General features: G+C 55.6%; 52 protein-coding genes (2 of these 52 running past the window's edge). 32 read left to right on the top strand and 20 right to left on the bottom strand.

Features of this window, described 5'->3' with window-relative positions:
• The 3 genes from ACOT0L_RS08825 to ACOT0L_RS08815 form a co-directional block, all read left to right on the top strand.
• Positions 1 to 834, top strand: partial view of a UbiD family decarboxylase gene (locus ACOT0L_RS08825; protein WP_023300147.1) — the 3' portion only. The gene continues 648 nt to the left of window position 1, outside the view; only the last 834 of its 1,482 coding nucleotides appear in the window; its start codon lies beyond the left edge, outside the window; the stop codon is at positions 832 to 834.
• Between the two features lie 129 nt (positions 835 to 963).
• The gene (locus ACOT0L_RS08820) at positions 964 to 1,251 is read left to right on the top strand and encodes a VF530 family DNA-binding protein (protein WP_023300148.1); all 288 of its coding nucleotides are present in this window, start codon (positions 964 to 966) and stop codon (positions 1,249 to 1,251) included.
• Between the two features lie 7 nt (positions 1,252 to 1,258).
• Positions 1,259 to 2,548, top strand: coding sequence for a glycoside hydrolase family 10 protein (locus tag ACOT0L_RS08815; RefSeq protein WP_038416078.1), 1,290 nt, complete (start codon positions 1,259 to 1,261; stop codon positions 2,546 to 2,548).
• A 37-nt stretch (positions 2,549 to 2,585) separates the two neighbouring features.
• Here ACOT0L_RS08815 and dsbG read toward each other — a convergent pair whose 3' ends face one another.
• The 11 genes from dsbG to ACOT0L_RS08760 all read right to left on the bottom strand — a co-directional run bounded on the left by dsbG (position 2,586) and on the right by ACOT0L_RS08760 (position 15,556).
• On the bottom strand, positions 2,586 to 3,362 hold the full coding sequence (gene dsbG, locus ACOT0L_RS08810) for a thiol:disulfide interchange protein DsbG (RefSeq protein WP_022648169.1): 777 nt from the start codon (positions 3,360 to 3,362) through the stop codon (positions 2,586 to 2,588).
• 41 nt (positions 3,363 to 3,403) lie between these two features.
• Entirely contained in the window at positions 3,404 to 3,961 is a 558-nt protein-coding gene (locus ACOT0L_RS08805; RefSeq protein WP_022648170.1) for an RNA polymerase sigma factor, read from the bottom strand.
• A gap of 5 nt (positions 3,962 to 3,966) precedes the next feature.
• Positions 3,967 to 4,380 carry a hypothetical protein gene (locus ACOT0L_RS08800; protein ID WP_058677846.1) on the bottom strand — a complete coding sequence of 138 codons (414 nt, stop codon included), beginning with the start codon at positions 4,378 to 4,380 and terminating at the stop codon, positions 3,967 to 3,969.
• Between the two features lie 193 nt (positions 4,381 to 4,573).
• Positions 4,574 to 6,124 carry a methyl-accepting chemotaxis protein gene (locus ACOT0L_RS08795; protein WP_126502998.1) on the bottom strand — a complete coding sequence of 517 codons (1,551 nt, stop codon included), beginning with the start codon at positions 6,122 to 6,124 and terminating at the stop codon, positions 4,574 to 4,576.
• 95 nt (positions 6,125 to 6,219) lie between these two features.
• Positions 6,220 to 7,236, bottom strand: coding sequence for a LacI family DNA-binding transcriptional regulator (locus ACOT0L_RS08790; RefSeq protein ID WP_017693400.1), 1,017 nt, complete (start codon positions 7,234 to 7,236; stop codon positions 6,220 to 6,222).
• A gap of 28 nt (positions 7,237 to 7,264) precedes the next feature.
• Complete coding sequence (locus ACOT0L_RS08785; RefSeq protein WP_126502997.1) at positions 7,265 to 8,671, bottom strand: sucrose-6-phosphate hydrolase; 1,407 nt, start codon at positions 8,669 to 8,671, stop codon at positions 7,265 to 7,267.
• Positions 8,671 to 10,041, bottom strand: a complete 1,371-nt coding sequence (locus tag ACOT0L_RS08780) for a sucrose-specific PTS transporter subunit IIBC (protein WP_038416083.1) — start codon at positions 10,039 to 10,041, stop codon at positions 8,671 to 8,673. Before ACOT0L_RS08780 ends, ACOT0L_RS08785 begins: the two co-directional genes overlap by 1 nt.
• 66 nt (positions 10,042 to 10,107) lie before the next feature.
• On the bottom strand, positions 10,108 to 11,625 hold the full coding sequence (locus ACOT0L_RS08775; RefSeq protein WP_126502996.1) for a carbohydrate porin: 1,518 nt from the start codon (positions 11,623 to 11,625) through the stop codon (positions 10,108 to 10,110).
• Between the two features lie 171 nt (positions 11,626 to 11,796).
• Positions 11,797 to 12,693 (bottom strand): aminoimidazole riboside kinase, encoded by an 897-nt coding sequence (locus tag ACOT0L_RS08770; protein ID WP_126502995.1) that lies wholly within the window; start codon positions 12,691 to 12,693, stop codon positions 11,797 to 11,799.
• An 88-nt stretch (positions 12,694 to 12,781) separates the two neighbouring features.
• On the bottom strand, positions 12,782 to 13,993 hold the full coding sequence (locus ACOT0L_RS08765; RefSeq protein ID WP_126502994.1) for a diguanylate phosphodiesterase: 1,212 nt from the start codon (positions 13,991 to 13,993) through the stop codon (positions 12,782 to 12,784).
• Positions 13,994 to 14,059: 66 nt separating this feature from the next.
• Complete coding sequence (locus tag ACOT0L_RS08760) at positions 14,060 to 15,556, bottom strand: alpha/beta hydrolase (protein ID WP_126502993.1); 1,497 nt, start codon at positions 15,554 to 15,556, stop codon at positions 14,060 to 14,062.
• A gap of 267 nt (positions 15,557 to 15,823) precedes the next feature.
• Here ACOT0L_RS08760 and ACOT0L_RS08755 point away from each other — a divergent pair, with 267 nt between their 5' ends.
• From ACOT0L_RS08755 to ACOT0L_RS08725, 7 genes are read left to right on the top strand one after another with little or no spacing between them, the layout of a single operon-like run.
• Positions 15,824 to 16,678 carry a MurR/RpiR family transcriptional regulator gene (locus tag ACOT0L_RS08755; RefSeq protein ID WP_063137767.1) on the top strand — a complete coding sequence of 285 codons (855 nt, stop codon included), beginning with the start codon at positions 15,824 to 15,826 and terminating at the stop codon, positions 16,676 to 16,678.
• Between the two features lie 12 nt (positions 16,679 to 16,690).
• The gene (gene ddpX / locus ACOT0L_RS08750; protein WP_023306242.1) at positions 16,691 to 17,263 is read left to right on the top strand and encodes a D-alanyl-D-alanine dipeptidase; all 573 of its coding nucleotides are present in this window, start codon (positions 16,691 to 16,693) and stop codon (positions 17,261 to 17,263) included.
• A gap of 15 nt (positions 17,264 to 17,278) precedes the next feature.
• Positions 17,279 to 18,811, top strand: coding sequence for an ABC transporter substrate-binding protein (locus ACOT0L_RS08745; protein WP_126502992.1), 1,533 nt, complete (start codon positions 17,279 to 17,281; stop codon positions 18,809 to 18,811).
• A 23-nt stretch (positions 18,812 to 18,834) separates the two neighbouring features.
• Positions 18,835 to 19,857: an ABC transporter permease gene (locus ACOT0L_RS08740; RefSeq protein ID WP_069596588.1), complete on the top strand. Its 1,023-nt coding sequence runs from the start codon at positions 18,835 to 18,837 to the stop codon at positions 19,855 to 19,857.
• Positions 19,854 to 20,750 carry a D,D-dipeptide ABC transporter permease gene (gene ddpC / locus ACOT0L_RS08735; protein WP_022648185.1) on the top strand — a complete coding sequence of 299 codons (897 nt, stop codon included), beginning with the start codon at positions 19,854 to 19,856 and terminating at the stop codon, positions 20,748 to 20,750. Before ACOT0L_RS08740 ends, ddpC begins: the two co-directional genes overlap by 4 nt.
• The gene (locus ACOT0L_RS08730; RefSeq protein ID WP_063137770.1) at positions 20,747 to 21,733 is read left to right on the top strand and encodes an ABC transporter ATP-binding protein; all 987 of its coding nucleotides are present in this window, start codon (positions 20,747 to 20,749) and stop codon (positions 21,731 to 21,733) included. The genes ddpC and ACOT0L_RS08730 overlap by 4 nt, the downstream gene beginning before the upstream one ends.
• Entirely contained in the window at positions 21,726 to 22,652 is a 927-nt protein-coding gene (locus ACOT0L_RS08725) for an oligopeptide/dipeptide ABC transporter ATP-binding protein (protein ID WP_058646568.1), read from the top strand. The genes ACOT0L_RS08730 and ACOT0L_RS08725 overlap by 8 nt, the downstream gene beginning before the upstream one ends.
• A gap of 30 nt (positions 22,653 to 22,682) precedes the next feature.
• On the opposite strand, the gene ACOT0L_RS08720 is transcribed toward ACOT0L_RS08725, so the two are convergent.
• Entirely contained in the window at positions 22,683 to 23,111 is a 429-nt protein-coding gene (locus ACOT0L_RS08720; RefSeq protein WP_003857069.1) for an OsmC family protein, read from the bottom strand.
• A 69-nt stretch (positions 23,112 to 23,180) separates the two neighbouring features.
• Positions 23,181 to 24,068 carry a LysR family transcriptional regulator gene (locus ACOT0L_RS08715; protein WP_072202552.1) on the bottom strand — a complete coding sequence of 296 codons (888 nt, stop codon included), beginning with the start codon at positions 24,066 to 24,068 and terminating at the stop codon, positions 23,181 to 23,183.
• 111 nt (positions 24,069 to 24,179) lie between these two features.
• On the opposite strand from ACOT0L_RS08715, the gene ACOT0L_RS08710 reads away from it, so the two are divergent.
• The 9 genes from ACOT0L_RS08710 to adhP all read left to right on the top strand — a co-directional run bounded on the left by ACOT0L_RS08710 (position 24,180) and on the right by adhP (position 32,846).
• Positions 24,180 to 25,031, top strand: a complete 852-nt coding sequence (locus ACOT0L_RS08710) for a Vmh family MBL fold metallo-hydrolase (protein WP_126503039.1) — start codon at positions 24,180 to 24,182, stop codon at positions 25,029 to 25,031.
• 51 nt (positions 25,032 to 25,082) lie between these two features.
• Positions 25,083 to 25,604: a VOC family protein gene (locus ACOT0L_RS08705; protein ID WP_023306248.1), complete on the top strand. Its 522-nt coding sequence runs from the start codon at positions 25,083 to 25,085 to the stop codon at positions 25,602 to 25,604.
• Between the two features lie 141 nt (positions 25,605 to 25,745).
• Entirely contained in the window at positions 25,746 to 25,961 is a 216-nt protein-coding gene (gene bdm / locus ACOT0L_RS08700) for a biofilm-dependent modulation protein (RefSeq protein ID WP_022648192.1), read from the top strand.
• Between the two features lie 95 nt (positions 25,962 to 26,056).
• Complete coding sequence (gene sra / locus ACOT0L_RS08695; RefSeq protein WP_023300167.1) at positions 26,057 to 26,194, top strand: stationary-phase-induced ribosome-associated protein; 138 nt, start codon at positions 26,057 to 26,059, stop codon at positions 26,192 to 26,194.
• Between the two features lie 176 nt (positions 26,195 to 26,370).
• The gene (locus tag ACOT0L_RS08690; RefSeq protein ID WP_022648194.1) at positions 26,371 to 28,068 is read left to right on the top strand and encodes an NAD-dependent malic enzyme; all 1,698 of its coding nucleotides are present in this window, start codon (positions 26,371 to 26,373) and stop codon (positions 28,066 to 28,068) included.
• Positions 28,069 to 28,369: 301 nt separating this feature from the next.
• Positions 28,370 to 28,855, top strand: a complete 486-nt coding sequence (locus ACOT0L_RS08685; protein ID WP_126502991.1) for an Hcp family type VI secretion system effector — start codon at positions 28,370 to 28,372, stop codon at positions 28,853 to 28,855.
• On the top strand, positions 28,852 to 29,334 hold the full coding sequence (locus ACOT0L_RS08680; protein WP_022648196.1) for a DUF2778 domain-containing protein: 483 nt from the start codon (positions 28,852 to 28,854) through the stop codon (positions 29,332 to 29,334). The genes ACOT0L_RS08685 and ACOT0L_RS08680 overlap by 4 nt, the downstream gene beginning before the upstream one ends.
• A gap of 586 nt (positions 29,335 to 29,920) precedes the next feature.
• A complete protein-coding gene (locus tag ACOT0L_RS08675; protein ID WP_126502990.1) occupies positions 29,921 to 31,630 on the top strand; it encodes an ABC-F family ATP-binding cassette domain-containing protein in 1,710 nt (569 codons plus the stop codon).
• Positions 31,631 to 31,835: 205 nt separating this feature from the next.
• On the top strand, positions 31,836 to 32,846 hold the full coding sequence (gene adhP / locus ACOT0L_RS08670) for an alcohol dehydrogenase AdhP (protein WP_023306254.1): 1,011 nt from the start codon (positions 31,836 to 31,838) through the stop codon (positions 32,844 to 32,846).
• Between the two features lie 39 nt (positions 32,847 to 32,885).
• Here adhP and ACOT0L_RS08665 read toward each other — a convergent pair whose 3' ends face one another.
• Entirely contained in the window at positions 32,886 to 33,395 is a 510-nt protein-coding gene (locus ACOT0L_RS08665) for an RrF2 family transcriptional regulator (protein ID WP_022648200.1), read from the bottom strand.
• Between the two features lie 130 nt (positions 33,396 to 33,525).
• Between ACOT0L_RS08665 and ACOT0L_RS08660 the strand changes: the two genes are divergently transcribed.
• The gene (locus tag ACOT0L_RS08660) at positions 33,526 to 34,728 is read left to right on the top strand and encodes an NAD(P)/FAD-dependent oxidoreductase (RefSeq protein ID WP_032624210.1); all 1,203 of its coding nucleotides are present in this window, start codon (positions 33,526 to 33,528) and stop codon (positions 34,726 to 34,728) included.
• 39 nt (positions 34,729 to 34,767) lie between these two features.
• Here ACOT0L_RS08660 and araJ read toward each other — a convergent pair whose 3' ends face one another.
• Positions 34,768 to 35,943, bottom strand: a complete 1,176-nt coding sequence (gene araJ / locus ACOT0L_RS08655; protein ID WP_023306256.1) for an MFS transporter AraJ — start codon at positions 35,941 to 35,943, stop codon at positions 34,768 to 34,770.
• A 161-nt stretch (positions 35,944 to 36,104) separates the two neighbouring features.
• Here araJ and ppk2 point away from each other — a divergent pair, with 161 nt between their 5' ends.
• A complete protein-coding gene (gene ppk2, locus ACOT0L_RS08650; RefSeq protein WP_032671172.1) occupies positions 36,105 to 36,923 on the top strand; it encodes a polyphosphate kinase 2 in 819 nt (272 codons plus the stop codon).
• 289 nt (positions 36,924 to 37,212) lie between these two features.
• On the top strand, positions 37,213 to 37,536 hold the full coding sequence (locus tag ACOT0L_RS08645; RefSeq protein ID WP_022648204.1) for a CcdB family protein: 324 nt from the start codon (positions 37,213 to 37,215) through the stop codon (positions 37,534 to 37,536).
• Positions 37,537 to 37,587: 51 nt separating this feature from the next.
• Here the strand turns inward: ACOT0L_RS08645 and fdnI are convergent, their stop codons facing one another.
• From fdnI to fdnG, 3 genes are read right to left on the bottom strand one after another with little or no spacing between them, the layout of a single operon-like run.
• Positions 37,588 to 38,244: a formate dehydrogenase-N subunit gamma gene (gene fdnI / locus ACOT0L_RS08640; protein ID WP_023300174.1), complete on the bottom strand. Its 657-nt coding sequence runs from the start codon at positions 38,242 to 38,244 to the stop codon at positions 37,588 to 37,590.
• Positions 38,237 to 39,121 (bottom strand): formate dehydrogenase subunit beta, encoded by an 885-nt coding sequence (gene fdxH, locus ACOT0L_RS08635; protein WP_003857048.1) that lies wholly within the window; start codon positions 39,119 to 39,121, stop codon positions 38,237 to 38,239. The genes fdnI and fdxH overlap by 8 nt, the downstream gene beginning before the upstream one ends.
• Positions 39,122 to 39,132: 11 nt before the next feature.
• Positions 39,133 to 42,180, bottom strand: a complete 3,048-nt coding sequence (gene fdnG / locus ACOT0L_RS08630; protein ID WP_148103175.1) for a formate dehydrogenase-N subunit alpha — start codon at positions 42,178 to 42,180, stop codon at positions 39,133 to 39,135.
• Between the two features lie 220 nt (positions 42,181 to 42,400).
• Here fdnG and yddG point away from each other — a divergent pair, with 220 nt between their 5' ends.
• Together yddG and ompC are read left to right on the top strand one after the other, a co-directional pair.
• The gene (yddG, locus tag ACOT0L_RS08625; RefSeq protein WP_368995271.1) at positions 42,401 to 43,279 is read left to right on the top strand and encodes an aromatic amino acid DMT transporter YddG; all 879 of its coding nucleotides are present in this window, start codon (positions 42,401 to 42,403) and stop codon (positions 43,277 to 43,279) included.
• Positions 43,280 to 43,903: 624 nt separating this feature from the next.
• Positions 43,904 to 44,977 (top strand): porin OmpC, encoded by a 1,074-nt coding sequence (ompC, locus tag ACOT0L_RS08620; RefSeq protein WP_126502985.1) that lies wholly within the window; start codon positions 43,904 to 43,906, stop codon positions 44,975 to 44,977.
• Positions 44,978 to 45,021: 44 nt separating this feature from the next.
• On the opposite strand, the gene ACOT0L_RS08615 is transcribed toward ompC, so the two are convergent.
• Entirely contained in the window at positions 45,022 to 46,512 is a 1,491-nt protein-coding gene (locus ACOT0L_RS08615) for an MFS transporter (protein WP_023306260.1), read from the bottom strand.
• A gap of 116 nt (positions 46,513 to 46,628) precedes the next feature.
• On the opposite strand from ACOT0L_RS08615, the gene ACOT0L_RS08610 reads away from it, so the two are divergent.
• The 6 genes from ACOT0L_RS08610 to narI all read left to right on the top strand — a co-directional run bounded on the left by ACOT0L_RS08610 (position 46,629) and on the right by narI (position 55,521).
• Complete coding sequence (locus ACOT0L_RS08610) at positions 46,629 to 47,204, top strand: TetR family transcriptional regulator (protein WP_015570471.1); 576 nt, start codon at positions 46,629 to 46,631, stop codon at positions 47,202 to 47,204.
• 210 nt (positions 47,205 to 47,414) lie between these two features.
• Positions 47,415 to 48,800 (top strand): NarK family nitrate/nitrite MFS transporter, encoded by a 1,386-nt coding sequence (locus ACOT0L_RS08605; protein ID WP_058646716.1) that lies wholly within the window; start codon positions 47,415 to 47,417, stop codon positions 48,798 to 48,800.
• A gap of 67 nt (positions 48,801 to 48,867) precedes the next feature.
• Positions 48,868 to 52,608: a nitrate reductase subunit alpha gene (locus tag ACOT0L_RS08600; RefSeq protein ID WP_421637255.1), complete on the top strand. Its 3,741-nt coding sequence runs from the start codon at positions 48,868 to 48,870 to the stop codon at positions 52,606 to 52,608.
• Complete coding sequence (gene narH / locus ACOT0L_RS08595) at positions 52,605 to 54,149, top strand: nitrate reductase subunit beta (protein WP_023306263.1); 1,545 nt, start codon at positions 52,605 to 52,607, stop codon at positions 54,147 to 54,149. Before ACOT0L_RS08600 ends, narH begins: the two co-directional genes overlap by 4 nt.
• The gene (gene narW / locus ACOT0L_RS08590; RefSeq protein ID WP_022648213.1) at positions 54,149 to 54,844 is read left to right on the top strand and encodes a nitrate reductase molybdenum cofactor assembly chaperone; all 696 of its coding nucleotides are present in this window, start codon (positions 54,149 to 54,151) and stop codon (positions 54,842 to 54,844) included. The genes narH and narW overlap by 1 nt, the downstream gene beginning before the upstream one ends.
• Positions 54,841 to 55,521, top strand: a complete 681-nt coding sequence (gene narI, locus ACOT0L_RS08585; RefSeq protein ID WP_022648214.1) for a respiratory nitrate reductase subunit gamma — start codon at positions 54,841 to 54,843, stop codon at positions 55,519 to 55,521. Before narW ends, narI begins: the two co-directional genes overlap by 4 nt.
• Before the next feature lie 78 nt (positions 55,522 to 55,599).
• Here narI and nhoA read toward each other — a convergent pair whose 3' ends face one another.
• Positions 55,600 to 56,445, bottom strand: a complete 846-nt coding sequence (gene nhoA / locus ACOT0L_RS08580; protein ID WP_126502983.1) for an N-hydroxyarylamine O-acetyltransferase — start codon at positions 56,443 to 56,445, stop codon at positions 55,600 to 55,602.
• 105 nt (positions 56,446 to 56,550) lie between these two features.
• Between nhoA and ACOT0L_RS08575 the strand changes: the two genes are divergently transcribed.
• Together ACOT0L_RS08575 and ACOT0L_RS08570 are read left to right on the top strand one after the other, a co-directional pair.
• Positions 56,551 to 57,123 (top strand): flavin reductase family protein, encoded by a 573-nt coding sequence (locus ACOT0L_RS08575; RefSeq protein WP_045622528.1) that lies wholly within the window; start codon positions 56,551 to 56,553, stop codon positions 57,121 to 57,123.
• 341 nt (positions 57,124 to 57,464) lie between these two features.
• Positions 57,465 to 57,671, top strand: the start of a protein-coding gene (locus tag ACOT0L_RS08570; protein WP_003857021.1) for a DUF3828 domain-containing protein. The gene runs 219 nt beyond the window's last position; 207 of the gene's 426 nt are visible here — the first part of the coding sequence; its start codon is at positions 57,465 to 57,467; the stop codon falls past the right edge of the window.

Here is a 57,671-nt window from a genome sequence, read left to right as displayed (position 1 = left end):
TATATTGGCGCCTGTTTCGAAGCCCCTACCACGCCCTTCGGCTACAACGAGCTGGGTGTCGCCGGCGCGTTACGTCAGGCCCCCGTCGAGCTGGTGCAGGGTGTGGCCGTAAATGAAAAAGCGATTGCGCGGGCGGAAATAATCATCGAAGGCGAACTGCTGCCGGGCGTTCGTGTAGAAGAAGATCAGCATACCCACACCGGGCACGCGATGCCGGAATTTCCCGGCTACTGCGGGGAGGCTAACCCCTCCTTACCGGTAATCAAAGTGAAGGCCGTCACGATGCGTCATCAGGCGATCCTGCAAACCCTGGTAGGACCGGGCGAAGAGCACACCACGCTGGCCGGTTTGCCAACGGAGGCCAGCATCCGGAATGCGGTGGAAGAAGCCATCCCCGGTTTCCTGCAAAACGTCTATGCGCATACCGCTGGCGGGGGCAAATTCCTTGGGGTATTGCAGGTGAAAAAACGCCAGCCTTCTGACGAAGGGCGTCAGGGTCAGGCGGCCCTCATCGCGTTAGCCACCTATTCCGAGCTTAAGAACATTATTCTCGTCGACGAAGACGTGGATATTTTCGACAGCGACGACATTTTGTGGGCGATGACGACCCGTATGCAGGGCGATGTCAGCATCACCCATCTGCCGGGGATCCGCGGTCACCAGCTCGATCCGTCTCAGGCACCGGACTACAGTCCCTCCATTCGTGGCAACGGGATCACCTGCAAAACGATTTTCGACTGTACGGTGCCCTGGGCGCTAAAATCCCGCTTTGAGCGTGCGCCCTTTATGGAGGTAGACCCGACGCCGTGGGCACCTGAACTGTTTAAAAAATAGTATTAACCGGAAATCCTCTTCACCCTTTACGGGTGAAGAACCTCACGCTGAAATTGCCGCGTCCCCTGCTTTCTTGTAACCTTTGAGCGTTTATCACATCCCCATAAAAAATGAGACTACCGGACGCCTATGACAGCACATATTTCCAACGATCCTTTGCATGGCGTAACGCTTGAAATGCAGGTTAACGCGCTGGTTGCGCGATATGGCTGGAATGAACTGGGCAACCGAATCAAAATCAACTGTTTTCGCAAGGACCCGAGTGTAAAATCGAGTCTGAAGTTCCTGCGCCGGACCCCATGGGCGCGGGCGGAAGTTGAAGCCCTCTACCTCGACTCCCTTCACGATGACGGTAACGAGGAACAGGACGAACCGGCGTTTAATCCCTGGACGGATGGCCGGACACCCAGGAGCTAACACGCAAATGATGCGACACGTAAAACGGACTGGCGCGCTGCTTGGCTGCGCGCTTTTACTGGTAAGTTGCACTTCCAAACCACCCAAATCACTCGTTACCCCGCTGCCGCAGGCGAAACCTGTACAGCAGACTAACGAACCCATGCGCGGGATCTGGCTGGCGACCGTCTCCCGTCTCGACTGGCCCCCCGTGTCATCGGTGAATGGCCGCAGCGCGGACCAGCGTATCGCCCAGCAACAGAAGGCGCTGACGGACAAGCTCGATAAGCTGAAAAAGCTTGGGATCAACACCGTCTTCTTTCAGGTAAAACCGGACAGTACGGCGCTGTGGGCCTCTGAAATACTGCCGTGGTCAGATACCCTGACCGGGACTATCGGGGAAGACCCCGGTTACGATCCGCTCCAGTTTATGCTGGATGAAGCGCACAAGCGCGGGATGAAGGTTCACGCCTGGTTCAACCCTTACCGCGTCTCCACCAACACGAAGCCGTCGACCATCGCGGCGCTTAACCGTACCTCGTCGCTTCATCCCTCCAGCGTCTACGTCCAGCATCCGGAGTGGCTCCGCACATCGGGGGATCGTTTTGTTCTCGACCCGGGCATTCCCGAGGTGCGGGACTGGATAACCCAGGTGGTGATGGAAGTGGTGAATCGCTACCCTGTCGACGGCGTTCAATTCGATGACTATTTTTACACCGAGACGCCGGGCTCAACCCTGAACGATGCCTGGACCTTCAGGCGCTACGGCGAGGGATTTGCGTCGAAAGCTGACTGGCGTCGGCACAATACGCAGCAGCTGATTGTGCAGGTATCAAGGGCGATCAAGCAGGCAAAGCCTGAGGTTGAATTTGGCGTCAGCCCGGCGGGAGTCTGGCGCAACCGCTCCTTCGACCCGGCAGGATCGGACACGCGCGGTGCCGCAGCCTACGATGAATCCTACGCCGATACGCGAAAATGGGTACAGCAGGGTTTACTGGATTACATTGCGCCGCAGATCTACTGGCCCTTCGCCCGCGACGCGGCACGATACGATGTGCTGACAAAATGGTGGGCTGACGTGGTGAAACCGACCCATACCCGCCTGTATATCGGGATCGCGTTCTACAAAGTGGGCGCGCCTTCCAGAAACGAACCGGACTGGACGGTGAACGGCGGCGTACCGGAGCTGAAAAAACAGCTCGACCTCAACGATTCACTGCCAGACGTAAAAGGCACCATCCTGTTCCGTGAAGACTATCTTAACCAGCCGCAGACGCAGGAGGCCGTAAATTACCTCCGGGGGCGCTGGGGTAGTTGACTGACAAAAGGCAGAAACGTCCTGTTTCTGCCTTTTTTTACGGCTTCGGCCCGAACATCGCCTCAAGCTGTTTTGCGTCTGGCATGCCCACGACCTGCTGCAGTTCGTTTTGCTCATTCAGGTAATAAATAGCCGGTGTGGCATTCGCGCCGAGACTGTCCATAAGCGTCTGGTGATTTTGCAGGATCTCAACGGTTTCCCGTGAAGCCGCCCCTTCAGGTTTAGGCAGCTTTTTACCGCCGGACAGCTCGTACTCTTTCCAGGCCGACACCGGATCTTTGGCATTCAGGATCGCGGAGGCGTTACGCCCGCTGTTCGGGTTAAGAAACGCAACCAGCAGCGTGTTGAGCTGGACCTTGCCGGCCTTCACCCACGGCTGCGCTTCAGCCCAGAACTGCTTGCAGTACGGGCAGAACGGGTCGGCAAAAACAAAGACTTTGCGCGGGGCGCTCTCCGCGCCCTCTTTCAGCGGATGCGCCGCATTGAGCTTTTTCCACATCTCGCGGCCCATCGGGGCGTAGATCTCTTTCTGGAAAAAGGCCTCGCTGAGGTTGGTTCCCTTCTCATCATACAGATAGCCAGACACCACGTGCTTTCCGTCAGGGGTCAGAAAGAGCGTCACGCCCATGTCCTGATACTGCCCCAGCCACGCTGGCGCGCCGCCGGGGGCATCAATTTTCTTAATGATTTTGATATCCTGCTGCTCACTGAAGTGCTTTACCACATCCGGAAGCGACTCCTCTGCCCTGACCAGCCCTGAAAACAGCAGAGCAGAGAGTAACAGCATCTTTTTCTTTGCTAACAGTTGAAGCATAACGACCCCTCTAAGATATTGTTTTTCAGAGTGGTCGAACTTTATTGCCCTGTCAACGCTTCATAAATATCCTTGAGGCGACTACGCAAAAATCGCACGGCTTTGTGTTTGCGGGATAATAACGCCTGCACGCTGTCGCCCGTTTCCTCCGCCAGCGCCTTCATGGTGTATCCTTCAAATTCCGTTTTTTCAAACACCTCGCGCTGTGGTGGCGGCAGTTCCGACAGGGCTTGCCCCAACTCTTCCCACAGCAGCATGTTGAGATACTCCTCCTCCGGGGTTTGCGGTACGCCGAATAACGTTTCTGCAATCTCCTGCTCCGGAAAGTCCTCGTCATCTGCCGTCAGGTACCCCGGCAGTGAAACCTCATGCTTTTTTCGCGCCCGGTCGATCATCTCATTTCGCGCGGCGCGAAACAGCCAGGCGGCGACGTTCTCCACCGGTTGTTCCACTTTCATCAACTGCCAGGTCACTTCCTGAAGAATATCATCGACATCATCACGAACCGCAGTCCGTCCGCGAATGAAGGCTTTTAGCCGTGCGCGGCAGGCATTGAGTGCCGAGATCAGTAATGATTCCCCCGCCTCACCGGCTTTCATATCGCTCACTCGGCTTCCGGCGCTTTCGCAGCGTTATCATCTCGCTTCTCATCCCGGTCATCGTGCCACCGGCAATGACCATGACGCCCAAATCCCGCCCGACGCTGCTGAATGAAGGCTTCACGTTGTTCGGGGGTCATATTCATCCATTGTGCGTGCATACGGCGGTGTGCACCGAACATGCCTGGACGAAAACCCAGCCCACCGAAAAGAATGCGGCTCAGCAGCAGGATCCCCAGCGCCTGCAAGAAGCCAATGGCTTTAACCCCCAGGATGGCCGGGAGCAACGCGTTCCACAGGGACATGACCAGCAGGCCAAGCACCACGAACAGGACTGCGCCTATCACGATGCCCTTGTACATACGATGGCGGCCCAAACCACGCCCGTGACCTTTTCCGTGCATATCAAAATTTCTCATGTGTACCTCGTTTATGTTGAATGATTATGGTCTCTGATGAGGTAGACGGATGAGGAACAGAAATATTGCCGGGGAAAGATAAAATTTATGTGATAGCGGCTTTGTACGGATAACAGTAATGGCTGAAGGAGATTGTGCAGCGGCTGCATGCAGACATTAAAAAAAGGCTCCAACAGGAGCCTTCCTCATTTAATCACGCAATTGCCGGCAGACGAAAACTCGAAATACTCTGCGACAGCTGCTGCGCCTGCTCCTCCAGCGAGGCCGCGGCTGCGGCGGATTGCTGCACCAGCGCCGCGTTCTGCTGGGTCACACCGTCCATCTCCGTTACGGCCTGCCCAACCTGACCAATTCCACGGCTCTGCTCTTCTGAGGCAACCGAAATCTGTTCCATCAGCGTATGCACTTTATTCACAGAGCTGATAATAGAATCAATCACCTCTCCCGAACGATTCACCAGTTCCGCACCGTTTTTCACGCTGGAAACAGACTGGGCGATAAGGCTTTCGATATCCTTCGCCGCCACCGCGCTTTTCTGGGCCAGGGTGCGCACTTCACTTGCCACCACGGCAAATCCTCGCCCCTGTGTACCGGCACGCGCCGCTTCAACGGCCGCGTTCAGCGCCAGAATATTAGTCTGGAAAGCAATACTGTTGATGACACTGGTGATGTCCTCAATACGCTTCGAGTTGGACGCGATAGTATTCATCGTTTCGATGACTTCACGGGTTACCGCTTCACCGGTATGGGCATTTTTCACGGCATCCTGCACCAGCTTACCGGCCTGGAACACGTTATCGGTGTTATTCGCCACCGTCGCGCTCAGCTCTTCCATGCTGGCGGCCGTCTGGGTCAGGGCAGAAGCCTGTTGCTCGGTACGGGAGGCCAGGTCGATATTGCCGGAAGCAATTTCCTGCGCCGCATGCGTTACGGTGTGGCTGGCATCGCGCACCTGAGAAATGGTGGAGAGCAGCGCCTGGCGCATCTGCTCCATCGAGGACATCAGGTGATCGATTTCATTCCCGGAATCACGCTTGATCGGTACCGGTACGTCCAGCTTCCCGGCCGCAATCTGTCGACAGTGCTCGCGCGCCAGGTTCACTGGCGCAAAGACCACGCGTTTCATCAGCAGGCTGACGATGAGGATCACCACCACGAACAGCACCGCAATGCAGGCGATAATAACCAGACCCGACACAAAATTATGGCTCGCATCCTCGTTCAGCGTTTTGGCGTACTTCTGGTGAACGGAGAGAACCTGATCGAGCACAATTTCATATTGGCGATCGAGTTGAGACACCACGGGAATAAGAGCGTTGAACCGCGACACATCGTGAGCGGCGGCAGCGGCAATCAGCGGTGCCAGTCCCTGGTTACGGTAGTTTTGCCACGCCTCCTGGTAGGCAGTGACCAGCGGGGCTTCGTCCTGCAAACGCGGCGAGGCCATAAACGCCGAAAATGCACTATCGGCTTTGGTCAGCGCCTCTTTAACCGAGGCCAGTTTCGCAGACGAGTCGGTGGCGTCCCCCGCTTCCACCATTTTTACATACTCCATAACCCTGACGCGCAGGGTTCGGCTATGGTTAATGGGATCAATAATGGACAGGACTACCTGAATTTCTTTGTTCACATTATCCAGCGAAGTATTACTTTTAATGATGAGCCCAACGCTGGTGATGGTGCTGGCCACAAAGAAGAAAAGCAGAGAAAACAGGATAATCAGGGATGATTTTTTCAACGACATAACACACCTCAGGGATTTAATTTCCCTTTGGTTATCGGCTGAATACGATCTTTAATTAATTAAAGTTATTGATATATCCGTCAGACGTTACCCTGTCACTCCACGGCCTTGTACCGCCGTTGCAGTGTGGCATCCAGTTTACGCTGGATCGGCTCCGGCGTTTCCCCTTCAATCAGTTTGCCAATCAGATCAAAGCAGTGCCAGGCGAGCTGACGGTTATCCTGTCGAACGGTATCGACAGGAATGGTCAGAGAATCATAGAGATAGTGATCGTCAAAGCTGGCCAGACGCATATCGCTTTGCAGCAGATTATGTTGCCCCATATAGCGCAACACCCCTTCCAGCAGACCGCAGGCGGCGGTAAAAAGGGCTTTTGGCGGGCGGCCCAGGCGCGCGCAAAGTTCGGCAAACATTTCGTAGCCGGAGCTCGGATGGTAATTACCATGAATAATCCACTCCGGACGTAGCTCGACGCCAGCGTCACGCAGCCCCTGCTTAAACCCTTCCAGACGGTCACGCGTCGGGGAAAGCCGCGGCTGGCCGCCGAGGAAGTAGAACTCATCCGGATGCTGGCGCGCAATGTCGGCCACCAGCGTGGCGGTCGGGGTAATTGAATCGGTGAGGACCAGCGGCAGAGAACTGTCGTTCATATGACGGTCAAAGAGCACAACGGGCAACTGCTCGCTCAGCTTTTGATAATCCGCGTCGTTGAGCATGCTGGAGGCGACAATCAGCCCGTCCACCTGCCGGGCCACCATGTTATTGACCACCACCGTCTCCTGGCCCGGATTTTCATCGCTACAGGAGATCAGCAGTTGAACACCCGCCTCGCGGCAGAGGGTCTCCAGCTCATGAGAAAAAACGGCAAACCCGTAGTTGGTGATTTCCGGCACCACCAGACCAATGGTGTGGCTGCGGTTGTCCCGCAGCGAACGGGCGTGAATACTGGGCTGATAATGATGTTCTTTGGCAATCGCCAGCACACGCTCGCGTGTCTCCTCCGCCACCCGAAGCTCTTTGCTGCGGCCGTTCAGAACCAGACTGGCGGTGGCTTTTGATACCCCCGCCAGCTCCGCGATATCTTTAATGGTGACGCGTTTTGTTTTTCTCACAACGACTTAGATCCGGCTGCCAAAACCCCTATTCTATCATGCAGCTGCGCAGCGACCAGTAGCGTAATGTGATGTCGGACGCACCTTCGAAGCGAACCTGGGCCGGATGGTCAGGAAAATAGCGGCTGCTCATGACGCCTTCACCGTGATTGATGAAAATTTCGACGCTGGAACGGTCACACAGCACGCGTAAATGATGAACAGAGCCCTGCCAGTAGCGGGTCAACGTCTCTCCGGTTTCCAGGCTGGCGCGTTCCAGACGGCTTCCCGCATCATCCACAATCAGCCGCAACGTGCCGGCAAAATCCACGTTTACGCACGATGCGCTCAGTTCGAACTCAAGACGCGTTCCCTCCAGCACCGGGGCATCGCTGGCGCGTCCCTGCCAGTGATGTTCATCCTCGCGCAGCGTTTCCAGCTCTCGGACCGGCGTTTGCCAGAGCTTACCGTCGCGGTAGCGCAGCTCGCGCGGACAGGTCATCTGGTGGATCCAGCCGTGCACCCGTGTAGGCTGGAGCATCTCTTCGCCGTCCGGCACGCCCATCCAGCCGATGAGGATGCGGCGGCCGTCTTCTGCCACCGTGGTTTGCGGCGCGTAAAATTCGAAACCGGCATCAAGCTCATGCAATTCGTCGTGCGCAAATGCAGGCGTTTGATAATCAAATGCCCCACTCATCCAGACGGCCGGATAGGTGTTGAGATAGCGATGCGGTTCGCGCGCCAGCCCCTGTGGGCAGCAGATTAAGACGTGTGTGCCATCAAGCGCAAACAGATCCGGGCACTCCCACATATAGCCCGCGTCCGTGAGCCCATTGACGCCGTGACCGGCGATTTCGCCGCAGGACGCCCAGGTGTGCAAATCGGCTGACGTAAACAGCAGCACCTTGCCGCGCTTATGCTGATCCTGCGCCCCGAGCACCATGTACCACTGCCCGTCATGGCGCCACACTTTCGGGTCGCGGACGTGCCCGGTATACCCGTCCGGCAGGGGCAACACCGGTCCCAGTTTGGCAAACGTGCCGTCGTCATTTTGCACCGCCAGACACTGCCAGGCGGTGCGGCCGCCATCGTCAAACTTAACGTTGCCGGTATAGCACAGGGTCAGCACGCCGTTGTTATCCACGGCGCTGCCGGAGTAACAGCCATTGCGGTCATACTCTTCGTCAGGCATCAGCGCCATTGGCTCGTGCTGCCAGTGCACCAGATCTGCTGAGCTCCAGTGTCCCCAGCACTTGTAGCGATGATCGCAGCCCAGCGGGTTCCACTGATAAAACAGATGGTAACGTCCGGCAAACCAGATAAAGCCGTTCGGATCGTTCATCAGCCCCGTCACCGGCGCAGGATGCCACTGCGGATAGTGGCTGTCCGCTTGCGCACGCGGCTGGCCTTGCATAACGGCCTGCAACACGGCAGGCCAGCGGGAAGGTAAGGTCATTATTCAGAGTCCGTTTTATATTTCAGCAGCAGAGAGACGGTGAACGCCACGCCAAAGGCAATCACCATGCCGATAATATAGTTGAGCAGCGAGCTGGCCTGAACGATCGCCATACCGGGAAGCGCCGTCAGGCCAACGGCGGTCATGTAGACATGCACCGACACCACCCAGGCACCGCCCGCCGCACCACCGATCAGCGCCGCGATAAACGGTTTCACGAAACGCAGGTTGATGCCAAAAATTGCCGCTTCGGTGATGCCCAGCATCGCGGAAAACGCCGACGGTAAGGTAATGGCTTTGATTTTGGCATCACGGGTTTTGAACCACACCGCCAGACATGCCCCGCCCTGCGCCACGTTCGCCATCGCCCAGATCGGCAGCAGGAAGTTCACGCCAATCGACGGGTTACCCAGCAGTCCGGCCTCAATAGCGTGGAAGCTGTGGTGAATGCCGGTAATGACAATCACCGAATAGAGCCCACCAAACAACAGCCCGGCCAGCCAGCCCGCGTGGGCAATCAGGGTGCTAAGAATAAAGGAGATCCCGTCGCCCAGCGCGCGTCCCGCCGGGCCAATAATCAACAGCGCGATAAAGCCGGAGATAATGACGGTCAGGAACGGCGTCAGGATCAGATCTAACGCATCCGGGATCGCCCGGCGAAGCTGTTTTTCCACAATGCTCATAAACCACACCGCCAGCAGTACCGGGAAGACGGTTCCCTGATAGCCAATCATGGCGATTTCAAGACCGAAGAAGTTCATGGTGTGGAAGCCGGACGCTACGCCCCAGGCGTTGGTCAGCGCCGGATGAGTCAGGATGCCGCCGAGCGTTGCGCCCAGATACGGGTTGCCGCCAAACTCCCGCGCGGCGGTGAAGCCAATCAGGATCGGCAGAATAATAAACGCCGCCGAGCTGCACATATCCAGCATGATATAGAGCGCGTTATCCGGATTAACCCAGCCGTAGGTTTTAACCATCCCGAGCAGGCCCATCAGCAGACCCGAGGCCACGATCGCCGGAATAATCGGCACGAAGATGTTGGAGAGCAGACGCGCGATGCGCTGGAACGGGTTCAGCTTGCGGGCTGCAATATCCGCCGCTTCCGATTTACTGGACTCGCTAATCCCTGCCGCCTGAATAAACGCGGTGTAAACCTTATTCACCACCCCGGTGCCGAAGATCACCTGCATCTGCCCGGCATTTCGAAAACAGCCTTTCACGCCTTCAACCTTGCCGATAGCCTGCTGGTCGGCAAGCGCATCATCGACCAGCACCAGACGAAGGCGCGTGGCGCAATGTGCCGCGCTGGCAATGTTCTCTTTGCCACCGAGCAGCGGAATCAGCTCGCGCGCAATATGATTAAAATCCATAGATACCTCTTCCTGACCTCTTTTTATGATGTTCGAAACGCCCCCGCAATGCGGGAGCGTGAAGGGTTAAAACCAGGTTTCCATCTGCACCCCAAAGTTCCATTCTCCACCCGCGTTGAAGCCGCTGCTGCCAAAGGCGTCATCGCTGGCGTAGTTATCCAGCTTGCTGCTCCAGTCCATCCAGGTGGCGAACAGGCGCAGCTCCGGACGGCTGAAGAAATCGCCAATCTTGCCCGCCTTTAACGTCGGGGCAAAGGTCAGCTTGTAGAAGCTACCGTTAACCGCATTGCGATCCTTGTAGCCTTCCGGGTTTAAATCCATGTATTGATAGCTGCCCTCGAACGCGAGGGCGAAATTCTGGGTCACCTCTTTGATCAGACGCGTATTGAGCGTGACCCACTCATAGCTGTCGCCCTTCACGTAGCGGTCCTTACTGCTTTGCGCGAGTACGGCGGGCGCAATGTGCCAGCCACCGCCCAGCGGCGTGACACCGTAACTTGCAAAACGCCAGGTATCGGCTTCTGACAGCAATGCGCCGTCTGCACCAATGCTTTTCACCTCGGCCCCCAGACCGTGGCCGTAAAGCAGCGCCGTTTTGGCGGAACCTTCCCGCAGGCCGTAGAAGCTCTCGTTATGCAGACCCACCAACGCATGCACCCCGTTATTCGCCGCGTCGGTTTTAATCGGATCGCCGTTGCTGTCCTTACGGTCGTCATTATCTTTTGCCCGTAAGCCGCTGACCATCAACTGCACCGGCCCGGCGAAGTGGTTCATGCTTAAGATGTAGTTCTGGACGTTGTTGTCGATCTCCTCTTCGCTGCCAAAATTACGGCCATAAAGGGAGAAGTTACTGCGCAGCGTATCGTTCCACTTCACGTCGTAGACGCCGCCGCCGGTCCCGGCGAGAAATACCACGTCGGAATCCAGCCAGTGAATGTCGAAGTTGTCGCGGTCAAAACGCTTACCCGCCCAGAAGGTGCTGCCTTTCAGCGCGCCGGTAACGTCCGGCAAAGTGCCCAGCTCGGCAAAGGCCTGACGAATGTTCAGGTCGCTGCTGTCTGCCGACCAGTCGTTATAGGTTTTCTGACCGTCGGCCAGCATCGCCTTAAAGCGCGTCGTCGCGCCATTTTCCAGCATCTGTTTGTGCTCAACATTCAGCTCAACGTAGGTATCCGCTTCGTTCCCCAGACGCCCGATGGCCCCACCCGTTTCCCCGGCGGGTGTTAGATAAGGACCGCTTTTGCTGCTGGAGGCCGCGTCGTTCATCAGCAGCCCGGAACGGGCGTAACCGTGAAACTCAAAACCGCCTGTCCGATCGGCTTTCTCTTCCAGCGCAGTGGTACGTTGCGCCACCGCCTGTGTGGAGGTTTGCGCTTCCTGCTGCGCAGCCACCAGTTGCTGCGTTTTCTGTTCCGCTGCCGTGGCGCGTTTTTCAGCAACCTGCGCACGGGTTTCCGCCTCCTGCAAACGCTGCTCCAGCGCTGCCAGGCGCGCTTCGATACGGGTCATATCCGTCTGGGCAAAAACAGAGGTACTGCCGGCCAGCATGCCTATCATCACGGCAAGTCTGCGTTTTTTATACATTTTGTCGCATCCCTAATAACTATCGGTAAAAGTGCTAAATTGCTAAACCGCTTTAGGTGAGTGATACTAAACCGTTAAATTTTGAATCGGCAACGTTTTTTGCTAAACCGTTTTAGTAAGTGTGATCGAGGCGACAATTCAGGCCCCCGACCGGAGGCCTGGCGACTTGAATTACAGTTCGTGATGATAAGGCAGCGCGGTCATTGCCCCTTTTGCGGTTGTCGCCAGCGCTCCGCAGCGCTGCGCTAACGTGATGACCTCTGAGAGACGGGCCTGGCCATGACATGCCAGACCGAACAGCAGCCCGGCGACGAAAGCATCCCCCGCACCGGTGGTATCAATGCATTCCACGGGTGATGCAGGATAGTGCGTCAACGCGCCTCCCTGCCAGGCGGTCACGCCCTCTTTTCCCTGCGTCACCAGCACCAGCCTGGCCGGACAGGTGCGCATCAGCGCCGCCAGCCCCTCATGGACCTGCGCATTTCCGGTCAAGAACGCCAGCTCTTCCACCGAGATTTTCACCACATCTGCACAGGCTAATGCCCGCTCAAGACACTGGCGCAGCTCGACTTCATCGTGCCAGAGATCGGCGCGGATATTGGGGTCAAAGCTGACGAAACCGCCCGCCTGTCTGATAGCGGCCATCGCCTGAAACGTCGCGGAACGGCTGGGTTCGGCGCTAAGCGCGATAGAGCAGACGTGCAGCCACTCCCCGGCGCGGAATGGCGGGAGATCGGCGGCGTCGAGGAACAGATCAGCACTCGGGCGAACCATAAAGGTAAATGAACGTTCCCCGTCGTCATCGAGATCCACCACCACCGTGGAGGTGCGATGCCGCGGATCCCGTCTCAGCCATTCTGTATTAACCTGCTCATCCGCAAGCGTTTTTTGCATAAAGCGCCCGAAGGGGTCGTCGCCCACCCGGCCTATAAAGGCGCTTCTGCCGCCCAGACGCGCAATCCCAACCGCGACGTTGGCCGGTGCGCCGCCCGGACATTGCAGCAGTTTGCCCTCTCCGTCGGGCAACAGATCCACCACTGCATCGCCAAGTACCCAGATCGTCTCCATATCACCTTCTTAGCTAAATCATGTTAAACCGGTTTAGCTATTTAAGCACAGGCAGGGTGTCGGGGAAATATGGCGAGGGAAAATTTGCTTAACCCACCCGATGGGGCCAGTGAATATCACCCACGCCATTGAGCTGCGGGCGGGCGAACAAAAAGCCCTGGAAGCGGCGAATACCGGCGGATTCAAGCCAGCACCACTCTTCTATCTTCTCAATGCCTTCTGCGACCAGCGTAATCTCCAGATCGGTGCAGCAGCTGATTATTGACTTCACAATCGCCTGCTTGGGCCCGCTCAGGTGGATATCGCTGACGATCTCTCTGTCGATTTTGAGCTTATCCGGCTGGAACCGGGTGAGCAGCGACAGACCGGCATAGCCGGAACCAAAATCATCTATTGCCAGCCCAACCCCTTCCGCTCGCAGCTGTTTAATGGCGCTGTTAAACTGGTTAAAGCCGGATATCATCTCGTTCTCAGTGACTTCAATGACCACCTGCTCTGGCTGTAGACCGTGCTTTTTGATCTGCGTTACCAGGAACTCTACCGCACCCGGCACGTTAACCAGCGACATTGGCAGCAGGTTCACCGCCAGTTTGTGGCTGCCGATGCCCAGCTTTTGCGCCAGCGCAAAGGTCCAGGCTTTGGTATGCAGATCGACTTCGTATATCTTTTCACGATCGAGACTACGGAAAAAATGCTCCGGGCTGCCGCCGTCGTTTCCGCGTATAAGCGCTTCGAGAGAACTGATTTTGCCTTCGGACGGCTCGACAATGGGTTGCAGCGCAAACTGGCAGGGCTGTCCCGCCAGCAGACCTAACCCTTTACCAAACGGCGCGCGCTCTCGCGAAAGCGTCCATTTATCAGGCTCATAGTCCGAAGCGGGTGGGATAGCGGTTTTGCCGGCGATAAAGGTCTGAATAAATTTGAAGACCCGATCCTCAGAAGTCAGGTAGCTTTCCAGCTTGCTGTAATGCAGAACCGATGCCAGAACCGCTTTCGGGGTCTGAACGTCCATGTTAAACAGCAGCATTCCCACGTCTTCGAAACGTCGGCGCGGACCGTAATCGCGCATCAGCTCCACCACGCCGGTATGCCGGTTGTCCGCACGGATGGTGTTAAAAAGCGCGACGACGTTCTGTTCCGTGCCTTCGAGAATTTGCAGAACCTCACGTCCACTGGAGAGAAGAATGCCTGAGATGCCCTGCTCCGTATTACGGATCCTGGCCTTTTCAACCAGCGAGCTTAACGCTGCGGAGGTGCAGGTTAAGCTCAGCTGGCTTCGATAAATGAGAGTTGTCAGCACAGAAACGGGGTCCGGTATGGGGTATACGCCTGAACGGTACTGTTTAACATAGTTCCCCGGGGTGGCCTAGTCTATTCCACTTCGGGGTTGATTCTCACCGAGACGGCTGTCGATCCGCGTCTGCATATAGTCGTAGAAAGGATTCGACGTTACGCGCATTAACGCATCTTTACCGACGCTCAGAACTGAGGTTTCTCCCCACAGGGCTATCGTCCCGAGACTGATTCCATAGCGGTTTTTCACCTCAGGATGGCGGCCATACAGATCGTCTTCAGGCGGGAACGGAATGGCAATATGCGACAGGGAATAAACCTCCTGCGGATACGAGACCGACAGCGGCGTCACCGTTTCCCGGGTGCTGCCCGCAGGCGTTGTCTTTGCCACCATATCAAACCTGTCAGGGCTGACATTGGTCACGATTGTGACACTGTAACGTCTTTTCGCCTCGGGCAGCAGGTCAGCCACCGCCGTCCAGGATGATGGCCTGAACAGTGGACGGAAACTCCCGGCCTGATTGATGTCAAATACCACCAGTTCGCTGCCATTTGCCGGAAGCTGGTCAAACAGCCCGCTGACTACGGCGCGGGTACTGACCGTTGAATCCATGACCGACTGAAACGCCAGTACCGGCGGAAGCTGCGTTAGTTTGTGATCATGAACATCGCGGTTTATCTGCTCATGCAGCGCCCGGGTAAGCAGCCAGGACTGACGTGCCGCATTCACCGGGAACGAATTGTATTTATAAGGATTATATTCCGGCGAAATGTTGAGCCACGCGGCTTTGGCAAACGCCGGTAACATAGCCGGTAGCCCGGCGAATCCGGCAAAGCGCGCAAACGCCGTGACGCCAATCATCGGTGAGAGCAAAACGATCTGCTGAGGTTTACGCAGTTCAGGCGCATCAAGGGCGTCGAGGGCGTATTTCATCGCCAGCGCCCCGCCGTTGGAATAGCCCACCAGGTGCAGGGGAAGATCGTTCCCCGTCAGGCGTGTTGCTTCACGAACCGCAAGGCGCGTAGCTGCCAGCCACGCCTCCCAGTCAACGTCTGTCAACGCGCCCGGCGCCGTGCCATGTCCGGGCAAACGAGGCACTACGGCCACAAAGCCGTGCTTTTGATAATTCACGGCCAGACGCCTGACGCTGTAGGGCGAATCCGTCAGACCGTGCAACAACACTACCGCCCCGCGCGGCTTTCCGGCAGGCATCAGCACAAACGACCGGTTTGCATCCGGAGTAAAGTGTCCTGGCCACACCAGGCTCTGACGGTAATAGCGGTTCAGCGGCGTGCGCTCTGCGGGGGTGACTTTCGCCGTCACCTCAGCATCAAGAGCGGTGAAGATGGCGTTTTCCCGCGCGACATAGGCTGCGAAGGTCGCGTTATCCATCTCCTGCACGGACATTTCGTCAGCCCGCCATGTATGCCAGTGATGCAGGGCCGGCCCCTGCTGCGAAAGATAAACCCGCACCGCCAGCAGAACGAGCACAATGATCCCGATGACCATCGCTATTTTTTTTGCGAGAGCCATCAGGCGCACGCTGACCCGCCAGGGCAAATTCGCCATGTAAGGCTCCCTCTCTTATCCACAGAGCTTTCATCTTACCAAAAAATGTGAAGAGGCTGTCGTATTCACCAAATAGATATCGCTCAGGCCGGACACTGCACCAAAAGTGAACTACGCTGCACAAATGTTGAGCATCTGTTAAACAAATATTGCATTAACTTTGCTGCACAGCGCGTTTTCGCCGCAATGTGAACATGGCACGCGTCCTGCATTGTTAATCCGATAACAGAAACCCGGCCTTTGACAGCCAGTTAACAGCGAGGCGGTATGACGACCAAACCAGAGGTGTTGAGCCGTATCGAAGCGACATTCAGCCAGCTCACCCCGAGCGAAAAGCGGGTGGCAAGCTGGATGCTGGCGCACGTCGGGCAGATCCCCTTTGAAACGGCTGAGAGCGTGGCGCTGGCCACGGCCACCAGCGGGATCACCGTCGGACGCTTTCTGCGCAAGCTGGGCTATCGCAACCTTGATGACGCCAAAAAAAGCCTGCGCGATCCCCATCAGCCCTGGGGCATAAACGAGCGTCTGGATTCCTGGAAACAGCAACAGCCGCTGTCGGATCGCCTTCAGCACTCCCTGTCACTGGAGGTGGACGCCATTGCCCATGTCTACCAGCTGGCGCAAAGCGAAACGTTCAGGCAGGTGGTCCAGCAACTTTCCCATGCCGACGCCGTCTTCGTGCTGGGGATCCAGTCCACGCGCGGGATCGCCAATGCGTTCTTCAGCCATCTGGAGTATCTGCGCCCGCGGGTAAGCTATTCCGAAGGGCTCTCCGGTAGCTGGGTGGAGTCGCTTAACTCCGGCTTTGCTAACCCGTATATCGTGCTGACCGATACCCGCGCCTACTCCGCCATTGCCCGCCAGTACTGCCGCGTGGCGAGCGAAAAAGGCCTGGCGATGGCGCTGATCACCGATATCTGGTGCCCGTGGGCGCGGGATTACCCGATTGATTTACTCCAGGTGAAGACCGATACCGGCCATTTCTGGGACTCGCTGGCGCCGGTGAGCTGTCTGTTCAACCTGCTGCTGTCGGGCGTCGTGGAGGCGCTGGGAGATGCGCTGCCGGAACGTCTGGCAATCAACCGACAACTACAACAAGAATTTGGTCAATTTGAACGCTAAAGGAGCGGAGCTATGCCTGAAGAGAGTCAACTGATTGATGTGGCGAAAACTTTTCCCACGCTGCATATCGATCTGAAATACGCGACCGCCGATAACATTACCGGCCGCCCGATCTATCAGCACGCCGCGTGCCTGCTGCACACGGATGCCGCCACCGCGCTGGCGAAATCGATCAGTATCGCCGCGCTGGCCGGTCTGAAGCTGGTGGTCTACGACGCCTATCGCCCGCAGCAGGCACAGGCGCAACTCTGGGATGCCTGCCCCAATCCGGAATACGTGGTGGATGTCGCGATTGGCTCGAACCACAGCCGGGGCACTGCCATTGACGTTACGCTGATGGATGAACACGACAACGTGCTGGATATGGGCGCCGGGTTTGACGAAATGCACGACCGTTCTCATGCCTGGCACCCTTCCGTTCCGCCCGAGGCGCAGCGAAATCGTCTGCTCCTGAACGCCGTTATGTACGGCGGCGGTTTTGTGGGCATCAGCAGCGAGTGGTGGCATTTCGAGCTGCCGAACGCCGCCAGCTATCCGCTGTTAGATGACCAGTTCGCCTGTTATCCGATCACACACTCACTGTAATTCTGGAGCCCGGCCATGAAAACAACGCTGCTTACTACCCTGATTGCCGCTACGCTCGCCCTGAGCGCCCCTCTCGCGCTGGCGGCGGTGCCAAAAGATATGCTGGTGATAGGGAAAGCTGCCGATCCGCAAACGCTGGATCCGGCGGTCACTATCGATAACAACGACTGGACGGTGACCTACCCCTCGTACCAGCGTCTGGTGAAATACAAGCCTGGCACCACGGAGGTGGAAGGCGATCTGTCGACGGGCTGGAAGGCGTCAGACGACCAGAAAGTGTGGACGTTCACCCTGGCAGATAATGCAAAATTCTCCGACGGCACGCCGGTGACCGCCGAAGCGGTCAAGCTGTCGTTTGAACGTCTGCTTAAAATCAACCAGGGACCTTCCGAAGCGTTCCCGAAAGATTTGAAAGTGGACGTGGTGGATGAGCATACGGTGAAATTCACCCTCAGCCAGCCGTTTGCCCCGTTCCTCTACACGCTGGCCAATGACGGCGCGTCGATTGTCAACCCGGCGGTGCTGAAGGCCAATGCCGCCGACGACGCACGCGGTTTCCTGGCGCAAAACACCGCGGGTTCCGGACCGTTTATGCTGAAAAGCTGGCGGAAAGGTCAACAGCTGGTGATGGTGCCCAACCCACACTGGCCAGGTGAAAAGCCGCACTTTAAGCGCGTCTCGGTGAAGATTATCGGTGAAAGCGCCTCGCGTCGCCTGCAACTTTCCCGTGGCGATCTGGATATCGCCGACGCCCTGCCGGTGGATCAGCTTGCTGCTCTGAAGCAGGAAGGCAAAGTGGCCGTGGCGGAATACCCGTCCCTGCGGGTGACCTACCTCTATCTGAACAACAGTAAGCCTCCAATGAATCAGGTGGATTTGCGCCGCGCGGTCTCCTGGGCGACCGATTACCAGGGGATGGTGAAAGGCATTCTCAGCGGGAACGGCAAGCAGATGCGCGGCCCGATCCCGGAGGGCATGTGGGGCTTCGATGCGAACGCCATGCAGTACAGCTTTGACGAGGCCAAAGCCAAAGCGGCGCTGGAGAAAGTCAAAGATAAACCAGCCAGCCTGACGTTCCTCTACTCCGATAACGACCCTAACTGGGAGCCTATCGCCCTCTCCACGCAGGCGAGCCTGGGCAAGCTGGGGATTAACGTCAAGCTCGAGAAACTGGCGAACGCCACCATGCGCGACCGCGTCGGCAAAGGTGATTATGACATTGCGATTGGTAACTGGAGCCCGGACTTCGCTGACCCGTACATGTTCATGAACTACTGGTTCGAATCGGACAAAAAAGGGCTGCCGGGGAACCGCTCATTCTATGAGAACAAAGAGGTCGATGCGCTGTTGCAGGCGGCACTGAAAACCACCGTTCAGGCGGAACGCACCAAAGATTACCAGCAGGCGCAGAAAGTGGTGATTGACGAGGCGGCTTACGTTTATCTGTTCCAGAAGAACTACCAGCTGGCGATGAACAAAGAGGTCAAAGGCTTCACCTTTAATCCGATGCTTGAGCAGGTCTTTAACATCGCCACCATGAGTAAGTAACGGCCCACGCCGGGGGGAAGTGTATGACGTTCTGGAGCATTGTGCGCCAGCGCTGCTGGGGGTTAATCCTGGTGGTGGCCGGTGTCTGTATTATTACTTTTATTATTTCACACCTGATCCCCGGCGATCCGGCCCGCCTGCTGGCCGGTGATCGCGCCAGCGATGAAATCGTGCAGGGCATCCGCCAGCAACTGGGGCTGGATCAACCACTCTATATTCAGTTTGGCCGCTACGTTGAGGCGCTGGCACATGGCGATCTGGGCACCTCTATTCGCACCGGTCGCCCCGTTGCGGAAGATTTGAAAGCTTTTTTCCCCGCCACGCTGGAGCTTGCCTTTTGCTCCCTGCTGCTGGCGCTGGTGATTGGCGTGCCGCTGGGCATTTTATCGGCGGTGTACCGTAACCGCTGGCTGGATCACCTGGTGCGACTGATGGCGATGACGGGCATCTCGACGCCTGCCTTCTGGCTGGGACTGGGAGTTATCGTTCTGTTCTACGGGCAACTGCAAATTCTGCCCGGCGGCGGCAGGCTGGACGACTGGCTCGATCCGCCCGCCCACGTTACCGGTTTTTATCTGCTGGACGCTCTGCTGGAAGGCAACGGCGAGGTGTTTTTCAACGCCCTGCAGCACCTGATTTTACCCTCCCTGACCCTGGCCTTTGTGCATCTGGGTATTGTGGCGCGTCAGGTACGTTCCGCGATGCTGGAGCAACTGAGCGAGGATTATATTCGTACTGCCCGCGCGAGCGGGTTGCCGGGCTGGTACATCGTCCTGCGCTACGCCTTACCCAACGCCATGATCCCCTCCATTACCGTGCTCGGGCTGGCGCTGGGCGATCTGCTGTACGGGGCCGTCCTTACCGAAACCGTGTTTGCCTGGCCGGGAATGGGAGCCTGGGTGGTGACCTCCATTCAGGCGCTGGATTTCCCTGCCGTCATGGGCTTCGCGGTCGTGGTATCGCTGGCCTATGTCTTAGTTAATCTGGTGGTGGATCTGCTGTATCTGTGGATCGACCCGCGAATCGGGCGCGGAGGTGCCGAATGATGTTAACTCAGGAAACGCCCGTCCCTGTCAGCACCGCTAAACAGCGCATCAACTGGGCAAAGCTGTTCTGGATGTTACGCAAAAGCCCGCTCACGCTGATCGGCGGGGTCATTATGATCGTGATGCTGCTGATGATGGTGGTCTCGCCGTGGATAGTCCCGCACGATCCGAACGCGCTGGATCTGACCGCGCGCTTGCAGGCACCGTCAGCCCAGCACTGGTTTGGCACCGATGAGGTGGGCCGGGATCTGTTCAGCCGCGTGCTGGTGGGCAGCCAGCAGTCCATCACAGCGGGGCTGGCGGTGGTGGTGATTGCGGGCGGCATCGGTTCGCTGCTCGGCTGTTTGTCCGGCGTACTTGGCGGGCGCGGCGACGCCATCATTATGCGCATCATGGACATTATGCTCTCCATCCCCTCGCTGGTGCTGACGATGGCCCTGGCCGCCGCGCTCGGCCCAAGCCTGTTTAACGCGATGCTGGCGATTGCGATTGTACGCATTCCGTTTTACGTGCGGCTGGCACGCGGGCAAACGCTGGTGGTGCGCCAGTTCACCTACGTGCTGGCCGCCCGCACCTTTGGCGCATCGCGCTGGCACCTGATCAGCTGGCATATCCTGCGTAACGCCCTGCCGCCGCTGATCGTACAAGCGTCGCTGGATATCGGCAGCGCCATTCTGATGGCCGCCACGCTGGGCTTTATTGGATTAGGCGCGCAGCAGCCGACCGCCGAATGGGGGGCAATGGTGGCCGTGGGGCGTAACTACGTGCTTGACCAGTGGTGGTACTGCGCGTTTCCGGGGGCGGCAATTCTGATCACGGCGGTTGGGTTTAATCTGTTTGGCGATGGTCTTCGCGACCTGCTGGATCCCAAATCAGGAGGGAAGCAGTCATGAGTGATTCCGTATTATCGATTGAAGATTTGCACCTGAGCTTCCCCATTTTTCGCGGTGACGTCCACGCGCTCAACCACGTCTCGCTGGAGATTGGCCGGGGTGAAATTGTCGGCGTGGTGGGCGAATCCGGCTCGGGAAAATCGGTCACCGCGATGCTGGCGATGCGCCTGCTGCCGGAAGGCAGTTACCATGTTCACCATGGCCGGGTCACGCTGCTCGGGGAAGATGTGCTGAACGCGTCGGAAAAACAGCTTCGTCAGTGGCGCGGCGCCAGGGTGGCGATGATTTTTCAGGAGCCGATGACGGCGCTTAACCCCACGCGCCGGATTGGCAGGCAGATGGTGGAGGTGATCCGCCAGCATCAGTCGCTTTCCCGCCGCGACGCGCAGCAGAAGGCGATCTCCCTGCTGGGCGAGATGCAAATCCCGGATGCGGCGCAGGTAATGGATCGCTATCCGTTTGAGCTTTCCGGCGGTATGCGCCAGCGGGTCATGATCGCCCTTGCCTTCTCCTGCGAGCCGGAGCTGATCATCGCTGATGAACCCACTACCGCGCTGGATGTGACCGTCCAGCTTCAGGTGCTGCGTCTGCTGAAACATAAAGCGCGCGCCAGCGGAACGTCGGTGCTGTTTATCAGTCACGATATGGCGGTGGTGTCGCAGCTTTGTGACCGGATGTACGTTATGTACGCGGGCAGCGTGATCGAAAGCGGCAGTACGCAGACCTTGATCCACCATCCTGTGCACCCCTATTCGATTGGCCTGCTGCGGTGTGCCCCGGAAAATGGTGAACCGCGCGAGATCCTCCCGGCCATTCCCGGCACGGTACCTAACCTCAGCCACCTCCCGCGCGGATGTGCTTTTCGCGAACGCTGTTTTGCTGCCGGGGCGAAATGCAGCGAAACGCCGCGCTTAATTTCCACGGGCGCAGAAGGCCAGCAGGCTGCCTGCTGGTACCCACAACAGGAGAGACGCCATGTCTGAGGTACTGCTGGAACTGGATAGCGTGCATGTGAATTTTCCTGCGCGCAAAAACTGGCTGGGGCGCGTGACGGAACAGGTACACGCCCTTAACGGCATGGATCTCCGGATCCATCGCGGCGAAACGCTGGGCGTTGTGGGGGAATCCGGCTGTGGAAAGAGCACGCTGGCGCAGCTGCTGATGGGCATGCTCAAACCGAGTACCGGTGCCTGTCAGCGCGCGAATGCGGCGGGTGGTATGCAGATGGTATTTCAGGACCCGCTCTCGTCCCTCGATCCGCGTTTACCCGTCTGGCGCACCATCACCGAGCCGGTGTGGATACAGCAACGTCGCGGCGAACGGGAGCGTCGTCAGTTGGCTGAAACGCTGGCGCAGCAGGTTGGGATTCGAGCGGAATATCTTGACCGCCTGCCGCATGCGTTTTCGGGCGGACAGCGCCAGCGCATCGCTATTGCCCGGGCGCTCTCTTCGGATCCGGACATCATCGTGCTGGATGAACCCACCAGCGCGCTGGATATTTCCGTCCAGGCACAGATCCTCAATTTGCTGGTTGCCCTGCAACAGCAGCGAAATCTGACCTACGTGCTGATCTCGCACAACGTCTCGGTGGTCCGGCACATGAGCGACCGGGTGGCGGTAATGTATCTGGGGCAAATCGTGGAACTGGGGCCGGCGGACCAGGTGCTGGGTCAGCCGCGCCATCCGTATACGCAACTGCTGCTTGACTCCGTTCCCCGGACCGGAGAACCGCTGGATGAGGATCTGGCGTTGCGAAAAACCGATCTTCCGGGTAATCGCCACCTGCCCGTTGGGTGCTATTTCCGCGACCGCTGTTCGCTGGCGACGCAGGGATGTGAACAGCCGCAACAGCTCCAGCCCTCTTCCGCAAGCCGAAGCGTGCGCTGCTGGCGTAACCGTTAAAAATGAGCCGGGCATGCGCCCGGCCCGATATCAGTTCAGTTTGTAATCCAGCGTGATTTCCGCTTTCAACAGCTGCGAGACCGGGCAACCGGCCTTGGCTTTCTGGATAATGCCGTCGAACTGCTGCGGATCGATACCCGGTACCGTCACCTTGCTTTGCAGCGCGACTTTGCTGATGGCAAAACCGCTGTCGGTTTTATCCAGCGAGACATCCGCCGTGGTATCGATGGAATCGGCGGTATAACCCGCTTCGCCCAGCATTAGCGACAGGGCCATAGAGAAACATGCCGCGTGCGCTGCGCCAATCAGCTCTTCCGGGTTAGTCCCTTTCTCGCCCTCGAAGCGGGTGTTAAAGCCGTAAGGTTGCTGGTTAAGGACGCCACTTTCGGTCGATACCGTCCCTTTGCCGCGTTTGATGTCGCCAGACCAGTGTGCTGAACCGTGCTTATGAATCGTCATTCTTGCTCTCCTTTTGGCTTACAAAGGGATAAGTATAGGACGCATAATCTATTTTGCAGGGAAGACAGACTAGTCCGATCGCGTGGCAAGGTGGTTTGCCAGCGCGTCGAGGAATACACGCTGCGCCGCAGGCTGATAGTCTCGCGACTGATAAATACCAAAAATGCCGATCGGTTTTGGCGTATAGGCGCTGAGCACCGGCACCAGGCTTCCCTGCCGTAGCGCCGCGTCGGCCTCGCGCTCGGGCAGCATGGCAATACCACAGTGATTTATCGCCGCCTCCATCAGCAGAGATGAGATGCTGGCGCTGAGATTGCCGCTGACCGCCGTCGTGACCGGCTCCCCTGCCGGCGTTAAAAAACGCCACGACTGACCGGCAAAAAAGCTGTAATGCAGGCAGTTGTGCCGGGCTAAGTCTTCCAGCTCCTCTGGAACGCTCCGGCTTGCAAGGTAGTGCGGCGAGGCGCAAAGCACGGACCGACACTCTCCCAACCGGCGAGCGATCATACCCGGTTCGGGGTTATCGGTGATGCGGATCGCCACGTCAATTCGCTCGCCCACCAGGCTCACCGGATGGTTGTTAACATCCAGCTCAATGCGCAGTTGAGGGTAACGCTGCAACAGTTCGGGCAGCACCGGAGCGATAATCTGCATCGCGGTAAAATGCGCGCAGGCGACGCGAAGCGTGCCTGAGGGTAAATCCTTCACTGACTGATCTTCAATTTCCTGAGAAATTTGCGATAGCGTGCGCGTCTTTTGCAGGACTTTCTCCCCCGCCGCCGTCAGCGTCAGCTTACGGGTGGAGCGGTTAACCAGCCGCGCCCCAGCCCACTTCTCCATCTGCTCCAGATAACGGCTCACCATCGGACGGGAGATCCCCAGCGCCCGCGCCGCCGCGCTTAAACTCCCCAGTTCACAGATGCGGTTGTACACCTGGGCGGCAATAACGCGATCCATTTTGACCTCCATTTGCTCGATCTATGAAACTAAGCATCTCCTGTTTCAGGAATTCTGGCAAATGAAGAGATCCGTACAATAGAGACTTTCCTGAAGAACAGAGATATGACCATGACTATCGCCCGCCTTGCTTTGTTGACAACCCTTTTAACTCCGGCCGTCTTTGCCGCTCCGTTGACCGTTGATACGTATAACCCGCAGGAAAAAGGCATTTTTGCCGTTTCTTCCACGCTGGTATCTGGCCCGAAAGAGGCGGTACTGTTTGACGCCCAGTTCAGCGTGAAAGATGGCGAAGCGCTGGTCGAAAAAATTCGCCACAGCGGTAAAACGCTGAACAAAATCGTGATCACTTCCGGCGATCCGGATTTCTATTTCGGCCTGCAACCGCTTATGAAAGCCTTCCCTAATGCCAAAGTTGTCGCCACGCAACAGGTGGTGGACCATATCAGGGCCACAAAAGACGCGAAGCTCGCCTTCTGGGGGCCACAGATGAAAGATGGCGCGCCGACGCAGCTCTACGTGCCGCAAGTGCTTGCCTCAACCACCTTTATGATTGACGGTGAGAGAGTAAGCATTGAAGAGCCTGAAAGCTATGCGGCGTACGTCTGGATCCCATCCGCCAAAACCATCCTCGGCGGCACGGGCGTCTCATGGGGCATTCACGTCTGGACGGCGGATACCCAAACGCCGGAAAGCCGTAAACAGTGGCAGCAGACGCTGGATAGCATGGCTGCCCTAAAGCCCGAACGCGTTATTCCGGGCCACTACCTTGGGACACCGCCAGCGGGTACCGGCGCTATCGACTTTACCCGTCGCTATCTACAGCAGTTTGAACAGGCCCTCACGACACATAAAGCGTCTTCCGACGTCATCATCGCGATGAAAAAACAGTGGCCGAACCTTGCGGAAGCCAGTTCGCTGGAACTGAGTGCCAAAGTGAATACCGGCGAAATGAAGTGGTAATAAGCTGACTATCTCCTGCTATATTTAAATTTTTTATAGCAGGAGTTTACTATGACATCGTCAGTAAGGGGTATTGACCATATCGGTATTACGGTGCCCGACATTGAAAAAGCCACCCTATTTTTTGAACGCGCTTTCGGCGCACAGGTTTTATATCATTCTGTCGATGCAGAAACCGATAATATCGATCAGCCCGCCCAGCAACACACCTTAAAATTATTTCCCGGCACTAAAATTCATGCCATTCGCATGCTTGTTATGCCGCACGGACCCGGCATAGAACTTTTCGAAATGCATGGCCCTGAACAGGGAATGCCCGCTCGCGCCAGCGACTTTGGACTTCAGCATTTTGCTGTTTATGTTGATGATTTTGATAGTGCCATCGCGGCTTTCACCGCCGCCGGCGGCGAGATGTTCACCGCGCCGAAGCCGCTTAGCTTTCCGGATGAGCAAGGTGAAGGCAATGCTTTCTGCTATGGTCAAACCCCCTGGGGCAGCATTGTGGAATTGATCTCCTGGCCGACGCCCATGCCTTATGAAAAAACCACGAATTTACGCCGCTGGAAACCCTGAGTTTTATTTCTGTGCTACGGGAGATGTTATTTTTAATTCCAGGACGAATCTGAACCACAACGGCAAAAATATTTGCCAATCTGAATGTGAATTACGATTTTGCACGCCGTAACATTAAACAGACAACGACACGGAGGCAGCATGTTTACTTATTACCCGGCACATACCACAGCAGCACAACCGGAACTTGTTAACGCGATCGCACAAGGTCTTCACGCCGAGCACGGTGTTGTTACTGAAGATGACATTTTGATGGAACTGACCAAGTGGGTGGAAGCCACGGACAATGACATCCTCAGTGACATCTACCAGCAAACCATCAACTATGTGGTTAGTGGGCGAAACGCACCTCTGTAAAAACCTGCTAAGCTGGATCTGCAACCTAAGGGGTTACATTTCGTTTGCGTAAGCAAGCTTGTCCTTAAAACTATCAACAGGATTGAGGAGTTAACATGAAATCGAACCGTCAGGCACGCCATATTCTGGGACTGAACTACAAGCTTTCTAACCAGCGTAAAGTGGTTATTGAGGAGGGTAGCGAAACGCAAGTTACCCACGCCACCGGCAGGAAACGCCCTTCCGGCAAGTAAGTTCCGGCACGAAATTCACAACACCATCGGTAATCCCGATGGTGTTTTTGTTTATGTGTTGCGGTAATTAATATTCAGCTCCTTTATAATACCAACCGACCGCACCCCGTAGCACAGGCCAGAAAGATGACAAACAGCAGTGTCAGGGACGGATCTTCTTAAAAAGAGTGAGTGACATGGACAACAAACTGAAAAAACATCGTTCCCTTTATATTCCTTACGCCGGTCCGGTTTTACTGGAGTTCCCCCTTCTGAACAAAGGCAGCGCCTTTAGCATGGAAGAGCGCAGCAGCTTTAACCTGCTGGGCCTGCTGCCTGAAGTGGTTGAGACCATTGAAGAACAGGCAGAACGTGCCTGGATCCAGTATCAGGGCTTTAAAACCGAAATCGATAAACACATCTACCTGCGTAATATTCAGGACACCAACGAAACCCTCTTCTACCGCCTCGTGCAGAACCATCTTGAAGAGATGATGCCCGTCATTTACACCCCCACCGTCGGCGCGGCGTGTGAACGCTTCTCAGAGATCTACCGTCGTTCCCGCGGTGTGTTCATCTCTTATCAGAACCGTCACAACATGGATGACATTCTGCAAAACGTGCCTAACCACAACATCAAGGTGATCGTGGTGACCGATGGCGAACGTATTCTGGGCCTCGGTGACCAGGGCATTGGCGGGATGGGGATCCCCATCGGTAAGCTCTCGCTGTATACCGCCTGCGGCGGGATCAGCCCGGCCTACACCCTGCCGGTGGTACTTGACGTGGGGACCAATAACCAGCAACTGTTGAACGATCCGCTGTACATGGGCTGGCGTCACCCGCGCATTACCGACGACGAGTACTATCAGTTTGTGGATGATTTCATCCAGGCCGTGAAGCACCGCTGGCCTGACGTGCTGTTGCAGTTCGAAGACTTCGCACAGAAAAACGCCATGCCGCTGCTGAACCGCTACCGCGATGAGATCTGCTCGTTCAACGATGACATTCAGGGCACTGCGGCAGTGACCGTCGGTACGCTGATTGCTGCGAGCCGTGCGGCAGGCAGCCAGCTCAGCTATCAGAAAATTGTCTTCCTGGGTGCAGGCTCCGCGGGCTGCGGCATCGCCGAGCAAATTATTGCCCAGACCCAGCGCGAAGGCTTAAGCGAAGAGCTGGCCCGCTCCCGCGTCTTTATGGTGGACCGTTTTGGCCTGCTGACCGACGGCATGCCAAACCTGCTCCCGTTCCAGACCAAACTGGTGCAGAAGCGCGAAAACCTGAAAAACTGGGATACGGATAACGAAGTGCTCTCGCTTCTTGACGTGGTGCGCAACGTGAAGCCGGACATTCTGATCGGCGTGTCCGGGCAGACCGGCCTCTTCACGGAAGAGATTATTCGCGAGATGCACAAGCACTGCGAACGCCCTATCGTGATGCCGCTATCTAACCCGACTTCACGCGTGGAGGCAACGCCGCAGGACATCATCGCATGGACCGAAGGTAAGGCACTGGTCGCAACCGGCAGTCCATTTGATCCGGTGGTGTGGAAGGACAAACTCTACCCCATCGCGCAGTGCAATAACTCCTATATCTTCCCGGGTATTGGTCTGGGAGTTATCGCCTCCGGCGCGTCCCGCATCACCGACGAAATGCTGATGTCCGCGAGCGAAACGCTGGCAGGTCACTCTCCGCTGGTGAATAACGGTGAAGGCCTGGTACTGCCGGAGCTGAAAGACATTCACAAAGTGTCCCGCGCAATTGCCTTCGCGGTAGGCAAAATGGCGCAGCAGCAAGGCGTCGCGGTGAAAACCTCTGCCGATGCATTGCAGCAGGCAATTGACGATAACTTCTGGATGCCGGAATACCGTAGCTATCGTCGTACTTCGATTTAAATCGGAGTTTTGAACGTTCCCTCTCTTCACAAGGGAGAGGGAACGTGAAGTCCCTTCTCCCTTTTTCCTCTAATTCCCTTAATCCTGCCTATAAATGCTTTGTTGAAAGTCACTCATGATAATTTGGCTTTAAAAATGCAGCAGGATCGATCATTTGAAAAATGCATACCTAATCAAAAATCTATATCCTTTTAAAATATATAAATTTTACATAACACTTCTTGCCTAACAAATAGTTTTTCTTAAGAGTTTAGTAACGTTTTGCATCACTAAATTCATTTATTGAAAAAGGAGTTTTGAAATGGCAATCCCAGCATATCTATGGCTGAAAGATGACGGCGGCGCAGATATCAAAGGCGCGGTTGATGTGCAATATCGCGAGGGCAGTATTGAAGTATTAGGATTCGGTCATGGACTGCATCTACCGACAGATAATATGACAGGAAAAATCACGGGTACGCGCATGCATAGCGCTCTGGTTTTTGAAAAGGAGTTCGACAGTTCCAGCCCTTACTTATACAAGGCTGTTGCAAAAGGCCAAACGCTAAAAAGTGCCGAGTTTAAGTGGTACAAAATCAATGATGCTGGTCAAGAGGTCGAATACTTCAACATGTTCCTTGAGAACGTTAAAGTGGTCTCAATATGCCCGGTGATGCATGACGTAAAAAATCCAGCAATGGAAAAACATAATCATTTAGAAAATATTTCCCTCCGTTACGAGAAGATCACATGGCGACACTATGACGGTAATATCATCTTTGCTGATTCCTGGAATGACAGATCATGAATCTCCTACAGTGCTTTTTCCACCTCAACGGAGGTACGTACGCTACTTTGTCTGTGCCCGGAGTTGGCTTTTTTCCTGCATTTTCAGGGAATGGTGACGCGACGAACCGTGCAGAAAGCGCAAATATACCTGATATCGGCCCACTCCCACCTGGTCGCTATTACATACTTTTACGTGGATTAGGGGGTTGGTATACTCAAACTAAGGATAGTGTTAACGCATTTTTCACCGGTTCGAATCGGAATGAATGGTTTGCATTATATCGCGATGACGGATTGATAAATGATGAGACTTTTGTGAAAGGCGTAAGGCGAGGTGAATTCCGGTTACACCCTATCGGGCCATCTGGCATAAGTAAGGGTTGTATTACACTTTATAGCCAGAGCGATTTTAAGATTCTGGCATCAGCCTTACTTCGAACTGGAGGGCAGCAATTGGGAAACTACATGATTGCACATGGCGTTGTGCAGGTCTATTAATGAAGGCGGCATTCCTTGTGTTGTTGTGGTGTATAGCCGTGTTTCTATCAATGTTCACACTCTACAAGATTGTTCCACCAGAAACGCAGTACGATTTTGTGGAGCTTTTTGGAATATATGGCGACGAAAGGATAATGGATTTTGTTTTGTATGTTTTCTTCGGCATGGCCATATTCATTGCGTCTGTAATCACGCTATCCCTGTATTTGCTTATACGAAAAAGATGATTCTGGGCAGCGACGCTGCCCTTCCTTTTATCACATCACGCGCTTAGTTCTGTATCCGCAACCGAAGATATCGCTTTTTGCCGCAGTAGTATGTTCATACTATGAAAATGTTGTATAGTGATGGTTACTAAGAATCACTTAACTTATAAGGAGGCCAATTATGCTGTACTGTGAAATTTTCAATGTTTCACATACATTTGGTGATCGCACCAGCTCAAGCGTTATCGGTATCGTGCTGCGATAACTTCCGCTTGAGCGAAGACACCAACCCCTGAAATCCCTTCTCTCGGGCTTACTGAGTTATCGTCAGCGATGTTTGACGAGGCATAAACATGCCTGTAACTCTTGGGTAAGCAACAATGAGCACTTTACTCACTGCACAATCTTTACGTGTTGATACGGCGTTTGGCACGCTGTTCGACTCCCTCTCCTTTACGCTGAAAAAAGGCGACCGTATTGGCCTGCTGGGCGACAACGGCTGCGGCAAAAGTACGTTGCTGAAGGTGTTGGACGGCACAGACTCCCCTGCTGCCGGAACCGTCGCATTGGCCGGATACTGTCTGATGGCGCGCGTTGAGCAACACCTGCCAGAAGCCATTTATCCCCTGACCATGCTGGATGCCGTGCTGGCGCAACTGCCCGCGACTGAACGCGAGAGTCTGCACTGGAAAGCTGAAACGCTGCTGGCGGGTATGGGCTTTACACCGCAGGACATGGCCTTAACGTCGGCAACGCTGAGCGGCGGGCAGCACACGCGTCTCCTGCTGGCGCGCGCGCTGATCGGCGATCCAGATCTGTTACTGCTGGACGAACCGAGTAACCACCTCGATTTGCCGACCCTGCTCTGGCTGGAACAGTTTTTACAGAACTGGTCCGGCAGCTTTGTGCTGGTCTCACACGACAGGCAACTATTGGATGCCGTCACCAACGGCAGCTGGATCCTGCGCGATAAGATGTTGCACTACTTCGCCCTTCCCTGCACCGCCGCGCGTCAGGCGCTGGTAGCCAAAGACGAAAGTGATGCGCTGCGGCATAAGGCGGAGCAAAAGGAGATTGATCGCGTAACCGCCAGTGCCAGACGGCTGGCCACCTGGGGCAAGGTCTACGATAACGAAGATCTGGCCCGCAAAGCCAAACAGATGGAAAAGCAGGTCGAACGGCTTAAGGAGAGTCAGACAGAGCTCACCGCAGGCAGTCCGTGGACATTAACCCTGCGCGGTGACGCCCTGCGGGCAGACCGGCTACTGGAGATGGAAAACCTAAGCGTAGCGCCTGAGCCTGGCCTGTCTGAGCTGTTTCACGTCGACATTGCGCGGCTTAGAAGTGGCGATCGCGTGGCTATCGTCGGGCGTAATGGCTGCGGCAAATCATCACTGATGAAGCTTATCTGGCGGCATTTCACAGGTGAACCTTCAGAGACTGGCCTGAAACTTCATCCTCGCGTGTCGCCAGGCTATTACGATCAGACGCTGAATCAGCTTTCGGAGGAGGCAACAATCTTTGACGCGCTGGAGCCTTTCGCGCCAGATCCGCAGACCCGTAAAATGGCCCTCATCAGTGCCGGGTTCCCGTGGGCGCGACACGGACAAAAAGTCAGGACGCTGAGCGGTGGGGAACGTTCGCGCCTGCTGTTCATCGGCCTGACGCTTGCTCGCTATAGCCTTCTGATGCTGGATGAGCCAACCAACCACCTGGACATGGAAGGCAAAGAGGCGCTGGCGGAAACACTGCAACAGTTTGAAGGCGGAGTGCTGCTGGTGAGCCACGATCGTCAGTTAATTAGCCAGAGCTGTAACCGCTACTGGCTGATTGAGGACGGCAGGCTTAGCGAATGGCACGATGCGGAGGCGGTGTTTGAGCGCCTGCGTGCGGGCACCGGTCCGGTGGTGCCTGGGGCATCGAAGACTGCATCGAAGGCACCACCTTCAGCGTCTGACGATCTGCTCGAACGCCTGGTTGCCCTGGAAATGCTGCTGGAAGAGGATTTGGCGCGCAAGCCAAAACACCAAAAACCGCAGTTGCAGGCGCAATGGCGAAGAGAGATTGAGGAGATAGAAGCCCAACTATAAATCTGTACCCGGCGGTCGTTACGCCGGGTTTTTTACGTTAGCGTTTTCCCCTACTGATTATTAGAGGATCACCGTATTCTTAATCTGAAACTGAATTAATTGATGACATTATGTTGCGGTTGCCTTGCATTACAGCGCCAAAGTATTAATCCTTAATGGGTATTACACCTGCTATGCAGATACTCATTAGTAAAAGGAGAAACACATGAAGGCTGCTGTTGTCACTCAGGATCATCAGGTTAACGTTACAGAGAAAACCTTACGCGCGCTCAAACATGGTGAAGCGCTGCTGAAGATGGAGTGCTGTGGCGTTTGCCATACCGATCTCCATGTTAAAAATGGCGATTTTGGCGACAAGACCGGGGTGATCCTCGGCCATGAAGGGATTGGTATTGTCAAAGAGATTGGTCCGGGCGTCACGTCACTGAAAGTTGGCGATCGTGCAAGCGTGGCGTGGTTCTTCGAAGGCTGTGGCCACTGTGAATATTGTAATACCGGCAACGAAACTCTGTGCCGTGACGTAAAAAACGCGGGTTACTCCGTCGACGGCGGCATGGCAGAAGAGTGCATCGTGACCGCGGATTACGCGGTTAAAGTCCCGGAGGGGCTGGACTCTGCGGCGGCCAGCAGCATCACCTGCGCTGGGGTCACCACCTACAAAGCGGTAAAAGTCTCTGAGATCAAACCCGGCCAGTGGATTGCGATCTATGGCCTTGGCGGTCTGGGCAACCTCGCACTGCAATACGCCAAAAATGTCTTTAATGCGAAAGTTATCGCCATTGACGTGAATGACGAGCAGTTGAAGCTCGCTGCCAGCATGGGCGCAGACTTAACCGTGAACTCCCGCAGTGAAGATGCGGCAAAAGTGATTCAGGAGAAAACCGGCGGCGCACATGCGGCAGTGGTGACGGCGGTAGCGAAAGCGGCCTTCAACTCTGCTGTTGACGCGGTTCGCGCCGGAGGCCGCGTGGTGGCTGTTGGCCTGCCGCCGGAAGCGATGAGCCTGGATATTCCACGTCTGGTCCTGGATGGGATTCAGGTGGTGGGCTCTCTGGTGGGTACTCGTCAGGATCTGCTCGAAGCCTTCCAGTTTGCGGCTGAAGGTAAGGTGGTTCCGAAAGTCACGATGCGCCCACTGGAAGATATCAACGCCATCTTTAAAGAGATGGAACAGGGCCAGATCCGTGGCCGTATGGTGATTGATTTACGTTCTTAACCGCGGTGGCCGGGTAGCGGGTTTGCCCTGCCCGGCCTGTCACGTAGACGAACGGCGATCGGAAATCCACTCCTGAACCTCGATCTGGAACGTGTCCGGCGCTTTTCGATACATCTTCCGCGCCAGATCCAGGATGGTATGGCGTCCTAACTCCTCTTCCATCCGCTGCTGCGCGCTGTCCATAACCGATCGCACCCCGCACGGTCCGTCACAGACCCAGGCCGGTGGCGTTTCATCAAATACCGCCAGGCGCTGACGCACTTCCCGACATTCGAACATATTCTTATCGCCGTCGATGGCGTGCGCCACGTCCAGCACGCTGATCAGCTCTGCCGGACGCGCCAGCCGGAATCCTCCCCCCTTGCCTTCGGTGCTGATAACCAGCCCCGCGCGTGACAAACGAGTGAAAATCTTCCCAAGATAGTCGTACGGTACGCCCTGCAAGGCCGCCATCTCCCGGACGCTCATCTCACGCTCATTGCCTTTTGCATCCACCATACACATCAGGCTATGAATGCCATATTCCACACCAGAACTGTAAAACGCCATGGCTCACTCCGGGTCATTGTTCGCTGCATTATAACGAATTTTAACTCAGAAAGAAGTTGTCGCAGTTAACTCCGACAAGTATAGTGGCAGTTATGTCAGACACACAGCCTGACGAACAAAAGGATCGAGTATGAAAAAGCAGATTTTAATTGTGGGTAGTGGGTTTTCCGGTATGTGGGCTGCGGTCAGCGCCGCGCGTCTTTCTGCTCTGGAAGGTAATAATAGCCTCAGCATTGCCGTGCTGGCCCCGGTGCCGGAACTGCGCGTTCGTCCACGTTTTTATGAAGAGAACGTGTCGACGATGGTCGCGCCACTGACCGAACTGTTTGCTGAGCTGGGTATTGCCTTTATTTCGGGCGAAGCACAACGTATTGATACCTCATCTAAAACCGTTTTGTATCGCGATTCAAACGGCGCCATTGCCGAAGTCAACTGGGAACGTCTGATCCTCGCAACCGGTAGCCAGACTAAACGTCCGCCGATTGCCGGTCTGACTGAATACGCATTTGATATCGACCAACTCGACTCCGCCAGGCTGTTCGAGCAACATCTTGATTCGCTGGTTTCGCGCCCCTCCACCCCAGAACGCAATACCGTGGTCGTGTGTGGCGGCGGTTTTACCGGCATTGAGCTGGCAACGGAACTCCCTGATCGTCTTCGCACCCGCTTCGGCGCCGATACAAAGACTAAAGTGATCGTAGTTGAAAGAGGTGCAACCATTGGCGGGCGTTACAGCGAGGCGCTGCGTAACACCATTGAAGAAGCAAGCAACGCTCTGGACGTTGAATGGCGTTTAAACAGTGAAATTGAAGCTATTGATGCCAGCGGCGTGACGCTGAAAAACGGAGAGCGCATTGCCAGCGCGACTGTAGTGTGGACGGCAGGGGTAGAAGCTAACCCCCTCAGCCTGCAAATTGACGGGGAACGCGACACTCAGGGACGCCTTATCGTCACCGACACGTTGCAGGTCCCTGCGCATTCGGAGGTTTACGCGACGGGTGATATGGCTCACGCCAAAACGGACGATGCGGGCAACACGGCACTGATGACCTGCCAGCACGCGATCCAGCTGGGGAAATTCGCCGGACATAACGCAGCTGCCAGCCTGTTAAATCTGGAGCCGTACCCTTACCGTCAGGTGAATTACGTCACCTGTCTGGATCTGGGTGGCTGGGGCGCGGTGTACACCGAGGGCTGGGAACAGCGTGTTAAATCCGTGCGCGAGGAAGGCAAAAAGATCAAAGTCGCCATCACCAACGAACTGATTTACCCGCCAGCAGCAGACAAAGCTGTCGCATTTGCCGCCGCTGACCCACTGGCGAAATTCGTGTAGTCCCCTCCTGTGCCCGCGACCAGCGGGCAAAGCGTGAAATCAGGCCAGCGCTCCTGCGTTGGCCTGACGCTTTTTGGCACATAAAAAACCGTACATCAACAGAGAGGTCATTGCTGAGAAGGATAAGATCGCTGCCGGAAGCGTGACATAGCTCCAGCTAAAGCCGAGCGTAATCATCATTCCACCGAAATACGCGCCTATTGCGCTGCCGAGGTTAAACGCCATTTGCCCGCCTGCGGCCCCCAACATCTCGCCGCCTTTCGCATTTTGCAGCAGCAGTATTTGCAGCGGCGCAGAGAGCGCAAACAGCCCGGCGCAGCAGACGAACCCCATTACCAGTGAAGCTGTTTTAAGCTCGCCAAACGCGAACAGTAACAGCAGCGAAGCCACAATCACCATGTCGGTGGTGGCAGCAATGCGCAGCGGGCTAAAGCGCGACGACAGCTTGCCGCTGAAAACATTACCCAGCACCATGCCCAGCCCCATCAGCATCATGATCGCGGTCATGACGCCCTCGGAAAAGCCTGACACGTTGACCATAAACGGCTTCACGAAGCTAAACCAGGCAAACACCCCGGCATTGCCAAACATCGTAGCGGCAAAAATCAGCCACGGTTCCGGTTTTTTCAGGAAGTGGAATTGTTCTGTCAGCCGGGTGGTTGTCGTGTCGTGAATGTCTGGCACCCACAGCAGAACAGAGAGGATCACCAGCGCATCAAAGACGGCAATCAAAAAGAAGGTGTAACGCCAGTTAAATTCATGTCCCAGCCACGTCCCGAGCGGGACGCCAAGCAAATTGGCAACGGTCATCCCGGCAATCATCCCTGCTACAGCAACCGTCACCTTACCCGGTGGCGCAATTTTTGACAGGATTATCGCCCCCACACCGAAAATCGCGCCATGCGGGAAACCAGAGATTAAGCGCCCCGCCGCAAGCCCTATGTAGGTGTCAGAGAAGGTAAAGAGCGCGTTACCGACGACGCACATCGCCACCAGAAACAGCAGCGTTGTTTTCAGCGAAAATTTACTGGAGAACAGCGCCACAATCGGCGCGCCGATCACTACGCCAAAAGCGTAAAACGAAATCATATTTCCGGCGGAGGGAATCGAAATGCCCGTATCATGAGCCAGTTCTGTCAGCACGCCCATGATGCCAAATTCAGCCATCCCCAGGCCAAAGGTAGCCAGTGCTAACGAAAAAATTGTTTTTTTCATACCGCGACCACTGTTAAAAAATACGCAGCGTGCATTATTGATTAAACTTGTATGGTGAACCAGTTCAAATCAGCTTTCTGACACATTAATCCATTCATTCAGGCCGATTACACGCTTAGTACGGCCTCGATCCCGCGACCGGACCCATAGGGAGACCCGCCATGGTCAGTAAGAAGAAAACCCGTGTTGTTGATGATGTCGTTAAAAACGCGCCGCTCAAAACCAAAGCGTACGAGCAAGAGCTTCGCCGCCTCCATGTTGAACTGGTTAAGCTCCAGCAATGGGTGGTCGCCAAAGGGTTAAAGGTCTGTATTGTTTTTGAAGGGCGAGACGGCGCGGGTAAAGGCGGCGCCATCAAAGCCATCACCGAACGCGTCAGCCCCCGGGTGTTTCGCGTTGTTGCGTTACCGGCCCCCACCGATAAAGAGAAAAGTCAGCTCTATTTTCAGCGTTACGTTCCCCATCTGCCCTCTGCCGGTGAAATCGTCATTTTTGACCGGAGCTGGTACAACCGCGCAGGCGTGGAAAGAGTAATGGGTTTCTGTACCGAAGAGCAGGCCGAAAAATTTCTTGATGGAACGCCGGTGATGGAAAAAGCGATGGTCGATGCCGGGATCATATTGTTGAAATACTGGCTTGAAGTAACGCCAAAAGAGCAGGAACGCCGCCTGCGCGATCGCATTAATGATGGTCGCAAGATCTGGAAGCTGTCTCCAATGGACATTAAATCTTTCAATCTGTGGGATGAATATACCCTCGCCCGCGACGCGATGTTTAAAGCGACAGACACCGCCTGGGCGCCGTGGTTTGTGGCGCGCTCAGAAGATAAAAAACGGGTGCGGCTGAATATTATTTCGCATCTGCTTTCCCAGATCCCCTATAAAGAAATTCACGTTGACAAGGTGGATTTACCGAAACGCAAGATCGGCAAAGTGAAGCCAACAAAATATCCCTTCCGGTATATTGCAGAGCGGTTTTGATATTACTGGAAGACGGCTCGCATAATGTAGATTACCAGGGGAAACAGTATTGTTTTTTGTTGGCTGCGGTTGATAATGACCGCACCAACAAAGGAGAAAACATGAAACCGAACCGCACAGAAAGATGTGCTACGACAGAGCGCCCTACGGGGAATAGACCTCGCCCACTCTCTACAGCAGGAGAGCTCAAGCGGCAGCGTCAACAGGATCAAGGATTTATTAAAGCATTGAATGAATTAACGGCCAAAGCCGGGCTATTATCGGATGACCCTTATTTCGGAGGGCTTTGATGTGTTTTCAGTTTGACGTTTACCGCAATCCATCAAACAGAACGTGTGAATATCAACCCTATTTTATGATTATTCAGCACGATTATTATGACGACTTATCAACGAGACTTATTGTCCCGTTAAGCTATCACAATCATTTAAGAGGATATTCAAACGCTGCAACGCCACTGGTGAACCTTGAATTCCAGACATATTTTCTTAATACAGCCAACATCACACACGTGGAGACAAAAAAACTTAATAATAAGGATTATGTATGTAATCTGCGCAGTGCAAGAAGCAGTGTTCTTGCAGGAATTGATGCGTTAATTACCAATACGTAGCTAAAAGCCGCACAAGCGCAGCGCCGCCGGACAATGCCGACGGCGCGAGGTTTACTTCAACCCTTCCGAACTCTCTTTTTGCGCTTCAAGACGCTCAATGTCGCGGTACCAGCGAGGATGGTGCTTCTGCGCCCAGCGGCGGCTCACCTTCCCTTCAATCATGCCTTTAATCGATCCTTTCACCCAGAATGCCATATACATATGGATCAGAATGGCGTGGATCAGAATAATGGCCGAGGTCGCGTGGATCAGCAGCGCATAACGCACCACCTGAATCGGGAAATAGTGCGCAAAATACGGACGCCAGATGATCACCCCGGTCACCAGCAGCACAAAAATCATGCTCATGATGGTCCAGAACATCATCTTCTGCCCGGCGTTATATTTGCCCACCTTCGCGACTTTATGCTCGTTGCCTTTCAGAACCTCAACAATCCCTTTTAGCCACGGAATATCCTGCTTGTCAGGGATGTTGTGATGAACGAAACGTACAAACATAAACATCAGCACCACGAAAATCAGTACGCCGAAGAACGGATGCAGAATGCGCCCCATCTGCGGTGTCCCGAAGGTTTCCGTTAGCCACTGTAGCGTCGGGAAGAAGAACGAAATGCCGGATACCGCCACCAGGAAGAAGCAGATGACCACCGTCCAGTGACAGGCGCGATCGACAAATTTTGTGCGCACTATCATTTTCGACTTACTCATGATGCTCCTCCTCGTCGTCATCCACCTCTTTATTCGGCCCGATACCGATGTAGTGATAAATCAGCCCGGCAAAGGTGGCGATAAAGCCCGCCGCTGAGAGCGGCTTAAGCGCCCCTTTCCAGAGGTTGATTGAGGTATCGATCGCCGGATCCTTCGGCAGATTGTGATACAGCTCCGGCTGGTCATTGTGGTGCAGAACATACATGACGTGCGTACCGCCCACGCCCTGCGGGTTATAAATCCCGGCCTTGTCATAGCCGCGCGCTTTGAGCTTATCCACCCGCTGCTGCGCCACTTCCAGCATCTCTTTTTTGGTGCCGAAGTGGATAGCCCCGGTAGGACAGGTCTTCACGCAGGCAGGCTCCTGTCCGACGCTGACGCGATCGACACACAGCGTGCATTTATAGACCCGGTTATCTTCTTTATTGAGGCGCGGGATATTAAACGGACAGCCTGCGATGCAGTAGCCGCAGCCGATACAGTTATCCTGCTGGAAGTCGACGATCCCGTTGGCGTACTGAATAATTGCACCCGCAGACGGGCATGCCTTCAGGCAGCCCGGATCTTCACAGTGCATACAGCCGTCTTTACGGATTAGCCACTCCAGCTTGCCGTTCTGGTCGGTTTCGCTAAAGCGCATCACCGTCCAGGACTTGGCGCTCAGATCAGCCGGGTTATCGTAAACGCCAACGCAGTGCCCCACCTCGTCGCGGATATCGTTCCACTCCGAGCAGGCCACCTGGCAGGCCTTACAGCCCACGCAGGAGGAGACATCGATCAGCTTGGCGACTTCTGCCTTGTAGTCCCGCGCGCGAGGCGCGGGCGTTATCGGGTTGGTCGCGGAGCGTTTAATAATGTCTTGTGTTTCCATCGCCATTTAATCGCTCCTTACGCTTTCTCGATGTTGACCAGAAACGCTTTATACTCCGGCGTTTGCGAGTTGGAATCGCCGACGTTTGGCGTCAGGGTATTGGCGATGTAACCTTTCTGCGCCACCCCTTCAAAGCCCCAGTGCAGCGGGATGCCGACGGTTTCTACCTGCTGGCCGTGTACGTTCAGACTTTGCAGACGACGGGTGACCACCGCTACCGCGCGAATAAAGCCGCGTTTGCTGCTCACCGTCACGCGATCGCCATTGGCAATGCCTTTCGCCTTCGCCAGCGTTTCGCTTATCTCCACAAACTGTTCCGGCTGCGCGATGGCGTTAAGCCGCGCATGTTTGGTCCAGGTATGGAAATGCTCGGTCAGGCGGTAGGTAGTTCCGACATACGGGAACTTGTCCTTTTTACCTAAACGCAGCACGTCATCTTCATAGATACGCACTACCGGGCTGGAAACTACGTTCGGGTGCAGCGGGTTAGTGCCGAGCGGCGTTTCCATCGGCTCGTAATGTTCCGGGAACGGCCCTTCCGCCAGCTTGTCGATGGCAAACAGACGTCCCAACCCTTCCGGCTGCATGATAAACGGCCCGGTGTTGCTGCCCGGTGCGGCGGTGTTGAAGTCCGGGATATCGTTCCCCGTCCACTTCGTGCCGTTCCACTCGATCAGCATGCGTTTCGGATCCCACGGCTTACCGTTCACGTCTGCGGAGGCACGGTTGTACAGTACGCGGCGGTTCAACGGCCACGCCCATGCCCAGCCCAGCGTGTTGCCCAGGCCTGACGGATCGGCGTTATCACGGTTGGCCATCTGATTACCCTGCTCCGTCCAGCTGCCGGTGTAGATCCAGCAGGACGAGGCCGTGGTGCCGTCGTCACGCAACAGCGCGAAGCTATTGAGCAACTGGCCTTTCTTCGCCACCATATTGCCGTTGGCATCGTATAGATCGGCCAGCGCCACGCCGTTGTTCTCTTTTGCCACCTCTTCAGACTCAGGATGATCCGGCTGCTTGTAGTTCCAGCTCATCTTCAGCAGCGGCTCTGCGCCTTTGCCGCCTTCGGTGCGGTACATCTCGCGCAGACGATGGTAAATACCGGCCAGAATTTCGCCATCATTACGCGCTTCACCCGGCGCATCCTGACCTTTCCAGTGCCACTGTAGCCAGCGGCCAGAGTTGGCAATAGAACCGTCCTCTTCCGCAAAGCAGGTCGATGGCAGTCGGAACACCTCGGTCTGAATGGATGCCGGATCGACATCGTTAGACTCGCCGTGGTTCTGCCAGAACGTAGACGTTTCGGTGACCAGCGGATCGATAACCACCATGTACTTCAGCTTGCTCAGGCTGCGAACGACTTTGTTTTTATCCGGGAATGACGCCACCGGGTTAAAGCCCTGGCAGATATACCCCGTGACGTCGCCCTTATCCATCATGTTGAAATACTTGATGACATCGTAAGCCTGATCCCATTTCGGCAACCACTCAAAGCCCCAGTCATTCTCTTTCTGCGCCGCATCGCCGTAGAACGATTTCATCAGACTGACGGCAAACTTTGGGTAGTTACTCCAGTAGTTCACCTGGTCCGGACGCGTCGCTTTTGGCGTGTTGGCGTCAAGCCAGCTTTGCCAGTCGGTCTGCTTCTCCGACGGCAGGGTCAGGTAACCCGGCAGGCTGGTCGACAGCAGGCCGAGATCGGTTAAGCCCTGAATGTTGGAGTGTCCGCGCAGGGCGTTCACACCACCACCGGCCATCCCCATGTTGCCGAGCAGCAGCTGGATCATCGCCATGGTACGGATGTTCTGCGCGCCCACGGTATGCTGCGTCCAGCCCAGCGCGTACAGGAAGGTGGTTGTTCTGTCGGCGGCACTGGTGGAGGCCAGCACTTCACATACTTTCAGGAAGTCTGCTTTCGGCGTACCGCAGATGTTTTCCACCACGTCTGGCGTATAACGGGAAACATGCTGTTTCAGCAAGTTCCACACGCAGCGCGGATCGGTCAGGGTCTCATCGCGTTTCGCGTAGCCGTTTTCGTCGAACTGATAGTTCCAGGACGATTTATCGTACTGACGTTTCTCTGCGTCATAGCCGCTGAACAGGCCATCTTCGAAGGCGAAATCTTCCCGCACCAGCAGGCCGGCATTGGTGTAATGCTTAACGTATTCCGCGTTAATCTTATTGTTTTCGATCAGGTACAACAGCACGCCGGAAAGGAACGTAATATCCGTACCGGAGCGGATCGGCGCATAAATATCAGCCACCGATGCCGTACGCGTAAAGCGTGGATCGACGACAATCAGCGTCGCATCGTTGTTGTTTTTCGCTTCCATCGCCCAGCGGAATCCCACCGGATGGGCTTCAGCGGCGTTACCGCCCATCACCACCACGACGTTTGCGTTTTTGATATCAACCCAGTGGTTGGTCATCGCACCGCGACCAAATGTTGGAGCAAGACTTGCTACCGTTGGTCCGTGTCAGACGCGCGCCTGGTTATCAACCGCCAGCATGCCGAGGGAGCGCACAAATTTTTGCGTCAGCATGCCGGTCTCATTACTTGCCGCAGATGCACACAGCATCCCGGTGGAGGTCCAGCGGTTTACCGTCACGCCCTGATCGTTCTTTTCAATAAAGTTGGCGTCGCGATCCGCTTTCATCAGTTTTGCAATACGGGAGAAGGCCTCGTCCCAGGAGATGCGCTGCCATTTATCAGAGCCCGGCGCACGATATTCCGGATAGCGCAGACGGTTTTCACTGTGGACGTAGTCCAGCAGCCCCGCCCCTTTCGGGCAAAGCGCCCCGCGGCTCACCGGATGGTCCGGGTCCCCTTCAATATGATAAATCGCTTCTTTGGCGTTCTTCGCGCCATCACCCAGGCTATACATTAATAGCCCACAACCCACGGAGCAGTATGTGCAGGTGTTACGGATCTCTTTCGCGCGCAGCAGTTTATAGTTGCGTGCCTGAGCCAGCGCCATTTTGGGAGCGAATCCCAGCATTGCGGCTGTTGTTCCGGCCATACCGCCCGCGCAGATTTTAAAAAATTGTCTGCGGCTGACGTCCATTGCTGTCCTCGTTATCTGATAAGACTTCGCGCCGCAAACTAACAGCAAAGCCCCTGTTTTTTTTGCGTCAAATCAAGGTCGCCGAACTTCGCCCCCTTAATAGTCACCGCCGGTATGATTTATTACTCCTTTCTGGTTAACCGCGAAACAGAAAATTCGCCTGGTGAATGGGTTAGATGCTATAAGTTTACCCTTTGATTTTTATGAGACTGGCAGGGTAATGGACAGAAAAAGAGCAACGCTGATTGGCCTGGTGGCCATACTGCTGTGGAGCACCATGGTGGGTCTCATCCGCAGCCTCAGTGAGGGACTTGGCCCGGTGGGGGGCCCAGCGATGATCTACACCGTCAGCGGATTATTGTGTCTGGCGACGGTAGGTTTCCCTGATATTAAACGGTTTTCGAAAGGCTATCTCATTGCGGGCAGCGTCCTGTTTGTCAGCTATGAAATGTGCCTTGCCCTGTCGCTTGGCTTTGCCGCGACGCGCTCGCAGGCAATTGAGGTGGGCATGGTCAATTATCTCTGGCCAAGCCTGACGATTGTGTTCGCCATTTTGTTCAACGGACAAAAATCCACCCTGTGGGTGATCCCCGGCTTAGCGATCTCCCTGTTGGGCGTGGGCTGGGTCTTAGGCGGCGAAAACGGGCTGCACGTTCACGACATCATGCAAAACATCGTTTCCAGCCCGCTGAGCTACGGGCTGGCATTTGCCGGTGCCTTTATCTGGGCCGCCTACTGCACCGTCACCAGCAGGTATGCCAGAGGGCAAAATGGCATTACTCTTTTCGTCCTGCTGACCGCCCTGAGCCTGTGGGTCAAATATGCCGTCAGCGATCAGCCCGAAATGGTATTCAGCGTGCCGGTAGTCGTGAAACTGTTGATGTGTGGTGTTGCCCTTGGTTTTGGCTACGCCGCCTGGAACATTGGGATCCTCCACGGTAACGTCACGGTGCTTGCGGCCGTCTCCTACTTCACCCCGGTACTCTCTGCCGCGCTGGCGGCTATTTTGCTGAGCTCTCCGCTTTCATTCTCATTCTGGCAAGGGGCATTAATGGTTTGCGCCGGATCATTACTTTGCTGGTATGCCACCCGCAAATAGCATTTTAATTTTACCGGGCACGAATTATGCCCGGTAAAAATTAACATTATTTTAATATGTGATCACAGTAAAGAATATTATTTATAACATTCGTATGTATTTCTATTTTTGTATAGAGTACTCATAGAAAGTCAGATCCGTTGTGGAAATTGACATAAACTGACAACGCATGTAATTAATTCAACCCCAATATTCCCGTGCTATATAGCACATAGTGCAATAGTTTATTTCTGGATGTTTCTTTTAAAAAACAGTTGCAGGCTCCAGGATAAATCCACAAGTCACTGTTTTAAAAGTCAATAACACGGACCATTCCTTGACATTATCTGCCAAGCCCTTTTATCTCTCTCTAAAAACAAAAACGCATGGCAACTATTTCCAGCCTTATTATCGTGTTTTGTTAATAATCAATTTATGTATATAAATTAACCTTATTGAGCGATTTAAGGGAAATTTATCGGATCAGGATCACACTAATTGAAATTATCTTTAATATTTTGAAACTTATTATTGAAAGCAGTCTACGGAATTTTAAAAATAGTCTGCCATTGACGATAAGCCTCGTTTAAAAATCGCTCAGGTGGCTTAGGAAATACCTAAATAAAATTATAAGGGTTAGTTAAGATGAAACTTAAATTAGTTGCAGTGGCAGTGACTTCCATGTTGGCGGCTGGCGTTGTTAACGCGGCTGAAGTTTTTAACAAAGACGGTAACAAACTGGATCTGTACGGCAAAGTTACTGGTCTGCACTATTTTTCTGATGATGCTGGTAGCGACGGCGACAAAACATACGTTCGTCTGGGCTTCAAAGGTGAAACTCAGATCAACGATCAACTGACCGGATACGGCCAGTGGGAATATGAGTTCAAGGGCAACCGCTCTGAAGCTCAGGGTTCCGACGGCAACAAAACCCGTCTGGCCTTCGCTGGTCTGAAATTCGATAAATTCGGTTCCTTCGACTACGGTCGTAACTACGGTGTTGCTTATGACATCGGCGCATGGACTGACGTTCTGCCAGAGTTCGGTGGCGATACCTGGACGCAGACTGACGGCTTCATGACCGGTCGTACCACTGGCGTTGCCACCTACCGTAACACCGACTTCTTTGGTCTGGTTGACGGCCTGAACGTGGCTGCCCAGTACCAGGGTAAAAACGACCGTTCAGAGATCACCGAATCCAACGGTGACGGCTGGGGTCTGTCTTCTACCTATGAATTCGACGGCTTCGGTGTGGGTGCGACCTACGCTAAATCTGACCGTACTGACCGTCAGGTTCGTGCTGCAAGCAACCTGAACGCCGGTGGCGAAAACGCAGAAGTCTGGGCTGCTGGCCTGAAGTACGATGCGAACAACATCTACCTGGCAACCACCTACTCTGAAACCCGCAACATGACGGCGTTCGGTAGCGGTCACGTTGCCAACAAAGCACAGAACTTCGAAGTTGTGGCTCAGTACCAGTTTGACTTCGGTCTGCGTCCATCCATCGCTTACCTGAAATCCAAAGGTAAAGACATCGGTTCTTATGGCGACCATGACCTGGTTGAATACGTTGACGTTGGCGCGAGCTACTACTTCAACAAAAACATGTCCACCTACGTTGATTACAAAATCAACCTCGTGGATGACAGCCAGTTCACCAAAGATGCCAAAGTGGCTACCGACAACATCGTGGCTGTAGGTCTGACCTACCAGTTCTAAGATGTGTTAGTTCAAAAGGCCAGCCCTCGCGGCTGGCCTTTTTTTTACTGCTGCCCTCCGACCTTCGCCAGACTAAACCAGATCCCGATCGCCAGAATCATCAGCATGGCTCCCGCACTGCCCAGGGCCACGCTGTGCGAGGTGATGAACGCGGTTTTCGCCGCCGTCATCACCGGCTCGGCCAGTGACGGCGTCAGCTCCTGCGCGACCTTCATCGCTTCACCGATGGACGACGAGGCTTTATCGGTCAGCGACGCGCTCAGCCCCTGCGGCAGTACAATTGACGCCGAAAAGCTGCGGGTTAACAACAGACCGAAAATGGCGATCCCGAGACCAGCGCCCAGCTCGTAGGACATGGTTTCGATCGCGCCTGCCGCGGCCGCTTTCTCTTTCGGCGCGGCAGCCATGATCGCTGACGTCGATGCCAGCAGTGCGCTGGCGGCACTGAAGCCCAGCAGCACCATCAGGCTCCACGCCTGCCACTGTTGGGTGCTGAAATCGAGCGTCGACAGGCCGATAAAACTGATCGCGCTTAGCCCCATGCCTCCGGCCGCGACAATGCGCAGCCCCAGACGCCCGACCAGCACACCCGCGATCGGCCCGCTAAATCCGCTCGCCACCATCACCGGCAGCATAAATATCCCTGCTTCAAACGGCGTAAAACCATGCACGAACTGCAACTCCTGCGCCATCAGCAGTTCAAAGCCCACCAGCGCAATCATGGCGGTCATCGCCATGACCACGCCGCTTAAAATAATGCGATGGCAAAACAGACGCATGTCTATCATTGGCACGCGCGCGCGCAGCTGGATACGGACGAAAATAAACAGCATCACCGCCCCGGTAAGCAGCGTAGAGGCCACCATCCACGGCGACAGCACCCCTTTCAGGGCGGTTTTGGCGCTGTAGACCAGCAGTAAAATGGCGACAATCAGCATAATGGCATGGCTGATATTGAGCGGCTGCTCGGGCCGACCCTGCTGAGCAGGCACAAAGCGCGCAGCAAGCGAAACCACGATCAGCACGATCGGCACGTTAATCAGGAAGACCGAACCCCAGTAAAAGTGCTCCAGCAGCATGCCGCCAATCAGCGGGCCAAACGCCGCGCCGCCCGACCCAACGGCAGCCCAGACGCCAAGGGCGATGTTACGGTGCCGCACGTCAATAAACAGCGTGCGGATCCCTGCAAGCGTAGCCGGAATGATCATCGCCGCGCCAATCGCCAGCGACGCGCGGGCGGCAATCAGCCAGCCCGCGGACGGCGCAAAAGCCGCCGCTAACGATGACAGGCCAAACAGCACGCTGCCGATCATCAGCAGGCGCTTAAAACCGATGCGATCGCCCAGCGCGCCCATCGGCAGCACCATCCCCGCCATCACCAGCGAGTAAATATCAATAATCCACAGCAATTCGTTGCCGCTGGCACCCAGCGTCATGCTCAATGTTGGCGCCGCCACGTGCAGCACCGTCGCGTCAATCGCCACCGGGATATACACCAGCACGATAATCACTAACGCTAACCACTGACGAAACATAAATTTCCTTTTCATTTAAAAACTGGACACATGTCCAGATTGCGATCCTACGTAAAGTTGAACACTTGTCCAGCTCTTTGTTACACTCGTTTCGTTGCCATTGAGAGTGAGAAATTATGCGTTATCTGAGCAAGGACGAGCGGCGGGAAGAGATCCTACAGGCCGCAATGCGCGTGGCGCTGACCGAAGGATTCGCTGCGATGACCGTGCGCCGAATCGCTACCGAAGCGGGCGTCGCCACCGGGCAGGTGCATCACCACTTTGCGTCGGCGGGCGAGCTTAAATCGCTGGCGTTTGTCAGGCTGATCCGCGATTTGCTGGATGCTGAAATCGTTGGCGAAAACGCAGGCTGGCGCGAGCGCCTGCATGCCATGCTCGGCAGCGATGACGGCGGGTTTGAGCCCTACATTCGGCTGTGGCGGGAGGCGCAAATTCTCGCCAGCCGGGATAGCGATATCAAAGGCGCCTACGTTTTGACCATGGAGATGTGGCACCAGGAAACGGTCGCAATTATCCGCGCCGGTGCGGAGGCCAACGCCTTTACGCTTGCTGATCAGCCGGAAAATATCGCCTGGCGTTTAATTGGTCTGGTATGTGGCCTGGATGGCATATACGTCTTAAATATGCCTGAAATGGACGACGCGGCATTTAATAAGCATCTGGATAAACTTATCTCCCTCGAATTGTTTTAATACTCCCATCGGAGTATTAATTTCCGCAAAGAGTTACAATTAGTAACACATAAAGCGAACCCTGATTCCCATTCCAAACTCAGGGATTCGCTTTTTTATCTATCCTTTCAGATGTATCCCATAACATCCTATAAATTTCATACGCCACTGACAGGTATCTTTCTGTTTTTCCTTCTTTTTTCTCTCCACTTCGGTAAGCAAGAGGGTGATATGTCACATCAAAGCGAGAAGAGTAATCAGCATCTGTTGAGTAACTGGAAACCGGAAAACGCGCAATTTTGGGAGAATAAAGGGAAACATATCGCACGAAGAAACCTGTGGATTTCCGTGGCATGTTTGCTTCTGGCGTTTTGCGTCTGGATGTTGTTTAGCGCTATTGCGGTAAATCTTAATAAGGTCGGATTTAATTTCAGCACCGATCAGCTTTTTATGCTAACGGCATTACCTTCTCTCTCCGGCGCGATATTGCGTGTCCCCTACTCTTTTATGGTGCCGATATTTGGCGGACGTTACTGGACCGTGTTAAGCACCGTTATCCTGGTCGTACCCTGTGTCTGGCTTGGGATCGCCATTCAGAATACCGCCACGCCCTATTGGATCTTCATCATCATCGCGCTGCTGTGCGGTTTTGCCGGTGCCAACTTCGCTTCCAGCATGGGAAACATCAGCTTCTTCTTCCCGAAAGCCAGACAGGGCAGCGCACTGGGCATTAACGGCGGGCTGGGTAACCTGGGCGTGAGTGTGATGCAGCTGGTTGCGCCGCTGGTGATTTTCCTGCCGATGTTTACCTTCCTCGGCGTGCACGGCGTACCGCAGGAGGATGGCTCGACGATGTGGCTGGCGAACGCGGCGTGGATCTGGGCGCCGCTGCTGATTCTGGCCACCATTGCGGCGTTTTTTGGCATGAATGACATCGCCAGCTCGAAAGCGTCCATTGCCAGCCAGCTTCCGGTGCTTAAGCGCTTTCATCTCTGGCTGCTGAGCCTGCTTTATCTGGCAACCTTCGGCTCGTTTATCGGTTTCTCGGCAGGCTTTGCCATGCTGTCGAAAACCCAGTTTCCGGACGTTAATATCCTCCACCTCGCCTTCTTTGGCCCACTGATTGGCGCCCTGGCGCGTTCGGCTGGCGGGATGATTTCAGACAGGCTGGGCGGTGTAAGGGTGACGCTGATCAACTTCGTCTTTATGGCCATCTTTAGCGCCCTGATTTTCCTGACGCTCCCCGGGTCTGGTTCAGGTAGCTTTATCGCCTTCTATCTGGTCTTTATGGGCCTGTTTCTGACCGCAGGCCTGGGTAGCGGCTCGACCTTCCAGATGATCGCGATTATCTTTCGCCAAATCACCCTCGACCGCGTGAAAAAACAGGGCGGGAGCGATGAACAGGCACAGCATGAAGCGGTGACCGAAACGGCTGCGGCGCTGGGCTTTATCTCTGCCATCGGTGCGGTGGGCGGGTTCTTTATTCCCAAAGCCTTTGGCACCTCCCTGGCGATGACCGGTTCCCCGGTGGGCGCCATGAAAGTCTTCCTCGTGTTTTACATCGTCTGCGTGCTCGTCACCTGGCTGGTGTACGGCCGCAAATCCTCACAAAAATAATAACTACCTCTTCGCCGGAGCGTGATGCCTCACCCTCCGGCCATGTTATCGAAGCAGGAGAAATGTCATGAGCAAACTGTTGGACCGCTTCCGTTACTTCAAAACAAAAGGCGACAGTTTCGCCGATGGGCACGGCCAGGTGTACCACACCAACCGCGACTGGGAGGACAGCTACCGTCAGCGCTGGCAGTTCGACAAGATTGTGCGATCCACCCACGGCGTTAACTGCACCGGCTCCTGTAGCTGGAAGATTTATGTCAAAAATGGCCTGGTGACATGGGAAACCCAGCAGACCGACTACCCGCGTACCCGCCCCGACCTGCCTAACCACGAACCGCGCGGCTGCCCGCGTGGCGCAAGCTACTCCTGGTATCTCTACAGCGCCAACCGTCTCAAGTACCCGCTGGTACGCCGCAGGCTGATCGAACTCTGGCGCGAGGCGCTGGCGCAGCATACCGATCCAGTGCTGGCCTGGGATGCCATTCAGAACGATCCACAGAAAGCGCAAAGCTACAGAAAGGCGCGCGGTAAAGGCGGGTTTATCCGCTCAAACTGGAAAGAGCTTAACCAGCTGATTGCTGCCGCCAACGTCTGGACCATCAAAAATTACGGCCCGGATCGGGTAGCCGGTTTTTCCCCCATCCCGGCCATGTCGATGGTCTCTTATGCCGCCGGTACGCGCTATCTCTCCCTGCTCGGCGGCACCTGCCTGAGCTTCTATGACTGGTACTGCGATTTGCCTCCGGCATCGCCGATGACCTGGGGCGAGCAGACCGACGTGCCGGAATCGGCGGACTGGTACAACTCCAGCTATATCATTGCCTGGGGCTCGAACGTGCCGCAGACGCGTACCCCGGACGCCCACTTCTTTACCGAAGTGCGTTACAAAGGCACCAAGACCGTCGCCATTACGCCGGACTTCTCGGAGGTGGCGAAGCTCAGCGACCAGTGGCTGGCCCCCAAACAGGGTACCGACAGTGCCCTCGCCATGGCGATGGGGCATGTGATCCTCAAAGAGTTCCACCTTGATAACCCGAGCGATTACTTCCTCAACTATTGCCGCCGCTACACCGACATGCCGATGCTGGTCCTGCTGGATGAACAGGCTGACGGTCGCGTGGTGCCGGGCCGCATGCTGCGCGCGTCGGATCTGGCCGACGGTCTGGGTGAAACCAATAATCCGGAGTGGAAAACCATCGCCTTTGACGTCGCCGGAAATCTGGTGGCGCCGAACGGCTCTATCGGTTTCCGCTGGGGCGAAAAAGGCAAATGGAACCTGGAGTCGCTGGCCGCGGGACAGGAGACCGAGCTGACGCTTTCCCTGCTCATCACCCACGACAGTGTGGCAGACGTGGCCTTCCCTTACTTCGGGGGCAACGAGAACCCGCATTTCCGCAGCGTGAAGCAGGAGCCGGTGCTGACGCGCCGCGTACCGAGTAAAACCCTGACGCGGGCCGACGGTAGCCAGAGACGCGTGGTCAGCGTGTACGATCTGGTCCTCGCAAACTACGGCCTCGATCGCGGTCTGGAAGACAGTAACGCGGCGGCAAACTACGCCGAGATCAAAGCCTACACCCCGGCCTGGGGCGAACAAATTACCGGCGTCCCCGCTTACCTGATAGAAAAAATCGCCCGTGAATTTGCCGACACGGCGCACAAAACCCATGGTCGTTCGATGATCATCCTCGGGGCCGGTGTGAACCACTGGTACCACATGGACATGAACTACCGCGGGATGATCAACATGCTGGTCTTCTGCGGCTGCGTCGGGCAAAGCGGCGGCGGCTGGTCGCACTATGTCGGCCAGGAGAAACTGCGTCCGCAAACCGGCTGGCTGCCGCTGGCCTTCGCGCTGGACTGGAACCGTCCGCCGCGCCAGATGAACAGCACCTCTTACTTCTACAACCACGCCAGCCAGTGGCGCTATGAGAAGCTCACCGCACAGGAGCTGCTTTCTCCTCTTGCAGACGCGTCGAAATTCACCGGACATCTGATTGATTTCAACGTCCGCGCCGAGCGCATGGGCTGGCTCCCTTCCGCGCCGCAGCTCAACCTCAACCCGCTGCACGTTAAGGCCCGTGCCGACGCCGCCGGAATGTCGCCGCAGGATTACACCGTGCAGGCGTTAAAATCGGGCGATATTCGCTTCGCCTGCGAACAGCCGGACAACGGCAAGAACCACCCGCGCAACCTGTTTGTCTGGCGTTCTAACCTGCTTGGCTCGTCCGGAAAAGGCCATGAGTACATGCTCAAATACCTGCTTGGCACCGAGAGCGGGATTCAGGGCGAGGATTTAGGCTCAACGGATGATGTCAAACCTGAAGAGGTGGAATGGCAAACCGCCGCCATTGAGGGCAAGCTGGATCTGCTGGTGACGCTCGATTTCCGTATGTCCAGCACCTGCCTGTTCTCCGATATCGTCCTGCCGACCGCCACCTGGTATGAAAAAGACGATATGAACACCTCGGACATGCATCCGTTTATTCACCCGCTCTCTGCCGCCGTTGACCCCGCGTGGGAGTCCCGCAGCGACTGGGAGATCTACAAAGGCATCGCCAAAGTCTTCTCTGAAGTGTGCGTCGGGCATCTCGGCACCGAAACTGACGTGGTGCTACAGCCGCTACAGCATGACTCCCCGGGGGAACTGTCGCAGCCTTTTGATATTCTGGACTGGCGCAAAGGCGAGTGCGATCTCATCCCCGGTAAAACCGCGCCAAACATTGCGGTCGTCGAGCGCAACTATCCGGAAACCTACGAGCGCTTCACTTCTCTCGGTCCGCTACTGGACAAGCTCGGCAACGGCGGAAAAGGCATATCGTGGAACACGCAAAACGAAGTCGATTTCCTCGGCAAGCTCAATTACGTCAAGCTCGACGGCCCGGCCAAAGGCCGACCACGCATTGAAACCGCCATTGATGCTTCAGAGGTGATCCTCGCTCTTGCGCCGGAAACCAACGGTCAGGTCGCGGTCAAAGCCTGGGAGGCCCTCGGCGAACTGACCGGGCGCGATCACACCCATCTGGCGCTGAACAAAGAAGACGAGAAAATTCGCTTCCGCGATATTCAGGCGCAGCCGCGCAAAATTATCTCCAGCCCAACGTGGTCCGGCCTTGAGAGCGAGCATGTCTCGTATAACGCAGGCTATACCAACGTTCACGAGCTGATCCCGTGGCGCACGATTTCCGGCCGCCAGCAGCTGTATCAGGATCACACCTGGATGCGCGCCTTCGGTGAAAGTCTGGTGGCCTATCGTCCACCGATTGATACCCGCAGCGTCACCCACATGCGCGAGATCCCGCCGAACGGCTTCCCGGAAAAAGCGCTTAACTTCCTGACGCCGCACCAGAAATGGGGCATTCACTCCACCTACAGCGAAAACCTGCTGATGCAGACCCTGTCACGCGGGGGGCCAATCGTCTGGATCAGCGAAACCGACGCGCGCGAGCTGGGGATTGAGGACAACGACTGGATCGAAGCCTTCAACGCCAACGGCGCCCTCACCGCCCGCGCGGTGGTTAGCCAGCGCGTGCCGCCGGGCATGACCATGATGTACCACGCTCAGGAGCGCATTCTGAACATTCCGGGGTCAGAAGTGACCGGACGGCGCGGCGGGATCCACAACTCGGTCACCCGCGTCTGTCCGAAACCGACCCACATGATTGGCGGCTACGCGCAGCTGGCGTACAGCTTTAACTATTACGGCACCGTCGGCTCGAATCGCGACGAGTTCATTATGATCCGCAAAATGAAAAACATTAACTGGCTGGACGGCGAAGGTCGGGATCAGGTTCAGGAGGCGAAAAAATGAAAATACGCTCACAGGTTGGCATGGTACTGAATCTCGATAAATGCATTGGCTGCCACACCTGCTCGGTCACCTGTAAGAACGTCTGGACCGGGCGCGAAGGGATGGAGTATGCGTGGTTTAATAACGTCGAAACCAAACCGGGTATCGGCTATCCGAAAAACTGGGAAGATCAGGATGAGTGGCAAGGCGGATGGATCCGCAGTATTCACGGCAAGCTGACCCCGCGCCTCGGCGGAAAAATGGGCGTCCTGTCGAAAATTTTCGCCAACCCCGTGTTGCCGCAGATTGACGATTACTATGAACCTTTCACCTTCGATTACCAGGATCTTCACCGCGCCCCGGAGGGGGATCACCTCCCTACCGCCCGCCCCCGCTCGCTGATTGACGGTAAGCGGATGGATAAGATCGTCTGGGGACCAAACTGGGAGGAGCTGCTGGGCGGCGAGTTCGAAAAACGCGCCCGCGATCGAAACTTTCAGAAGATCCAGAAAGAGATGTACGGTCAGTTCGAAAACACCTTCATGATGTACCTGCCGCGCCTGTGCGAGCATTGCCTCAACCCGAGTTGCGTTGCCACCTGCCCGAGCGGTGCGATTTACAAACGCGAAGAGGACGGCATTGTGCTGATCGACCAGGACAAATGCCGCGGCTGGCGACTGTGCATCAGCGGCTGTCCGTACAAGAAAATCTACTTCAACTGGAAAAGCGGCAAGTCAGAGAAGTGCATCTTCTGCTATCCGCGCATCGAGTCCGGCCAGCCGACCGTCTGCTCAGAAACCTGCGTTGGACGCATCCGCTACCTTGGCGTGCTGTTGTATGACGCGGACCGTATTGAAGAGGCGGCCAGCACCGAGCATGAAACCGATCTGTATGAGCGCCAGTGCGACGTGTTCCTTAACCCGAACGATCCGGCGGTGATTGAAGAAGCCCTGAAGCAGGGCATCCCGCAGAACGTCATCGACGCAGCGCAGCGTTCCCCGGTTTACAAAATGGCGATGGACTGGAAGCTCGCCCTGCCGCTGCATCCGGAATACCGCACCCTGCCGATGGTCTGGTATGTGCCGCCGCTGTCACCGATTCAGTCCTACGCGGACGCGGGTGGTCTGCCGCAGAGCGACGGTGTACTGCCTGCGGTCGAAAGCCTGCGCATCCCGGTGCAATACCTGGCAAATATGCTCAGCGCGGGCGATACCGGCCCGGTGCTGCGCGCTCTGAAGCGCATGATGGCGATGCGCCACTACAAACGCTCCCAGACCGTGGAAGGCGTGACCGATACCCGCGCCATTGAGGAAGTGGGCCTGACCGAAGCGCAGGTTGAGGAGATGTACCGCTATCTGGCCATCGCTAACTACGAAGACCGCTTCGTGATCCCGACCAGCCACCGCGAAATGGCGCGCGACGCCTTCCCGGAGAAAAACGGCTGCGGCTTCACCTTCGGTGACGGCTGTCACGGCTCCGACACCAGGTTCAACCTCTTCAACAGCAGCCGCATCGACGCGATCAACATTACCGAGGTGCGCGATCACGGGGAGGGAGAATAATGCAGATCCTTAAAATCATCGCGCTACTGATTGAGTATCCCGATGAGCTGCTTTGGGATAACCGTGAAGAAGCGCTTTCCCTGGTGGAACAGGATGCGCCCATGCTACTGCCGTTTGCGCAGCAGCACCTGAGCGCCCCGCTGCTGGATAAGCAGGCCGAATGGTGTGAAGTTTTCGAGCGGGGGCGCGCGACTTCACTACTGCTGTTCGAGCACGTTCACGCCGAGTCCCGCGATCGCGGTCAGGCGATGGTCGACCTGATGAGCCAGTATGAGAAAGCCGGGCTGGAGCTGGATTGCCGCGAGCTGCCGGACTATCTGCCGCTCTATCTGGAATATCTCAGTATCGTCAGCGACGACGAGGCGCGTGAAGGGCTGCAAAACGTCGCGCCTATACTGGCGCTGATTGGAGGCCGCCTGAAACAGCGCGAGGTAGCGCATTACCAGCTGTTTGACGCCCTGCTGTCGCTGGCGGAAACACGGCTTTCCAGCGACAGCGTGGCGAAACAGGTATCCGGTGAAAAACGTGATGATACCCGTCAGGCGCTGGACGCCGTGTGGGAAGAGGAACAGGTCAAGTTTATCGAAGACAACGCCACATCGTGCGACAGTTCGCCGATGCAGCAATATCAACGACGCTTTAGCCAGGACGTCGCGCCGCAGTACGTGGACGTCAGCGCCGGAGGCCCAAAATGACTCATTACCTGAACGTGTTTTTCTATGACATTTATCCGTACATCTGCGCCACCGTCTTCTTCCTCGGCAGTTGGTTGCGCTACGACTATGGGCAGTACACCTGGCGGGCGTCATCAAGCCAGATGCTCAGCAAGCGCGGGATGAACTGGGCTTCGAACCTGTTTCATATTGGGATTCTGGGGATCTTCTTCGGGCACCTGTTCGGCATGTTAACCCCGCACTGGATGTACGCCTGGTTTTTACCCGTCGCGGTTAAACAGCAGTTAGCCATGATTGCGGGAGGTATTTGCGGGGTGCTGACGCTGATCGGTGGGTCGATGCTTTTGATCCGTCGCCTGTTCAACCAGCGGGTGCGCGCCACGTCCACCACGCCGGATATTATCATCATGAGTATCCTGCTGCTTCAGTGCATCCTTGGGCTGTCGACCATTCCTTTCTCCGCTCAGTACCCTGACGGAAGCGAGATGATGAAGCTGGTCGGCTGGGCGCAGGGGATCGTCACGTTTAAGGGCGGCTCGTCGGAAATGCTGAGCGGCGTCGCGCCGATCTTCCGCGTGCATCTGGTGCTGGGGATGACGATCTTCCTCATCTTCCCGTTCACCCGCCTGGTGCACGTGTGGAGCGCGCCGTTTGAGTACTTCACGCGTCGGTATCAGGTGGTGAGATCGCGCCGTTGATTTGTCGGGTGGCGGCTACGCCTTACCCGACCTACGTTCACACGCCCGTAGGCCCGGTAAGGCGTAGTCGCCACCGGGCTATTTCCCTGCCTGCGGATGCGTATCAAACCCTGCCATTACTGCCGTCAGCTCTGCCAGTGTAAAGCCGTGCTTCGGGTCATCAACGCCCAGGCCAAACCGCTCCTGCATCAGCTTATATAGCGCCTCCGCATCCGGCAAATGGATCTGCTCCTCCACATGACCGTTCTGCCAGTGGGTAAAATTAAAGTTGGTCAGCGTCAGCTTGCCCCCGTCCGGCAGATGGCGACACATCAGCAGGTGATGACGAAAATGGGACTGAGGCCAGTGCGCCGACCAGAAGTTACCCATCACGTAATCGTTGAAGTACTGCGTCCCCAGGTCAAATTGGTACATTGACTGCCAGTGCTCGTGATGGCGGAATTGCAGTACCCAGTCGTCACCCTCGCTCAGCAAACGATAACTCCCGTGCGGGGTTTTCTGCTCCTCGTTGGCGATCAAACGAATCGGCGCCGTCAGCGTTTGTCCGCCAAATCCCACATCGGCGATCCAGCGCTCGCCGTTCAGCTCAACCAGCAGCAACCGGTGCGTGCGCGGCGGCATCTGCGACGGATTCGCCAGCACAACCCGCCCCAGCACGCTGCGTACCGTAAACCCAACTTCGCGCAACACCCGCTCAAACAGGCCATTTTGCTCGAAGCAATATCCCCCCCGACGCGCGGTGACCAGTTTATCCACCAGACACCCGTCGTCCAAATGGATTTCCCGCGGCAAAACGACGTCAATATTTTCATAAGGGATCGCGCAGTTATGGTGTAAATGGAGCCCCCGCAGGGTATCGATATTAACCTGTACGGGCTGCTGCCAGCCCGTGCGGGCAAAATAAGCACTCAGAAATGGGGACATGATATGCTCCATGATGTGATATCCCCTGTTTATAAACTATTTTCCCTTATGCATATGCGCAAAAGTGCTTTTTCGGCATACTCATCGTGTACATGAGGAGATCCTATGAGCCACTTTCGTCCTGTTGAATTACGTCATGCCAGCCGTCTTCTGAATCACGGTCCAACCGTGCTCATCACCAGCCGGGATGAGACCATCGATCGTCGCAACGTCATGGCCGCCGCATGGTCTATGCCGGTGGAATTTGAACCCCCGCGTATCGCGATCGTGGTAGACAAAAGCGCGTGGTCACGGGAGTTGATCGAACGCAGCGGGAAATTCGGCATTGTGATCCCCGGCGTGGCGGCAGCCAACTGGACCTGGGCGGTCGGCAGCGTCAGCGGGCGCGACGAGGATAAATTTAACTGCTACGGGATCCCGGTTATTCATGGCCCTGAGCTTGGTCTGCCGGTTATAGAAGAGAAATGTCTGGCGTGGATGGAGTGTCGGTTATTACCTGTCACTTCTGCGGCCGAGAAATATGACACCCTGTTTGGCGAAGTGGTTTCCGCCGCGGCAGATGAACGCGCATTTGTCTCCGGACGCTGGCAGTTTGACGGGGATAAGCTGAATACGCTGCATCATCTGGGGGCCGGGACGTTTGTGACGAGTGGGAAGATGGTGAAGGCGCTGGATTGATTTTTTAATTATACCCATCTGAATTATATAAAATTTTTATGGCATTTTATGTTTATCATAACGATGTTAAACGGAGGATATTTCAGAAGCTGTTGCATAAACAATCTTTCGTAAAGGAAATATCCATGTCATGGAACAAAGATGGCGCAATATCATATGCGAAATCACACGCGCAACCCAGCAGCACGGGTTATTGTGCTCGTTACGTAACAGAAGCGATCAGAGCGGGTGGTCGATTAAAAATCCCCAACACGCGTCTGGCAAAAGATAAGGGGCGCACATTAGTCAATGCAGGCTTACCGCAACATACAACCTCATTACGAACTGTTCAGGCATGGTTAATGAAACCACTCTACTTTTTACTTTTCGCCCTGTCTCCGCTCGCGGCCGCAGAAAACATTTATGCACCGGGTCAGGCGGCGCTTAAATTCAATCAATGGTATATAGCGCAGTTAGATCAGAACAAACCGCCCGTACTCAATCCAGACATTATGAACGAGTACGTAGCCTCAGGGACCATTGCAGCAATTAAAGAAATGTACTCTGGC

This window comes from Enterobacter cloacae complex sp. XAL002 (assembly GCF_049236805.1).
Taxonomy (GTDB): Bacteria; Pseudomonadota; Gammaproteobacteria; order Enterobacterales; family Enterobacteriaceae; genus Enterobacter; species Enterobacter intestinihominis.
This window is presented reverse-complemented; position numbering and strand designations above follow the sequence as displayed.

Bases quoted from the DNA above. Each gene is read 5' to 3' on its own strand.
- ACOT0L_RS08820 (WP_023300148.1), top strand. From the start codon at position 964: ATGACAGCACATATTTCCAACGATCCTTTGCATGGCGTAACGCTTGAA.
- ACOT0L_RS08815 (WP_038416078.1), top strand. From the start codon at position 1,259: ATGATGCGACACGTAAAACGGACTGGCGCGCTGCTTGGCTGCGCGCTT.
- dsbG (WP_022648169.1), bottom strand. From the start codon at position 3,362: ATGCTTCAACTGTTAGCAAAGAAAAAGATGCTGTTACTCTCTGCTCTG.
- ACOT0L_RS08805 (WP_022648170.1), bottom strand. From the start codon at position 3,961: ATGAAAGCCGGTGAGGCGGGGGAATCATTACTGATCTCGGCACTCAAT.
- ACOT0L_RS08800 (WP_058677846.1), bottom strand. From the start codon at position 4,380: ATGAGAAATTTTGATATGCACGGAAAAGGTCACGGGCGTGGTTTGGGC.
- ACOT0L_RS08795 (WP_126502998.1), bottom strand. From the start codon at position 6,124: ATGTCGTTGAAAAAATCATCCCTGATTATCCTGTTTTCTCTGCTTTTC.
- ACOT0L_RS08785 (WP_126502997.1), bottom strand. From the start codon at position 8,671: ATGACCTTACCTTCCCGCTGGCCTGCCGTGTTGCAGGCCGTTATGCAA.
- ACOT0L_RS08780 (WP_038416083.1), bottom strand. From the start codon at position 10,041: ATGGATTTTAATCATATTGCGCGCGAGCTGATTCCGCTGCTCGGTGGC.
- ACOT0L_RS08775 (WP_126502996.1), bottom strand. From the start codon at position 11,625: ATGTATAAAAAACGCAGACTTGCCGTGATGATAGGCATGCTGGCCGGC.
- ACOT0L_RS08770 (WP_126502995.1), bottom strand. From the start codon at position 12,693: ATGGAGACGATCTGGGTACTTGGCGATGCAGTGGTGGATCTGTTGCCC.
- ACOT0L_RS08760 (WP_126502993.1), bottom strand. From the start codon at position 15,556: ATGGCGAATTTGCCCTGGCGGGTCAGCGTGCGCCTGATGGCTCTCGCA.
- ACOT0L_RS08755 (WP_063137767.1), top strand. From the start codon at position 15,824: ATGACGACCAAACCAGAGGTGTTGAGCCGTATCGAAGCGACATTCAGC.
- ddpX (WP_023306242.1), top strand. From the start codon at position 16,691: ATGCCTGAAGAGAGTCAACTGATTGATGTGGCGAAAACTTTTCCCACG.
- ACOT0L_RS08745 (WP_126502992.1), top strand. From the start codon at position 17,279: ATGAAAACAACGCTGCTTACTACCCTGATTGCCGCTACGCTCGCCCTG.
- ACOT0L_RS08740 (WP_069596588.1), top strand. From the start codon at position 18,835: ATGACGTTCTGGAGCATTGTGCGCCAGCGCTGCTGGGGGTTAATCCTG.
- ddpC (WP_022648185.1), top strand. From the start codon at position 19,854: ATGATGTTAACTCAGGAAACGCCCGTCCCTGTCAGCACCGCTAAACAG.
- ACOT0L_RS08730 (WP_063137770.1), top strand. From the start codon at position 20,747: ATGAGTGATTCCGTATTATCGATTGAAGATTTGCACCTGAGCTTCCCC.
- ACOT0L_RS08725 (WP_058646568.1), top strand. From the start codon at position 21,726: ATGTCTGAGGTACTGCTGGAACTGGATAGCGTGCATGTGAATTTTCCT.
- ACOT0L_RS08720 (WP_003857069.1), bottom strand. From the start codon at position 23,111: ATGACGATTCATAAGCACGGTTCAGCACACTGGTCTGGCGACATCAAA.
- ACOT0L_RS08715 (WP_072202552.1), bottom strand. From the start codon at position 24,068: ATGGATCGCGTTATTGCCGCCCAGGTGTACAACCGCATCTGTGAACTG.
- ACOT0L_RS08710 (WP_126503039.1), top strand. From the start codon at position 24,180: ATGACTATCGCCCGCCTTGCTTTGTTGACAACCCTTTTAACTCCGGCC.
- ACOT0L_RS08705 (WP_023306248.1), top strand. From the start codon at position 25,083: ATGACATCGTCAGTAAGGGGTATTGACCATATCGGTATTACGGTGCCC.
- bdm (WP_022648192.1), top strand. From the start codon at position 25,746: ATGTTTACTTATTACCCGGCACATACCACAGCAGCACAACCGGAACTT.
- sra (WP_023300167.1), top strand. From the start codon at position 26,057: ATGAAATCGAACCGTCAGGCACGCCATATTCTGGGACTGAACTACAAG.
- ACOT0L_RS08690 (WP_022648194.1), top strand. From the start codon at position 26,371: ATGGACAACAAACTGAAAAAACATCGTTCCCTTTATATTCCTTACGCC.
- ACOT0L_RS08685 (WP_126502991.1), top strand. From the start codon at position 28,370: ATGGCAATCCCAGCATATCTATGGCTGAAAGATGACGGCGGCGCAGAT.
- ACOT0L_RS08680 (WP_022648196.1), top strand. From the start codon at position 28,852: ATGAATCTCCTACAGTGCTTTTTCCACCTCAACGGAGGTACGTACGCT.
- ACOT0L_RS08675 (WP_126502990.1), top strand. From the start codon at position 29,921: ATGAGCACTTTACTCACTGCACAATCTTTACGTGTTGATACGGCGTTT.
- adhP (WP_023306254.1), top strand. From the start codon at position 31,836: ATGAAGGCTGCTGTTGTCACTCAGGATCATCAGGTTAACGTTACAGAG.
- ACOT0L_RS08665 (WP_022648200.1), bottom strand. From the start codon at position 33,395: ATGGCGTTTTACAGTTCTGGTGTGGAATATGGCATTCATAGCCTGATG.
- ACOT0L_RS08660 (WP_032624210.1), top strand. From the start codon at position 33,526: ATGAAAAAGCAGATTTTAATTGTGGGTAGTGGGTTTTCCGGTATGTGG.
- araJ (WP_023306256.1), bottom strand. From the start codon at position 35,943: ATGAAAAAAACAATTTTTTCGTTAGCACTGGCTACCTTTGGCCTGGGG.
- ppk2 (WP_032671172.1), top strand. From the start codon at position 36,105: ATGGTCAGTAAGAAGAAAACCCGTGTTGTTGATGATGTCGTTAAAAAC.
- ACOT0L_RS08645 (WP_022648204.1), top strand. From the start codon at position 37,213: ATGTGTTTTCAGTTTGACGTTTACCGCAATCCATCAAACAGAACGTGT.
- fdnI (WP_023300174.1), bottom strand. From the start codon at position 38,244: ATGAGTAAGTCGAAAATGATAGTGCGCACAAAATTTGTCGATCGCGCC.
- fdxH (WP_003857048.1), bottom strand. From the start codon at position 39,121: ATGGCGATGGAAACACAAGACATTATTAAACGCTCCGCGACCAACCCG.
- yddG (WP_368995271.1), top strand. From the start codon at position 42,401: ATGGACAGAAAAAGAGCAACGCTGATTGGCCTGGTGGCCATACTGCTG.
- ompC (WP_126502985.1), top strand. From the start codon at position 43,904: ATGAAACTTAAATTAGTTGCAGTGGCAGTGACTTCCATGTTGGCGGCT.
- ACOT0L_RS08615 (WP_023306260.1), bottom strand. From the start codon at position 46,512: ATGTTTCGTCAGTGGTTAGCGTTAGTGATTATCGTGCTGGTGTATATC.
- ACOT0L_RS08610 (WP_015570471.1), top strand. From the start codon at position 46,629: ATGCGTTATCTGAGCAAGGACGAGCGGCGGGAAGAGATCCTACAGGCC.
- ACOT0L_RS08605 (WP_058646716.1), top strand. From the start codon at position 47,415: ATGTCACATCAAAGCGAGAAGAGTAATCAGCATCTGTTGAGTAACTGG.
- ACOT0L_RS08600 (WP_421637255.1), top strand. From the start codon at position 48,868: ATGAGCAAACTGTTGGACCGCTTCCGTTACTTCAAAACAAAAGGCGAC.
- narH (WP_023306263.1), top strand. From the start codon at position 52,605: ATGAAAATACGCTCACAGGTTGGCATGGTACTGAATCTCGATAAATGC.
- narW (WP_022648213.1), top strand. From the start codon at position 54,149: ATGCAGATCCTTAAAATCATCGCGCTACTGATTGAGTATCCCGATGAG.
- narI (WP_022648214.1), top strand. From the start codon at position 54,841: ATGACTCATTACCTGAACGTGTTTTTCTATGACATTTATCCGTACATC.
- nhoA (WP_126502983.1), bottom strand. From the start codon at position 56,445: ATGTCCCCATTTCTGAGTGCTTATTTTGCCCGCACGGGCTGGCAGCAG.
- ACOT0L_RS08575 (WP_045622528.1), top strand. From the start codon at position 56,551: ATGAGCCACTTTCGTCCTGTTGAATTACGTCATGCCAGCCGTCTTCTG.